At 71.3% G+C, this 56,846-nt stretch carries 50 protein-coding genes and 1 pseudogene (2 of these 51 only partly in view); 22 read left to right on the plus strand and 29 right to left on the minus strand.

Annotated elements, in window-relative coordinates:
* Both AC0NZQ_RS10325 and AC0NZQ_RS10330 read right to left on the minus strand, forming a co-directional pair.
* Nucleotides 1-227 carry the beginning of an EndoU domain-containing protein gene (locus AC0NZQ_RS10325; protein ID WP_474529729.1) on the minus strand. Its footprint begins 661 nt before the window's first position, so only the first 227 of its 888 coding nucleotides appear in the window; the start codon lies at nt 225-227; its stop codon lies beyond the left edge, outside the window.
* 814 nt (nt 228-1,041) lie between these two features.
* A complete protein-coding gene (locus tag AC0NZQ_RS10330; RefSeq protein ID WP_474531449.1) occupies nt 1,042-1,209 on the minus strand; it encodes a hypothetical protein in 168 nt (55 codons plus the stop codon).
* 43 nt (nt 1,210-1,252) lie between these two features.
* Between AC0NZQ_RS10330 and AC0NZQ_RS10335 the strand changes: the two are divergent.
* The 7 genes and pseudogenes from AC0NZQ_RS10335 to AC0NZQ_RS10365 form a co-directional block, all read left to right on the plus strand.
* Nucleotides 1,253-1,675 (plus strand): annotated as a pseudogene (locus AC0NZQ_RS10335) (DUF6318 family protein); the annotation flags it as partial.
* On the plus strand, nt 1,672-2,571 hold the full coding sequence (locus tag AC0NZQ_RS10340; RefSeq protein ID WP_474529730.1) for a hypothetical protein: 900 nt from the start codon (nt 1,672-1,674) through the stop codon (nt 2,569-2,571). The pseudogene AC0NZQ_RS10335 and the gene AC0NZQ_RS10340, both read left to right, overlap by 4 nt.
* 89 nt (nt 2,572-2,660) lie before the next feature.
* Nucleotides 2,661-5,951 carry an exodeoxyribonuclease V subunit gamma gene (gene recC, locus AC0NZQ_RS10345; RefSeq protein ID WP_474529731.1) on the plus strand — a complete coding sequence of 1,097 codons (3,291 nt, stop codon included), beginning with the start codon at nt 2,661-2,663 and terminating at the stop codon, nt 5,949-5,951.
* Complete coding sequence (locus tag AC0NZQ_RS10350) at nt 5,948-9,262, plus strand: UvrD-helicase domain-containing protein (protein ID WP_474529732.1); 3,315 nt, start codon at nt 5,948-5,950, stop codon at nt 9,260-9,262. Before recC ends, AC0NZQ_RS10350 begins: the two co-directional genes overlap by 4 nt.
* Entirely contained in the window at nt 9,259-11,199 is a 1,941-nt protein-coding gene (gene recD / locus AC0NZQ_RS10355) for an exodeoxyribonuclease V subunit alpha (RefSeq protein WP_474529733.1), read from the plus strand. The genes AC0NZQ_RS10350 and recD overlap by 4 nt, the downstream gene beginning before the upstream one ends.
* 221 nt (nt 11,200-11,420) lie before the next feature.
* Entirely contained in the window at nt 11,421-12,257 is an 837-nt protein-coding gene (locus AC0NZQ_RS10360; RefSeq protein WP_474529734.1) for an SDR family NAD(P)-dependent oxidoreductase, read from the plus strand.
* A 35-nt stretch (nt 12,258-12,292) separates the two neighbouring features.
* On the plus strand, nt 12,293-13,117 hold the full coding sequence (locus AC0NZQ_RS10365) for a metallophosphoesterase (protein ID WP_474529735.1): 825 nt from the start codon (nt 12,293-12,295) through the stop codon (nt 13,115-13,117).
* A 3-nt stretch (nt 13,118-13,120) separates the two neighbouring features.
* On the opposite strand, the gene AC0NZQ_RS10370 is transcribed toward AC0NZQ_RS10365, so the two are convergent.
* Complete coding sequence (locus AC0NZQ_RS10370; RefSeq protein WP_474529737.1) at nt 13,121-14,680, minus strand: amino acid permease; 1,560 nt, start codon at nt 14,678-14,680, stop codon at nt 13,121-13,123.
* An 87-nt stretch (nt 14,681-14,767) separates the two neighbouring features.
* Here AC0NZQ_RS10370 and AC0NZQ_RS10375 point away from each other — a divergent pair, with 87 nt between their 5' ends.
* Nucleotides 14,768-16,609, plus strand: a complete 1,842-nt coding sequence (locus AC0NZQ_RS10375) for a putative nucleotidyltransferase substrate binding domain-containing protein (protein ID WP_474529738.1) — start codon at nt 14,768-14,770, stop codon at nt 16,607-16,609.
* On the opposite strand, the gene AC0NZQ_RS10380 is transcribed toward AC0NZQ_RS10375, so the two are convergent.
* From AC0NZQ_RS10380 to AC0NZQ_RS10390, 3 genes are read right to left on the minus strand one after another with little or no spacing between them, the layout of a single operon-like run.
* Nucleotides 16,610-17,002: a PPOX class F420-dependent oxidoreductase gene (locus AC0NZQ_RS10380; RefSeq protein WP_474529739.1), complete on the minus strand. Its 393-nt coding sequence runs from the start codon at nt 17,000-17,002 to the stop codon at nt 16,610-16,612.
* Nucleotides 16,999-17,580: a TerD family protein gene (locus tag AC0NZQ_RS10385; RefSeq protein WP_474529740.1), complete on the minus strand. Its 582-nt coding sequence runs from the start codon at nt 17,578-17,580 to the stop codon at nt 16,999-17,001. The genes AC0NZQ_RS10380 and AC0NZQ_RS10385 overlap by 4 nt, the downstream gene beginning before the upstream one ends.
* Entirely contained in the window at nt 17,577-18,449 is an 873-nt protein-coding gene (locus AC0NZQ_RS10390) for an oxygenase MpaB family protein (protein ID WP_474529741.1), read from the minus strand. Before AC0NZQ_RS10390 ends, AC0NZQ_RS10385 begins: the two co-directional genes overlap by 4 nt.
* A gap of 79 nt (nt 18,450-18,528) precedes the next feature.
* Here AC0NZQ_RS10390 and AC0NZQ_RS10395 point away from each other — a divergent pair, with 79 nt between their 5' ends.
* Nucleotides 18,529-19,059 (plus strand): NUDIX hydrolase family protein, encoded by a 531-nt coding sequence (locus AC0NZQ_RS10395; RefSeq protein WP_474529742.1) that lies wholly within the window; start codon nt 18,529-18,531, stop codon nt 19,057-19,059.
* 4 nt (nt 19,060-19,063) lie between these two features.
* On the opposite strand, the gene AC0NZQ_RS10400 is transcribed toward AC0NZQ_RS10395, so the two are convergent.
* Entirely contained in the window at nt 19,064-19,780 is a 717-nt protein-coding gene (locus tag AC0NZQ_RS10400) for an SIR2 family NAD-dependent protein deacylase (protein WP_474529743.1), read from the minus strand.
* 5 nt (nt 19,781-19,785) lie between these two features.
* On the opposite strand from AC0NZQ_RS10400, the gene AC0NZQ_RS10405 reads away from it, so the two are divergent.
* A complete protein-coding gene (locus tag AC0NZQ_RS10405; protein ID WP_474529744.1) occupies nt 19,786-20,085 on the plus strand; it encodes a Dabb family protein in 300 nt (99 codons plus the stop codon).
* On the opposite strand, the gene AC0NZQ_RS10410 is transcribed toward AC0NZQ_RS10405, so the two are convergent.
* From AC0NZQ_RS10410 to AC0NZQ_RS10420, 3 genes are all read right to left on the minus strand, one after another.
* Nucleotides 20,056-20,505: a T3SS (YopN, CesT) and YbjN peptide-binding chaperone 1 gene (locus AC0NZQ_RS10410; RefSeq protein ID WP_474529745.1), complete on the minus strand. Its 450-nt coding sequence runs from the start codon at nt 20,503-20,505 to the stop codon at nt 20,056-20,058. The genes AC0NZQ_RS10405 and AC0NZQ_RS10410 overlap by 30 nt on opposite strands.
* Before the next feature lie 106 nt (nt 20,506-20,611).
* The gene (locus AC0NZQ_RS10415) at nt 20,612-21,205 is read right to left on the minus strand and encodes a hypothetical protein (RefSeq protein ID WP_474529746.1); all 594 of its coding nucleotides are present in this window, start codon (nt 21,203-21,205) and stop codon (nt 20,612-20,614) included.
* 133 nt (nt 21,206-21,338) lie between these two features.
* Nucleotides 21,339-22,280 carry a S66 peptidase family protein gene (locus AC0NZQ_RS10420; protein WP_474529747.1) on the minus strand — a complete coding sequence of 314 codons (942 nt, stop codon included), beginning with the start codon at nt 22,278-22,280 and terminating at the stop codon, nt 21,339-21,341.
* A gap of 55 nt (nt 22,281-22,335) precedes the next feature.
* Here AC0NZQ_RS10420 and AC0NZQ_RS10425 point away from each other — a divergent pair, with 55 nt between their 5' ends.
* Genes AC0NZQ_RS10425 through AC0NZQ_RS10460 form a run of 8 tightly spaced genes read left to right on the plus strand, consistent with a single transcriptional unit; the run spans nt 22,336 to nt 31,208 of the window.
* On the plus strand, nt 22,336-23,685 hold the full coding sequence (locus AC0NZQ_RS10425; protein WP_474531366.1) for a M20/M25/M40 family metallo-hydrolase: 1,350 nt from the start codon (nt 22,336-22,338) through the stop codon (nt 23,683-23,685).
* Nucleotides 23,682-25,496 carry an ABC transporter substrate-binding protein gene (locus AC0NZQ_RS10430; RefSeq protein ID WP_474529748.1) on the plus strand — a complete coding sequence of 605 codons (1,815 nt, stop codon included), beginning with the start codon at nt 23,682-23,684 and terminating at the stop codon, nt 25,494-25,496. The genes AC0NZQ_RS10425 and AC0NZQ_RS10430 overlap by 4 nt, the downstream gene beginning before the upstream one ends.
* Before the next feature lie 33 nt (nt 25,497-25,529).
* Nucleotides 25,530-26,552: an ABC transporter permease gene (locus AC0NZQ_RS10435; RefSeq protein ID WP_474531367.1), complete on the plus strand. Its 1,023-nt coding sequence runs from the start codon at nt 25,530-25,532 to the stop codon at nt 26,550-26,552.
* A complete protein-coding gene (locus AC0NZQ_RS10440; RefSeq protein ID WP_474529749.1) occupies nt 26,549-27,433 on the plus strand; it encodes an ABC transporter permease in 885 nt (294 codons plus the stop codon). The genes AC0NZQ_RS10435 and AC0NZQ_RS10440 overlap by 4 nt, the downstream gene beginning before the upstream one ends.
* Entirely contained in the window at nt 27,433-28,413 is a 981-nt protein-coding gene (locus AC0NZQ_RS10445; protein ID WP_474529750.1) for an ABC transporter ATP-binding protein, read from the plus strand. Before AC0NZQ_RS10440 ends, AC0NZQ_RS10445 begins: the two co-directional genes overlap by 1 nt.
* Entirely contained in the window at nt 28,410-29,414 is a 1,005-nt protein-coding gene (locus tag AC0NZQ_RS10450; protein WP_474529751.1) for an ABC transporter ATP-binding protein, read from the plus strand. Before AC0NZQ_RS10445 ends, AC0NZQ_RS10450 begins: the two co-directional genes overlap by 4 nt.
* On the plus strand, nt 29,392-30,219 hold the full coding sequence (locus tag AC0NZQ_RS10455; protein WP_474529752.1) for a M55 family metallopeptidase: 828 nt from the start codon (nt 29,392-29,394) through the stop codon (nt 30,217-30,219). The genes AC0NZQ_RS10450 and AC0NZQ_RS10455 overlap by 23 nt, the downstream gene beginning before the upstream one ends.
* Nucleotides 30,216-31,208, plus strand: a complete 993-nt coding sequence (locus AC0NZQ_RS10460; protein ID WP_474529753.1) for a serine hydrolase domain-containing protein — start codon at nt 30,216-30,218, stop codon at nt 31,206-31,208. The genes AC0NZQ_RS10455 and AC0NZQ_RS10460 overlap by 4 nt, the downstream gene beginning before the upstream one ends.
* Nucleotides 31,209-31,250: 42 nt before the next feature.
* Here the strand turns inward: AC0NZQ_RS10460 and dacB are convergent, their stop codons facing one another.
* The 4 genes from dacB to AC0NZQ_RS10480 are packed head-to-tail and all read right to left on the minus strand — an operon-like array spanning nt 31,251 to nt 35,385.
* Nucleotides 31,251-32,789 (minus strand): D-alanyl-D-alanine carboxypeptidase/D-alanyl-D-alanine endopeptidase, encoded by a 1,539-nt coding sequence (gene dacB / locus AC0NZQ_RS10465; protein ID WP_474529754.1) that lies wholly within the window; start codon nt 32,787-32,789, stop codon nt 31,251-31,253.
* A 39-nt stretch (nt 32,790-32,828) separates the two neighbouring features.
* A complete protein-coding gene (locus tag AC0NZQ_RS10470) occupies nt 32,829-33,698 on the minus strand; it encodes a P1 family peptidase (protein ID WP_474529755.1) in 870 nt (289 codons plus the stop codon).
* Nucleotides 33,695-34,651 carry a Gfo/Idh/MocA family protein gene (locus AC0NZQ_RS10475; RefSeq protein WP_474529756.1) on the minus strand — a complete coding sequence of 319 codons (957 nt, stop codon included), beginning with the start codon at nt 34,649-34,651 and terminating at the stop codon, nt 33,695-33,697. The genes AC0NZQ_RS10470 and AC0NZQ_RS10475 overlap by 4 nt, the downstream gene beginning before the upstream one ends.
* On the minus strand, nt 34,648-35,385 hold the full coding sequence (locus AC0NZQ_RS10480; protein WP_474531368.1) for a YoaK family protein: 738 nt from the start codon (nt 35,383-35,385) through the stop codon (nt 34,648-34,650). The genes AC0NZQ_RS10475 and AC0NZQ_RS10480 overlap by 4 nt, the downstream gene beginning before the upstream one ends.
* A 50-nt stretch (nt 35,386-35,435) precedes the next feature.
* Here AC0NZQ_RS10480 and AC0NZQ_RS10485 point away from each other — a divergent pair, with 50 nt between their 5' ends.
* A complete protein-coding gene (locus AC0NZQ_RS10485; protein WP_474529758.1) occupies nt 35,436-36,674 on the plus strand; it encodes a phophatidylserine decarboxylase associated domain-containing protein in 1,239 nt (412 codons plus the stop codon).
* On the opposite strand, the gene AC0NZQ_RS10490 is transcribed toward AC0NZQ_RS10485, so the two are convergent.
* The 6 genes from AC0NZQ_RS10490 to AC0NZQ_RS10515 form a co-directional block, all read right to left on the minus strand.
* Nucleotides 36,671-37,360 carry a hypothetical protein gene (locus tag AC0NZQ_RS10490; RefSeq protein WP_474529759.1) on the minus strand — a complete coding sequence of 230 codons (690 nt, stop codon included), beginning with the start codon at nt 37,358-37,360 and terminating at the stop codon, nt 36,671-36,673. The two genes, AC0NZQ_RS10485 and AC0NZQ_RS10490, sit on opposite strands and share 4 nt — an antisense overlap.
* A 128-nt stretch (nt 37,361-37,488) precedes the next feature.
* On the minus strand, nt 37,489-38,613 hold the full coding sequence (locus AC0NZQ_RS10495; protein WP_474529761.1) for a hypothetical protein: 1,125 nt from the start codon (nt 38,611-38,613) through the stop codon (nt 37,489-37,491).
* 28 nt (nt 38,614-38,641) lie between these two features.
* Nucleotides 38,642-39,673, minus strand: coding sequence for a TIGR03842 family LLM class F420-dependent oxidoreductase (locus AC0NZQ_RS10500; protein ID WP_474529762.1), 1,032 nt, complete (start codon nt 39,671-39,673; stop codon nt 38,642-38,644).
* A gap of 13 nt (nt 39,674-39,686) precedes the next feature.
* The gene (gene hydA, locus AC0NZQ_RS10505; RefSeq protein ID WP_474529763.1) at nt 39,687-41,105 is read right to left on the minus strand and encodes a dihydropyrimidinase; all 1,419 of its coding nucleotides are present in this window, start codon (nt 41,103-41,105) and stop codon (nt 39,687-39,689) included.
* Nucleotides 41,106-41,196: 91 nt separating this feature from the next.
* Nucleotides 41,197-42,045 (minus strand): nitrilase-related carbon-nitrogen hydrolase, encoded by an 849-nt coding sequence (locus AC0NZQ_RS10510; RefSeq protein WP_474529764.1) that lies wholly within the window; start codon nt 42,043-42,045, stop codon nt 41,197-41,199.
* Between the two features lie 57 nt (nt 42,046-42,102).
* Nucleotides 42,103-43,689: a PucR family transcriptional regulator gene (locus AC0NZQ_RS10515; RefSeq protein ID WP_474529765.1), complete on the minus strand. Its 1,587-nt coding sequence runs from the start codon at nt 43,687-43,689 to the stop codon at nt 42,103-42,105.
* Between the two features lie 38 nt (nt 43,690-43,727).
* Here AC0NZQ_RS10515 and AC0NZQ_RS10520 point away from each other — a divergent pair, with 38 nt between their 5' ends.
* Entirely contained in the window at nt 43,728-44,738 is a 1,011-nt protein-coding gene (locus tag AC0NZQ_RS10520) for an isopenicillin N synthase family dioxygenase (RefSeq protein ID WP_474529766.1), read from the plus strand.
* A 16-nt stretch (nt 44,739-44,754) separates the two neighbouring features.
* On the opposite strand, the gene AC0NZQ_RS10525 is transcribed toward AC0NZQ_RS10520, so the two are convergent.
* From AC0NZQ_RS10525 to AC0NZQ_RS10560, 8 genes are all read right to left on the minus strand, one after another.
* On the minus strand, nt 44,755-45,177 hold the full coding sequence (locus AC0NZQ_RS10525; protein ID WP_474529767.1) for a VOC family protein: 423 nt from the start codon (nt 45,175-45,177) through the stop codon (nt 44,755-44,757).
* Between the two features lie 2 nt (nt 45,178-45,179).
* Nucleotides 45,180-46,241, minus strand: a complete 1,062-nt coding sequence (locus AC0NZQ_RS10530; RefSeq protein ID WP_474529769.1) for a sugar ABC transporter substrate-binding protein — start codon at nt 46,239-46,241, stop codon at nt 45,180-45,182.
* An 87-nt stretch (nt 46,242-46,328) separates the two neighbouring features.
* The gene (locus AC0NZQ_RS10535) at nt 46,329-47,450 is read right to left on the minus strand and encodes an ABC transporter permease (protein WP_474529770.1); all 1,122 of its coding nucleotides are present in this window, start codon (nt 47,448-47,450) and stop codon (nt 46,329-46,331) included.
* Nucleotides 47,447-48,967: a sugar ABC transporter ATP-binding protein gene (locus AC0NZQ_RS10540; RefSeq protein ID WP_474529772.1), complete on the minus strand. Its 1,521-nt coding sequence runs from the start codon at nt 48,965-48,967 to the stop codon at nt 47,447-47,449. Before AC0NZQ_RS10540 ends, AC0NZQ_RS10535 begins: the two co-directional genes overlap by 4 nt.
* Entirely contained in the window at nt 48,964-49,260 is a 297-nt protein-coding gene (locus AC0NZQ_RS10545) for a 2Fe-2S iron-sulfur cluster-binding protein (RefSeq protein ID WP_474529773.1), read from the minus strand. The genes AC0NZQ_RS10540 and AC0NZQ_RS10545 overlap by 4 nt, the downstream gene beginning before the upstream one ends.
* The gene (locus tag AC0NZQ_RS10550) at nt 49,253-50,281 is read right to left on the minus strand and encodes an isopenicillin N synthase family dioxygenase (protein ID WP_474529774.1); all 1,029 of its coding nucleotides are present in this window, start codon (nt 50,279-50,281) and stop codon (nt 49,253-49,255) included. The genes AC0NZQ_RS10545 and AC0NZQ_RS10550 overlap by 8 nt, the downstream gene beginning before the upstream one ends.
* A gap of 308 nt (nt 50,282-50,589) precedes the next feature.
* Nucleotides 50,590-51,957, minus strand: coding sequence for an aminotransferase class III-fold pyridoxal phosphate-dependent enzyme (locus AC0NZQ_RS10555; protein ID WP_474529775.1), 1,368 nt, complete (start codon nt 51,955-51,957; stop codon nt 50,590-50,592).
* A 78-nt stretch (nt 51,958-52,035) separates the two neighbouring features.
* The gene (locus AC0NZQ_RS10560; RefSeq protein ID WP_474529776.1) at nt 52,036-53,532 is read right to left on the minus strand and encodes a CoA-acylating methylmalonate-semialdehyde dehydrogenase; all 1,497 of its coding nucleotides are present in this window, start codon (nt 53,530-53,532) and stop codon (nt 52,036-52,038) included.
* 89 nt (nt 53,533-53,621) lie between these two features.
* Between AC0NZQ_RS10560 and AC0NZQ_RS10565 the strand changes: the two genes are divergently transcribed.
* Nucleotides 53,622-54,854 (plus strand): PucR family transcriptional regulator, encoded by a 1,233-nt coding sequence (locus AC0NZQ_RS10565; RefSeq protein WP_474529777.1) that lies wholly within the window; start codon nt 53,622-53,624, stop codon nt 54,852-54,854.
* Between the two features lie 45 nt (nt 54,855-54,899).
* Here AC0NZQ_RS10565 and AC0NZQ_RS10570 read toward each other — a convergent pair whose 3' ends face one another.
* Complete coding sequence (locus AC0NZQ_RS10570) at nt 54,900-56,384, minus strand: phospholipase D-like domain-containing protein (RefSeq protein WP_474529778.1); 1,485 nt, start codon at nt 56,382-56,384, stop codon at nt 54,900-54,902.
* Between the two features lie 96 nt (nt 56,385-56,480).
* Here AC0NZQ_RS10570 and AC0NZQ_RS10575 point away from each other — a divergent pair, with 96 nt between their 5' ends.
* Nucleotides 56,481-56,846 carry the 5' portion of an NUDIX hydrolase gene (locus AC0NZQ_RS10575; RefSeq protein WP_474529779.1) on the plus strand. The gene runs 288 nt beyond the window's last position, so the window shows 366 of its 654 coding nt (coding positions 1-366); it begins with the start codon at nt 56,481-56,483; its stop codon lies off the right edge, out of view.

Here is a 56,846-nt window from a genome sequence, read left to right on the forward strand (position 1 = left end):
AGCGCAGTCTGGGTAATCTGGGTCGGAATCTCGGCGACACCGAAGGTGACCGCTGACAGCACCCCGCCGGCGACTTGCAGAGTCGCGGTCTCGACACCGAACTGGCGTAGTTCGGCTTCGACCTCGGAATGGCAGGTGTCGATGTGGTCGGCGAGGCTGTCGCGGAATTCGCCAGAGTGCGGTGGGTGTCGGCCAGGCTTCGGCCGCGCTCGGTCATGCCTCGGCACACGGCGATGACGTCGTCACACTCAGGGAGCCGATCGCGGGCGAAAAGGATGCTGGCCATCGTCGGCTGCTCTGCCGCCTGGTCTATTACTGATGCGCAGTGGCGGTACGCGCGAGCGGCCTGCCGCAGTCGGTCCTGCTGACCGTTCGGCCACACGGCGTTGATGACATGTTTGATCTGCGCCCAACCCCACGGTTCGTCTCCGCCGCCACCCGCGGCCGATGGCGGGTCCTGAGGCGGAGTGACATCGACATGCGGCGGAAGTCGTGTCACGAAGGCGTGATCCCGCGCGTGCGGCGCAGCGGAAGAGGCGCCTTCGGCCTCGGCGTAGTTCCTCGCTGATCGCCCGAACAAGTTGGCTGTGGCGAATGCGCCGGCGGCGAACCGGCTGGTCGCCGTCAGCAATGCGCGTGCTGCGGTGTCGTAGGCCGCGGCCCATTGCCGTCCGCCCTCGTCGTCGCCTGCCATCTCGCCGCACCCGGACAGGACGCTGGCCAGCTCGGTCGTCGCATGTCGGACCGGCTCGCCGATGTCGAAGTGCATGGTGCGCGCAGCGTCGATGAAGTCCTCGAGCTCGACCTCCAGCCGTGTCATGGGCCGAGAGGCTAGGCCGAAATGTCCGCTGCTCGCTCGTGGTCGAGACCAACCTGTGGATAACTCCAGGTCGAGGAGGCTGTGCGACCCCGGCCCTGACGGAAGTAGCGGCGCTGGGGCGACGGCAACGCCCACGCTCGCGTGAGCCTGTGGACAACCAGGCGCAGATCTTGGCCAGTCGTGCCAAAATCTGGGGCTATGCGTACGCGGCGATTTGCGGCTTATGTGCTGCTGGTGGGGTTGCTGGCGGGGTGCACGTCGGAGAGCGGCGGTCCGACGCCCTCCTCATTGCCTGCGTCCATGACCTCGGCGTCATCGTCCACGGCTAGGCCGTCGAGCTCCGCCTCGCCCCCAACCTCCTCGCCGACCAGCCCGGCTGTCGCCACCACTGGTCCGAATGTCAGGCCGGGGGAGAAGCCCCCAGCGCTCCCGGATGCGGGAAGAACGAATACCCGACCCGGTGCTGCGACCTTTGCATCATATTGGGTGTCTGTCTTGGACTGGAGTTACGCGACCGCAGATACAACGTTGGCGAAGCGGGTTTCATTGGAGTCGTGCGACTCCTGTATTGAAAATTTCCTGAAGCCTATTGAAGAGGTAAAGGTGAAAGGGCAAGTTTTCAAAGGTGGGCGAGTAACTCTTACGGGAACTCACTTAGTGGTGGATGATAGAACTCATCCTGGAACGGTGGCGGTCGATGTGACTTTCAATGTTGGGGCGGCCAAGGTCATCTCGCGGAATGGAACGGTCGTCAGATCGGGACCAGCGGTCTCTGGCATTCGGTGGCGAACTTGGCTCGTCTGGGCTCCTGGCGGATGGCGGGTGCGCGACTTCAAGAGAGTGTTGAGCGGATGAGAAGGCTCCTGGCATCGGGCTTCCCGCTGCTGGCGGGTCTATCTTTTCCTCTTCTTCTGGGGCACCAAGATGCCGCCGCGCTGCCCGGTTGCTCTAGCAACCCATCTGGTTTTGTTGTCTGCTCGGGGGCCGGACGCACTGTAAGCGAAAGCAATGCCGGAAGATCACGTCGGTCGGTTCCTGACGTAGTTTCTGTCACGTGCGGGACCAATGCTCAAACACAGCTCTACCGTCTCGGCGACCTCAACCCGGCGATCAGCGAGCGGACCTGCGCGGCGCAGTCGTCGAACTGCCGCGAGGAATCGCAGGACACAAAGAAAGATCTCGACCCAGTGGTGACTGTCGAGAAGCAGGCTGACGGGTCGTGGTGGTACTCCGGCAATGACTGTGTGGCGAACGGGCCAGCCAAGGTCACCGCGGCCATGGTGCGGCAATCGGCCGTCCGGCTGATCCCGACGGCGAAAGTGGGGATCGCGCCGCGCGGGACGACGTTGGTGAACATCGAGACGGTGTTGTGGGCAGACGCGTCGCGGCACCGCGACCTTGCCCCCGTCACGATCCTGGGGCAGCGAGTCCTGGTGAGTCTCACCCTCGATCACGTCTCCTGGACCTTCGGTGACGGCACCTCGGAGTCGTCCGGCCCCGCGGGCAAGGCTTACGACGCGAAGCACGATCCGTGCCGTTCGAAGACGTGCGCTCACTACTTCGGACACACCTACCGGACCACCGGCACGGTGCAGATCAGCGCCACGGCGACGTGGCACGCCTCCTTCACCGTCGCAGGCGGGGCGCCGGTCGACATTCCCGGCACCGTGACCGGTCCGACCAGTCGGGCGGACCTGACGGTCAAGCAGGCCCGTGGCGTCCTCGTCCCCAACCCCGGCGACCAGCCGTAGCGCCTCGCCGTGCCGCCGCGCGGACGGCGGAATAGGCCGCTCGACGAGCGGGCCCGAAACCGTCAGACCCCGTTCCTATGCTGACGACCGTGACCCGGCTGCACATCCACCGCTCCGAGCGCGCCGACCCGCTGGTCGCCGCGCTGGGCGAGGTGTTGCGTGCGCCGGGTGCCGATCCGTTCACGCCTGAGGTCGTCGCCGTCCCGAGTCGGGGCATCGAACGATGGCTGTCGCAGCAGCTGAGTCACACGCTGGGTGCCGTCGATCGGGACGGCGTCTGCGCCAACGTCCGGTTCCCGTCGTCCGACGCGCTGCTCGACGACGCCCTCGCCGCAGCTGACGACGGCTACGCAGACTCGGTCCGTAGCTGGACCTCGTCCCGCGCGGTGTGGCCGTTGATGGCCGCCATCGACAGCGTCCTCGGCGAGAGCTGGGCGGCCGTCCTGGCAGGTCACCTCGCCGCCGGTCGCAGCCGCCGTTTCCTCACTGCCAGCAAGCTCGCGCGACTCTTCGAGCGCTACGCCCGCTCCCGTCCCGACATGATCATCGCCTGGTCGAACGGGCGCGAGGAGGACGGCGTCGGCGGCGCGCTCCCCACCGACCTCGGCTGGCAGGCCCGGTTGTGGCGGCGGGTACGGGAGACGCTCGGTCCGTCGCCGGCGGAGCTGCTTCATGACGCGTGCGCCCGGCTGCGCAACCACCCCGAACGCGTCGACCTCCCCGACCGGTTGTCGATCTTCGGGATCACGCGCCTCTCCCCGCTCCGGGTCGCCGCACTCGACGCGCTGGCTGCAGACCGCGAGACCCATCTCTGGCTGAACCATCCGTCCCCCGAGCTCTGGCGGAACGTCGCCGCCCACGGCAGTGGACCGGGACCTCGGGATCACGATCGGACTGCGCACCACGTGCGCCACCCGCTCCTGGGCTCGCTCAGCCGTGACATCCGGGAGCTGCAGCTCTCGCTTGGTCCGCTCGGCGGCGTCGACGTGCACCACCCGGTCCCCGAACGTCCCACCAACCTGCTCGGCCGGCTGCAGCGAGAGCTCGCCGCCGACGACGCCCCGCTGCACCCCACGCCTGTCGCGCACGACGACCGCAGCCTCGTCGTCCACGCCTGCCACGGACCCGCCCGGCAGGTCGAGGTCGTCCGCGAGGTCATCCTGGGCCTGCTCCGCGACGATCCGACGCTCGAACCCCGCGACATTCTCGTCATGTGTCCCAACGTCGAGGACTTCGCACCGCTCGTCGCCGCGAGCTTCGGCATGGTGGACGAGCCCGGCGGGCACCCCGCAGCGCAGCTGCGCGTCCGCCTCGCCGACCGGTCGCTGCAGCAGACCAACCCGATGCTGGGATTGCTCGGACACCTGCTCGAGCTCGGTGGACACCGCATCACCAGCTCGCAGCTGCTCGACCTGGCCCAGTCGCCTCCGGTTCGTGCCCGCTTCGGATTCACCGACGACGACATCGACGACCTGCGCGCCCGGATCACCGCCGCCAACGCGCGATGGGGTCTCGATGCCGAGCACCGGCGCCCGTACGGGTTGGACAACCTCGACCAGGGCACCTGGCGCGCGGCAGTCGATCGCATGCTCCTGGGCGTCGCCATGGAGGACGACGACAGCTGGATCGGGTCCGTGGTGCCGCTCGACGATGTCGACAGCGGCGCCATCGACCTCATCGGGCGATTCGCAGAGTTCGTCGATCGCATCGCCGCCCTCGTCCGCGCCATGGCCGAGCCACATCCGGTGAGCGACTGGACGACCCTGCTCACCGAGGCCACCCTCGGCCTCGGCCAGCCTGCCCGGTCCTGGCAGGGCGCCCAGTTGCGTGGCGAGCTCGAGGAGATCGCCGAGGCCGCGAGCGACACCGACCTCCTGGTGACCCGGGCCGACTTCGCCGCCCTCGTCACCGCCCGGTTCACCGGACGACCCACTCGCGCGAGCTTCCGCACCGGCACGCTCACCGTCTGCACCCTCGTCCCCATGCGCTCGGTGCCGCACCGCGTCGTCTGTCTCGTGGGCATGGACGACGGCGCCTTCCCGCGCGCCGGCGTCATCGACGGCGACGACGTCCTCGCCCGCCATCCGATGACCGGCGAACGGGACGTCCGCAGTGAGGATCGGCAGCTGTTCCTCGACGCGATCTGCGCGGCGCAGGAACACCTCGTGATCACCTACACCGGCGCCGATCCTCGCAGCGGTGTCGAGGTCCCGCCGTGCGTGCCGCTCGGGGAGCTGCTCGACGCCGTCGACCAGACTGCCGTGGGTCCGGACGGCGGTCCCGGCCGCACCAGGGTGCTCGTGCGTCATCCGCTGCAGACCTTCGACGCCCGCAATTTCGCTCCCGGTGCCCTGGGCACCGCACAACCCTTCTCGTTCGATCCGCTGGGTCTGGCCGGCGCCCGGGCCGCGGCGGCGCCGCGACGCCGTTCCGAGCGTCTGTTGGACGGCGTCCTGCCGCCGGACGACGAGACCCAGCCGGTCGCGCTGGACGATCTCGTCGCCTTCATTGTCGCACCGATGCGCAAATTCCTGGAGCAGCGGCTGCGCATCAGCACCTGGCAGGACGACGACGACCCCGCGGACGCGCTCCCGCTCGACGTCACCGGCCTGCCGGAATGGGCGGTGGGGGATCGGCTGCTGCGGCGGCGGCTTGCGGGTACCCCGGTCGAGGTCTGCCGCGAGCTGGAGCTCCGGCGCGGTGAGCTGCCCCCGGGCCTGCTCGGTGAGCGAGTGCTGGCCAAGGTCGGACGCACCGTCGAGGCGCTGTTGGCGGCCTCGGCCGAGCTCCGCGCGACACCGCCACAGACCCTGGACGTCGCGATCGACCTGGGCGGCGGTCGGTCGCTGCAAGGCACGATCGGCGGCGTGCACGGCCGCGACCTGCTCGACATCACCTACTCCTCGCTGGGTGCGAAACAGCGGTTGCAGACCTGGATCCGATATCTGGCTCTCGTGGCTCACCGCAACGACATCGAGGTCGAGGCGCATTCAGTGGGTCGCTCCGGCACGGAGGCGGGCCGGTCCAGATTCCGCGGCATCGATCCGCTCGAGGCCCGGGGGACCCTGGCCGACCTGGTGGCGCTGCGGGACATCGGGCTGCGAGCGGCACTGCCGCTGGCCGTGAAGTCCTCCTGCGCCTACGCCGAGGCCCTCTACAAGAACCGCACCGAGGAACAGGCGACATCCTGGGCGTCGCGCAGATGGTCCGGGGACAAGTACAGCGGCGAGAACGCCGAGGCGGCGCATGTGCTCGTCCTCGGTGAGGCCGCGCCGCTGGAGCAGCTGCTCGCCCTCGATCCGATGAAGGACGAGACTCTGCGCTTCCCCGCACTGGCATCGCGGGTCTGGCGTCCACTGCTCTCGGCGGAGCAGCGATGACCCCGGCGGAGTTCGACCTGCTCGGACCGTTGCCCACCGGCACCACCGTGCTGGAGGCCAGCGCCGGCACCGGCAAGACCTACACCATCGCCGGTCTCGTCACGCGTTACGTCGCCGAAGGCGTCGCCCGGTTGGACGAGATGCTCGTCGTCACCTTCGGCCGCTTCGCCACCCTCGAACTGCGCGACCGGGTGCGCGCCCGCCTCGTCGAGGCTCGCGACGCCCTCGCCGATGTCCGGCGGGCCGCGCAGTCGGCTGACCCGCTGATCTCCCATCTCGTCGCGACCGACGTCCCGGCCCGGCACCGTCGCCTGGTGGCGGCGCTGGGATCCTTCGACTCGGCGACCGTGGCCACGACGCACGAGTTCTGTGGCCGCGTCCTCGCCGGGCTGGGAACCGCCGCCGATGTCGACGAGAACGCCACCTTCGTCGAGAACCTCGACGACCTCACCGTAGAGGTCGTCCAGGACCTGTACCTGCGGATGTGGGCACGCCCCACCGCGGGTGTCCCGCCGCTCACCGTCGACGAGGCGATCACCGTCGCCCACGAGGTGGTCCGCGACAGCCAGGCGCGCCTGGTCCCGGCCGACGCGCCGCCCGATACCGAGGCCGACGTCCGCTACCGCTTCGCGGCCAAGGTCCGCGACGAGGTCGAGCGGCGCAAGCGGGACCGGCACCTGCAGACCTACGACGATCTGCTCACCCGGTTGCACGCGACGCTGAGCGCTCAGGGCAGCGGCGCGACGGCTGCCGAGCGGCTACGGGCCCGGTACCGCGTCGTCCTGGTGGACGAGTTCCAGGACACCGACCCGGTCCAGTGGGAGATCCTGCGCGCGGCCTTCCGCGGCCACACGACGCTCGTCCTCATCGGCGACCCGAAACAAGCGATCTACGCCTTCCGGGGCGCCGACGTCCACGCCTACCTCGCCGCCGCCGAGATCGCCGACCACTACGCCACCCTCGCCCACAACTGGCGCAGCGACCCCGACCTGCTCGCCGGACTCGACGCCCTCTTCCGCGGTGCCGCCCTCGGACACGAACGCATCGTCGTCACCCCGGTCGCGGCCGGCAGGGACGGGCGCACCCTCACCGGAGACCACGCACCCGTCGAGATACGCGCCATCCACAGCGACCCTGCCTACGTCGGGGAGTTGCGAGACGCCGTGCTGCGGGACGTCGCCGGCCGCGTCGTCTCGCTGCTCGACAGCGACGACACGATCGTGCCGGCCGACGGGGCCCCACCGCGGCGCGTCGAGCCGGGCGACATCGCGATCGTCGTCGACACCAACCGGCAGCTGGACCTGGTCCACGATGCGCTGCTCGCGGTCGGAGTGCCCTCGGTGCGGCGGACCACCTCCAGCGTCTTCAAGACCGAGGCGGGGACGGACTGGATCGTGCTGCTCGACGCGCTGGAGCAGCCGCAGCGCACGACCCGACTGCGCCGGTTGGCGTTGACACCATTCGTCGGCTGGAACGCCGCCCGGCTCGAGACCGGCGACCTGGACGCGCTGGGCGTCCGGCTGCGGCGATGGCTGCGGACCTACGAGGAACGGGGCATCGCCGCCCTGCTGGAGACGATCAGCCGGGACGAGCGGCTGCCGTCCCGGCTGCTGGCCGAGGTCGACGGCGAACGGCGCCTCACCGACATCCGACACGTCGGCGAGGCGCTGCACACGGCAGCGTCCTCCGGTCAGCTCGGTCTCGCCGCACTGCTCGACTGGCTGCGACGCCGGGTGCGGGAGTCGCATCGCGACACCACCGCCGAACGCAGCCGGCGGCTGGACTCCGACGCTGCCGCGGTCCAGCTGGTGACCGTCTGGTCCAGCAAGGGGCTGGAGTTCCCCGTCGTGCTCGTCCCCTTCGAATGGGACCGCTGGCAGCGGGTCGGGGACGAGCCCAGACGCGACGAGGTCCCGCTGCTGCACGACAACACCGGCCGGCGCATCCGTGACGTCGGCGGACCGGCCAGTCCGGGCTTTCTCGACAGCGCGCAGCAGGCGCTCTCGGAGACCCTCGGCGAACAGCTGCGACTGCTCTACGTGGCCATGACCCGCGCGCGTTCGCAGGTGATCGCCTGGTGGGCGCCGAGCAAGAAGACCTCCCCCGGCGCGCCGCTGCACCGGCTGCTCTTCGCCGACGACCCCGCGAGCGGCATCAAGGAACGCGCACTGGTCCTGCCCCGGGACCGGTCCGCCGCGACGCTGACCTCCCGCGCTGCACCCGGCCGGCTCGAGGTCGTGCTGGTGACGCCCACCGAGCCCGGTCGCTGGGTCGGTGCGCCCGTCACCCGCACCGAACTCAGCGCCGCACAGCTGCGTCGGGACGTCGACGCCGCCTGGCGGCGGACGTCCTACAGCGCCCTGACTCGCGACGCCCACGACCTCGCCGTCGCCAGCGAGCCCGACGTGGCGGAGAAGGACGACGAACCCGAGACTCCGCTCGCGCCGCCGGCCGAACCGGACCGGCTCCGTGACATCCCTTCGCCCATGGCCGACCTGCCCGGCGGTACCGGCTTCGGCACCCTCGTCCACGCCGTCCTCGAAGATGCCGACACCACTGCCCCCGACCTGGCCGCGGAGGTCCGGGAACACGTGGCGGTCCAGCTCGGTCGAGCCGGTGGCGACGAGCTGGACGCCGACACCCTCACCGAGGCCCTGCTGCCCTCGTTGCGAACGCCGCTGGGCCCCCTCGCCGCCGGCCGCAGCCTCGCCGACATCGCCCCGGCCGATCGGCTCAGCGAGCTGGAGTTCGAGCTGCCGCTCTGCGGCGGTGACATGCCCCGCGGGACGCGCCTACTGCGCGATCTCGCCAGCATCCTGCGCGACCACCTCGCCGCGGACGACCCGCTCGCCGGCTATCCCGCGCTGCTCGCCGACCCCGTGGTGGGGAGCGGGATCCTGCGCGGGTACCTGAACGGCAGCATCGACGCGGTGCTGCGCATCCGCGAACCGGACCGGCCCGAGCGCTTCGTGGTCGTGGACTACAAGACCAACCGCCTCGGCGACATCGCCACACCGCTGACTGCCTGGGACTACCGCACCGAAGCCATGGCCGAGGCGATGCTGCATGCGCACTATCCGCTGCAGGCGCTGCTCTACGCGGTTGCCCTGCACCGCTTCCTGCGATGGCGGTTGCCGGACTACGAACCCGACCTGCACCTCGGCGGCACCCTCTACCTCTTCCTGCGTGGCATGTGCGGACCCGGCGTGACCGCCGACGACGGCAGCGTTCCCGGCGTCTTCGCCTGGCGCCCGACCTCGGAGCTGGTCATCGCGACCTCCGACGCCCTCGCAACCGGGGTGCCGGCATGAGACAGCTCCTGACCAGCCGGGCCAGCGGCCTGCTCGCGGACTTCGACGCCGCCGGCGTGCTCGCCCCGGCCGACGTCCACGTCGCGCAGCGTCTCGGGGCGTTGACCGGCGAGCGGGACGAACGCGTGCTGCTGGCGGTGGCGCTCACGGTCCGCGGGACGCGGCAGGGATCGGTCGTGCTGGACCTCGCCGACGCAGCCGAGACCATCACCGCCGAGGCCGACGATCCGATGGCCGACTCCGCCGTCCCCGCTGTGGCGGAGACGGAGAGCCTGCCGCTGCCCTGGCCGCAGCCGGCGGCCTGGGTCGAGGCGTGCCGGGTCAGCCCACTGATCACCGGCGCCATCGCGGGCAGCGCCGGCGGTCCGCCGCTGCGCCAGGTCGGGTCCCGGCTGTGGCTGGACCGGTACTGGCGCCAAGAGGTGCAGGTGGCCAACGACCTGCTGCGGCGCAGCGGCAACCGGCCGGACGACATCGACCCCACCAGCCTGCGGCGGGAACTCGACAGCCTCTTCACCTCGGCGGAGGTGGCCGATCAGCGGCGGGCGGTCGCGATCGCGGCGCTGTCTCGGGTCAGCGTGATCGCCGGCGGTCCGGGAACGGGCAAGACCACCACGCTGGCGCAGCTCATCGCCGTGCTGCATCGGCTGCTCGGCGCCGACCTGCGCATCGCTCTCGCCGCCCCGACCGGCAAGGCCGCCGCGCGACTGGAAGACGCGGTCCGCCTCGCCCGCGGCGAGTTGACCGAGACCGACCGGGCCCGCTTGCACGAGGTCAGCGCCCGCACACTGCACCGGTTGCTCGGCCGCAAGGCCGGTACCTCCAGCCGGTTCAAGCACGACCGGGAGCACCACCTGCCCTTCGACGTGGTGATCGTCGACGAGAGTTCCATGGTGCCGCTGACGATGATGGCGCGGCTGGTGGAAGCTCTGTCGCCGCAGACCCGGCTGGTACTCGTCGGAGATCCCGACCAGCTGGCCTCGGTCGAGGCAGGTGCGGTCCTGGGTGACCTCGTCGATCCGGACGACGTCGGTCCGGTGACCGCCTCGTTCCGCACCACGCTGGCGGCCGCCACCGACGGCGTCCCCGTGACGCTCCGACCGGCCGGGCAAGGCGCGGAGCTGCGCTCGTCGGTCGCCATGCTCACCACCGTGCGGCGGACGGCAGGTGCCCGTGTCGAGCTGGCGCGGCGAGTGCGCAGCGGTGACGCCACAGCGACCCTGGACTTCCTCCGGTCGGCGCCAGAGGGCGTGCACTGGCACGAGCTCGCCGACGACGAGCCGGCGCCGGCCGAGGTGCTCGCCGCGGTCCGGGATCAGGTGGTGAGTCACGAGCGGGCCATGGCCAGCGCCGCCCGAGCCGGTGACGATCGTGCCGCCCTGGACGCGCTCGACACCCACCGACTGCTCTGCGCGCACCGAGCGGGGCCACGCGGCGTCGACCACTGGAGTGACCTCGCGCAGCGCTGGTTCGCCCCGGCGCTGGACCACGCCCGCCGGCCCGATGGGCACTACGCCGGACGTCCGCTGCTGGTGACCGCGAACGACTACGAGATCGATCTCTACAACGGCGACACAGGCGTGGTCGTCGCCGCGGCCGGCGGTGGCGACGACGACGGCCTCGTCGCCGCGTTCCGGGGACAGAGCGCGCCCCGACGGATCCCGCTGGTGCGGCTCGGTGATGTGCGTCCGGTCCATGCCATGACGGTGCACAAGGCGCAGGGCAGCCAGTTCGACGTCGTCACCGTGGTGCTGCCGCTGCCGGCCTCACCGCTGGCGACGCGACAGACCCTTTACACGGCGGTGACCCGCGCGGTCCGTGAAGTCCGGATCGTCGGTTCGGCGGAGTCGATCACCGCCTGCGTCGAGCGCCCCATCGCCCGCGCCACCGGCCTGCGGGACCGCCTCGCCGCGCCGCTCGTCCCTGTGGGTGGGTGAGTCGGGTGGGTGGGTCGCGTAGATGAGTCGTGTGGGTGAGTCTCGGTAGGTGGGTGCGTCGGTTGCGTAGATAAGTCGTGTGGGTGAGTCGCGGTAGGTGGGTGCGTCGGCTGCGCGGGTGAGTTACGTGGGTGAGTGGGTCGGTGATTCGCTTGGGTCGGTGAGTCGCTCGGGTGAGGCGAGCTGCGGGGAGTGAAGACCTCCACCGTTAGGGTCGCCGGATGCCGACTGACTCCGCGCCGACTGACTCCGCGCCGTCCGACTCTGCCTCGACCGACCTCGCGCCGGGCGACGCCTCGACCGTGCTCGAGCTGTTCCGCCTGGACGGGCGCGTCGCGCTCGTCACCGGGGCCTCGTCCGGCCTCGGGGTGGCGTTCGCGCGCGGGCTGGCGCAGGCCGGGGCAGACGTGGTCCTCACCGCCCGCCGCGCCGAGCGGCTCGCCGAGACCCGGGCGATGGTCGAGTCGCTGGGTCGCCGCGCCCTCGCGGTGGCCACCGATGTCGCCGACCCGGAGGCCTGCCGGGCCAGCGTCGACGCCGCGATGGCCGAGTTCGGCCGGGTCGACGTCCTCGTCAACAACGCCGGCATCGGGACCGCCGTCCCGGCGACGAAGGAGACGCCGGAGCAGTTCCGCAGCGTCATCGACGTCAACCTCAACGGCTGCTACTGGATGGCGCAGGCATGTGGACGGGTGATGGCGGCCGGCAGCAGCATCATTAACATCAGCAGCGTCCTCGGCCTCACCACCGCCGGGCTGCCGCAGGCAGCCTACGCCGCCAGCAAGGCCGGGCTGATCGGGTTGACCCGTGATCTCGCCCAGCAGTGGACCGGGCGCAAGGGCATCCGCGTCAACGCCATCGCGCCGGGCTTCTTTGCTTCCGAGATGACCGAGCAGTACGACCCCGGCTATCTGGACGCCATGATGCGGCGCGTCGCTGCCGGCCGCACCGGCGATCCCGTCGAACTCACCGCGGCGCTGCTCTTCCTCGCCAGCCCGGCCGGTGGCTACGTCACTGGCCAGACGCTGGTCGTCGACGGCGGTCTCACCATCGCCTGACCCGGCTGGCGTCCGGGATGTGCGAGGCTCGGGGCATGGGACGGGTCGCGGTCATCGGTGACCTCGGCGGCCACCTGGCCGAGCTCGCCGGCGAGCTCGCGCGGCTGGGTGCCGACGGCGGTCGCCTGCCCGACGACCTCACCGTGGTGCAGGTCGGCGATCTGGTGCACCGCGGCCCCGACAGCGAGGGCGTCGTGGCGCTCGTCGACCACTACCTGCGGACCCAGCCCGGACAGTGGCGCCAGCTCGTCGGCAACCACGAGGCGCAGTACCTGCACGAACCGGCCTTCGAATGGCCCGAGCACCTGAGCGACGACTCCGCCGAGCTGCTCAGCGACTGGTGGCAGGCCCGGGTCATGACCCCGGCCGTCGCGGTTCATGTGAACGGCGAGCGGCCCGAGGACCTCGTCGTCACCCACGCCGGCATTACCGCCGGCTTCTGGGAGCGCGCGCTGGACCGCCCCACCGACGCTCGGCTCGCGGTGCGGGCGCTCAACTCCTTCGCCGGGCTCCATGACGGGGTCGTCTTCGCCGCCGGCCAGATGCTCGGCGGTGGCAAGCCGGACGCGACCGCGGGGCCGGTGTGGGCCGCCGCGGCGACGGAGCTGGTGCCGAGCTGGCTGGGTGTCGAGCTGCCGTTCAGCCAGGTCCACGGCCACTCCATGATCGTGGACTGGCGCCGGCGACAGCTGCGCTGCGACGCCGAGATCGCCGAGCTCCTCACCGTCGACGAGCAGGCCGCGCACGAGACCGTCACGCTGCCCGGCGGCCGCATCGTGGGCGTCGACCCCGGGCACGGGAAGAAGCCGCATCGGCCGTGGCGTTCGTTCGTCCTCGACGATGCCGAGATCGCCGAGTGACGGTCAGGCGTTCTCCTCGATCGACTTCTTGTCCGTCGCCGGGGTGCCGCCACCCTGGTTCCGGGCGGTGGGTCCGTCGTCGTTCCACGCCGCCTCGAGATGGCCACCGGTGTTGGCGATCACGTTCTTGCGCACGACGAGCCACCCGATGGCGAGCAGCACCGCGATGATCGGGATGCCGAGGATGACGATGAGGAAGTCGGTCTTGTCCCAGAAGCCGGGCGCCGACTGCCAACCCGAGATCGCCAGCGCGATGATCACGTACGCCAGGAACGCCAGGCCGATGTAACTGGTGATCGGCGAACCGGGCATCTGGAACGGGCTCTTCTCGATCACCCCGCGGTTCACCAGCCGGCGCAGCCGCAGTTGGCAGGCGAAGATCGTCGCCCACGTGAACGCCACGCAGATGGACGATGCCTCGAGTGCGGTGGTGAAGGCGTCCGGGTCGATGGCATTGAGCACGGCGCCGAAGACGTAGACGACCGACGTCATGACGATTCCGGCCCACGGCACGCCGTGACTGCTCATCTTGAGCGTGAACTGCGGCGCCTGCTTGGAGACGCCCAAGCTGCGCAGGACGCGCCCGGTCGAGTAGAGACCGGAGTTGAGCGACGACAGCGCCGCGACGATCAGCACGGCGAGGATGACGTCGCCGACCCAGCCGAGGCCCATCTCGTTGAACACCTTGACGAACGGGCTGCTGGCGGGGTCGTCTGGGTTCTTCGGCGCGTAGTCCTTGGTCGGCAGCATGCTCACCAGCAGCAGGATCGAGCCGACGTAGAAGACACCGATACGGAAGACGACGGCCTTGACGGCCTTGGGCACCTCGGTGCGGGAGTCCTTCATCTCGCCCGCGGCGACGCCCACCATCTCGATGGCGGCGAAGGCGAAGATCACGCTGGACATCACCAGCAGCGGCCCGTACCAGGTGAACCCGCCGTCGGACGGCCAGAAGCCGCCGGTGTTGTTCCAGAGGTTGTCGAAGCCCGCCTTGTGCGTGCCGAGGTGGATCCCGCCGATGACGTAGACGAGGCCGACGACGAGGAAGACGACGATGGCCGCGACCTTAACGATCGAGGCCCAGAACTCGAACTCGCCGAAGGCTTTGGCCGAGAGCAGGTTGATGATCAGAACGACGGTCAGCGCGATGAGGACGGTGACCGCGCGGGGCACGTCCTCGTACTTGGACTGGACGTAGAGCGCCACCGCCGACAGTTCGGTGATGCCGGTGAGGGCCCAGTTGAGCCAGTACATCCAGCCCGTAACGTAGGCGCCCCGTTCGCCGAAGAACTCGCGCATGTAGGAGACGAAGGCGCCGGAGGTGGCACGGTGCAGGACCAGTTCGCCCAGGGCGCGCATCAGCAGGTAGGCGATCACGCCGACGATCGCGTAGCTGATCACCAGGGCGGGGCCGGTCGCGGCGAGTTTGGACGCCGACCCCAGGAACAAGCCTGTACCGATAGCGCCGCCGATGGCGATCATCTGCACCTGCCGGCGTCCGAGCGACTGCTTGTAGCCGACCTGCTCGTCGTCCAGGGAACTCCGCGCCTCGGTTTGAGTCATGGGGTAGGGACTTCCCGGGAACGAGCTGCGAATCACACGTGAAACGCAACTTTTACGGATCTTGGGTGCGCTGGCAGCATGTCCGTCGTGGACGACGACACGGCACCCGCAACCGGTGAGCTGGCGGGTTTCCTCGGCGACCACGCGCCCTTCGACACGCTGCCCGCCGACACCCTGAGCACCATCGCGGCTGCCGCGCACGTCGTCTCGTTCGGTGCCGGAGCCGAGATCGTGGACGCCTTCGAGCGGCCGCGCGAAGAGATGTACGTCGTCCTCGACGGCCGGGTCGCGGTCTGCAACTCACGCGACACCACCGAGGCCGACGAGCACCTGGGCCCGGGTGGCGTCTTCGGCTTCTCCGCCCTGCTCACCCGGCGCTCGGTCGGACCGCGGGCGGTCGCGGACGGTCCGGCGACGGTCGCGGTCTTGCCGTCCCACGTCGTCGAACCGGCCTTCCACTCGGTCGGTGGGGCCCGCTTCCTGGCCGAGAACCTCTCGCGCCGGGGCGCGACCCGCGATCCCTCGTACGGCGTGGTCGACGAGTTGATCACCCGGACGCCCATCGTCGTCGACGCGGAGACCAGCGTCCGGGAAGCCGCCCGGCTGATGACCGAGCAGGACACGCACTACGTCGCGGTGGCCACGGACGACGGCTACGGCATCGTCACCGATCGGCTGCTGCGGGAGCGGGTGATCGTCCCCGGCCTCCCCGCCACGACCCCGGTGCGCACGGTCATGGACCACCCCGCGCTCACCACGCAGAGCGGTGATTCGGCGGCCGGGGCCCTCATCACGCTGCTGGACGAGCAGGCCGACTTCATCCTCGTCCTCGACCGCGAAGGACGGCTTCGCGGCGCCGCCACCCCGGCCGACTTCGCTGTCTCGACCACGACGGCCGGCGTCGCCCTGCGCCAGCAGCTCGGCCGCGCCGCCACAGCCGAGGAGCTCGTCGAGCGCGCCGGGTCGGTGCCCGCGATGGTCGCGGACCTGCTCGCCCGCGGCCTGCCGACGAGCAAGGTGACCGCGGTCTACACCGCCACCGTGGACGCGATCGTGCGCCGCGCCCTGGTGCTGACCTTCGACCGCCATCCCGACCTGGACGTCGACGCCTTCACCTGGCTCTCGCTCGGCAGCAACGGCCGCCGCGAGGCGGTGCTCAGCTCCGACCTGGACTCCGCCGTCGCCTTCGCCGACGAGGTACCCGGCGAGCTACGGCCGGCCTACCGGACGGCCCTGGGCGAGGTGACGGACCTGATCGCCGAGACCGGGCTGAGTATCGACGCCAACGGTGCCACCGCCAGCCGGGCGCTGTTTTCGCGCGACAACGCGCAATGGCGTGCGGCTGCCTCGGCGTGGCTGCAGGATCCGGTGCGGGACAAGGGCGCGATCATGACGTCCCTGCTCGTCGACGCCCGCCCCATCCACGGTGACGTCGGGCTGCCGGCCGTCCTGCGCGTCTTCGCCGACCTGCGCTCCCACCCCGGCACCATGCGGCTGCTGCTGGCCGAGTCGCTGGCGCGCAAGGCGCGGCTGCGGTCGGTGCGCGACGTGCTCGCCGGCCGGGCCGGGACCTTCGACATCAAGGCCCACGCCGAGGTGCCGATCGTCAACATCGCCCGTTGGGCCGCGCTCGCCGTCGGATCGTCGGAGCTGCAGACCACCGAGCGGCTGCGGGCCGCCGGCGGGTCGCCGATGCTGCCGGACGACACCGCCGACGTGCTCGCCGAGGTCTTCGAGGTGCTGCAGCGGATCCGGCTGCGTCACCAGCTCTCGCAGCGCGAACGGGGCAGCACCCCGACCGACATCGTGACGATGCACCGCCTCTCCCCGCTGGACCGCAGCGTGATCAGCCAGGCCGTCCGCGAGATCTCGTCGGTGCAGAAGCGGATGGAGAACGTCTCGCAGTACGTCTCGCCCGACGAGTGGTGATCAGGCGTTCCAGCCGTGCCACCGCTCGATGGTCAGGTGGGTGTAGACGCGGGGGCTCTCCCGGTTCGGGTAGGGCTTACCGCTGTAGTGCTGCGAGAGCCGGTCGATCTGCGCCAGCCCCTCGTCGTCGTGGATCTCACCCACCCGTCCCTGCACGCTGACGGCGGTGTACCAGTTCTCCTCGGCCAGCGCGGTGAGCGAGACGCGGGGGTCGCGCTGCAGGTGCTTCAGCCGCGCACGTCCCGCGTCGAGGCCCAGCAGGATGGTGCCGTCGTCCTCGAGCAGGTACCAGGTCGCCACCGTCACGGGACGGCCGTCCTTGCCCAGCGTCGCCATGACGGCCGGGTTCGGCTTGGCCAACTGCGCGCGGAGGTCGTCGGGAAGCTCGGTCATGCCACATCAACTCCGAAGTCACGGGCGATGCCGGCGAGCCCGGCGTCGTAACCCTGTCCGACCGCGCGGAACTTCCACTCGCCGCGGTTGCGGTAGACCTCGCCGAAGATCATCGCCGTCTCGGTCGAGGCGTCCTCGGAGAGGTCGTACCGGGTGATCTCTTCCCCATCGGCCTGGTTCACGACACGGATGAACGCGCGTCGCACCTGGCCGAAGTTCTGCCGCCGTGACTCGGCGTCGTAGATGGACACGGCCATCACGATGCGCTCGATCTCCTTCGGGACGGCTGCCAGGTCGATCGCCACCTGCTCGTCGTCGTCGAAACCGGAGCCACCGGTGAGGTTGTCGCCCTTGTGCTCGACCGAGCCGTCGGGCGAGACCAGGTTGTTGTAGAAGACGAAGTGGGCGTCGGAGGGAACCTTGTCGTCCGGTCCCAGCAGCAGCGCCGACGCGTCCAGGTCGAACTCGGCGCCGCTGGAGGCGCGGGCCTGCCACCCCAGCCCGACGATCACGGCGGTGAGGCCGGGGGCCTCCTTGCTCAGCGAGACGTTGCCGCCCTTCGCCAAGGTGACGCTCACGAGGCCTCCCTCTTCTCGGTGCGGGTGGGTGGCGGGGTGCTCACCCAGCGGATGCCGGCCACCAGGCCCTTGGCCGCGGCGCGGACGACGGTGGCCTCGGCGACGGGCAGGTACGGCAGCCGCAGCGGCCAGCGGGTCCAGGCCGGCAGCGAGGCGATCGACGCCGACGCCAGCACGGCGTAGGGCGGCCGCGCCGCCATCGGCAGCGGCGGTTTCACGAGCAGGAACCGCGCCGCCGCCCGCGCCTCGGCGGTGGAACGCAGCTCGGGACGGTAGGCCGCCAGCTGCTGCTCCAGCTCCCGCTCGGTGCGGGGCGGGTCGATCACGCCCAGCTTCGCGGCGACGACCGCGGTGTCGGCGACGTACCGGTCCCGTCCCGCGGCATCCAGCGGGTCGGTGCCGTAGAGCTGGTAGGTGCGCAGGAAGCTGTCGATCTCGGCGAGGTGGACCCACTTCAGCAGGTGTGGGTCGTCCGCCCGGTAGGGCCGGCCGTCGGCAGCGACGCCGTGGACGCGGCGGTGGATGCCGCGCACCTTCGCGACGGCGCGCTCGGCGTCCTCGGCCACCCCGAAGGTGGTGACGGCGAGGTACAGGCTGGTGCGCTGGAGCCGTCCCCACGGGTCGGTCCGGTAGTCCGAGTGCTGCGCGACCCCCGCCATCGCCAGCGGGTGCAGCGACTGCAGCAGCAGCGCGCGAAGTCCACCGATGAACATCGACGAGTCCATGTGCACCTGGCGGATCGCGGCGTCGGGGGCGAACCAGCGCTCGCCCTCGGCCAGATGGATGCGCTCGCGGTGCCGGGGGCCGTCCTCACCGGCGACACGGGAGAAGACCGCCTGCCCGAGACGTGTCCGTAGCGAGGCGACCATGCAGCCATCATGCCCAAGGCACGTGGGAATCCGCACGGCGCCGCTGCCGCGGCGAGCAGGGCTGGCAGGATTTACGGTTATGACGCTCGACAGCGACGTGGCCGGAGCCTGGCTCACCGACGAGGACATGCAGCTGGCACGGCAGCGACTGCCGATCCTGTACGTCGACGCCGTGCCGGTGCGGGTGGACGAGACCGGTGAGGTCACGGAGGTCGGTCTGTTGCTGCGTGCCGACGAGGAAGGCACCATGAGCCGGGCGCTGGTCTCGGGGCGCGTGCTCTACGGCGAGCGGGTGCGGCAGGCGCTGGTCCGCCACTTGGAGAAGGACCTCGGCCCGCTCGCGCTGCCCCGGATCCCGGCCTCGCCGCAGCCGTTCACGGTGGCCGAGTACTTCCCGGTCCCCGGCATCACACCGTTCCACGACCTGCGGCAGCACGCGGTCTCGCTGGCCTTCGTCATCCCGGTAGAGGGCGACTGCCAGCCCCGTCAGGATGCGCTGGAGCTGACCTGGATGACGCCGAACGAAGCCCGGGAGGACCGTGTGCTGCGGGAGATGGTCGGCGGGCAGAGCACGCTGCTGCTGCACGCCCTCGCGCACGTCGGCGTGTAGGGCGCTACAGGCGCCGTAGCAGCGCCGGCACCGCCGTGCCGATCGGTTCCCGGATGATCTCGTCAGCGATGTCGTCGTACGGCGTCGGCTCGGCATTGACGATGATCACGCGGGCGCCGGCCCGTGCCGCGATGTCGACCAGCCCCGCGGCGGGGTGGACCTGCAGTGACGTTCCGATCGCGACGAAGACGTCGGCCCGCTCGGCAGCGGTGGCGGCCCGGCGCAGGAGCTGCTCGTCCAGCAGCTGGCCGAACATCACCGTCGCCGTCTTCAGGATGCCGCCGCAGACCAGACACCGCGGGTCGTCCTCACCGGCGGCGAGGCGGTCAAGTGCCTCCTGCGTCGTCGACCGGGCGCCACAGTCGATGCACAGCGCCTCCACCATGTTCCCGTGCAGCTCCAGCACGCGGTCGGCCGGCGAGCCGGCTCGCTGGTGCAGCCGGTCGACGTTCTGGGTGATGACCCACGCCTCCGGCCGGGCGGCGAGCGCCCGGTGGGCCGCGTTCGGCTCCGCGCCCCACGCCGGATTGGCCTGCCGTGCCCACCAGGACCGCCGACGGATCTCGGGGTCGGCGACGTAGTAGTCCCAGGTCACGAGCTTCTCGTGGTCCGGGTCCTGCCGCCACAAGCCTTGCGGTCCGCGGTAGTCGGGGATGCCGGAGTCGGTGGAGATCCCGGCGCCGGTCAGGACGGTGAGCACCGTTCCCAGGGTGGTAGGCATGAGCCATGATCCGCAACGTGGTGACGGGCAGGCTGCGCGAGGACGTGACCCCCGCCGAGCGTGATGCCGTCGCACGAGCCCTCGACGGCATCACGAACCTGTCGCTGCCGGGACGGCTCTCGGCCACCCACGGTCCGGACCTCGGCCTGCGCGACGGCGGTTGGGACTTCGCCATCGTCAGCGACTGGGTGGATGCCGACGCCTACCGCAACTACGACCTGGACCCGGAGCACAACGAGCACCGGGCCGTCGTCGCGGCGGCCTGCGCGCAGATCTCACGTGTGCAGTTCGACGCCCGGCCCTGACCCGCCGACCGGGTGGGGTGTCGAGCCGTCGAACATCGCCGCGAGCAGCGCCCCGACGTCGTCGGCCATCCACCCCACCGAGGCGATGGCCTGCTGTAGCGTCTGCTCGCCCAGCCCGTAGGGCGAGAGCGTCTGCTGCACCACCACGATGTCGTCGATGAGCAGCGCCGAGGCCGTCAGCGACCGGACGTTGAGCTCGTTGAGCTCCCGCAGCAGTCCCACCGTCGGCCGCACGCCGTAGACCGCGTGGGCCATCACCCGGACGAGGTGTGGTGGCCCTTCGAGCACGGACACCCATCCCGCCGCCGTCCCCGAGCGGAACGGGAAGTCCCCGTCCCGGTCGACCTCGACCCGGCAGACGCCCCATTCACGCTGCAGCAACTGCTCGATGTGCGAGTGCAGCCACACCAGTTCCGACATCCCGACCCCTTCCGTCAGCTCGTCACGAGCCTGGCGGAGGGGTCTGACAGTTTCGGTCCGCCGTCATGCGGCCCCTTCGCGGGCCGCATGACGACAAACCCCGACGTCAGCTGTCGCAGCCGACGCCGTCGCCGTCGCGGTCCAGGTCGTACGGGTCACTGCCGGTGACGTAGACCGGACCGTCGACGTAGTACGGGCCGTCGCCGGAGCCACCGGCGCAGTCGGCGTCGGAGACGAGCGGGATGCAGGGCGAGTAACCGGGCGTGCACTGTGAGCCGGACGAGCCGCCCGAACCCGAACCCGAGCCGCCCGAGCGGGCCTTCACTCGCAGCTTCACCGTGCGCGACACCGAGCTCCGCGCAGCCTTGGTGGCGCTGAACTTCACGCGGTAGCGCTTGGTGCCCGTGGTCTTCGGGCGGACGGTGAACTTGTACCGCGACGTGCCGTTCAGCGTGCTGCGCTTGACCGTCTTCCAGGACGATCCCTTGCGCAGCTGCAGGCTCACCTGATGTCCGGCCTGGCTGGGCGAGACCTTGCCGCGGATCACGGCGGACTTGCCGAGCGTGACGGTCGAGTGGTTGATCGCCACCCCGACAGTGGGCTTGACGCGCGCCGCGTCGGCGGTCGTGGACCAGCCCAGCAGGGCCAGCGTGGTGGCGAGCAGCAGGACGACGAGTGTCGTCGGGCGCCGGAGGGTCATGACGGATCCTGTCCGAGAGAGGGCGAAGTGCGCGAAGTATGCGCAGAGCCGGCGCCTCGGCTGAGAGGTAGTTGAGCCCTGGATCAGGGACCCTTCGTCCCGGTTCGCCGGACAATGGCCGGGAGGCGAACGACTAGGACCGCAGCGGCGCGTCGGCGAAGGTGACAGTGAGGTCCGCGGCGTCCAGCGTCGCGGCGATGCCGAGGGGGAAGGCCCGGTTGGCGCCGGCGTGGCCGATGTCGACACCCGTGATCATCGGGACCCCGAGCCCGCCGAGGCGCTCCTGCAGGATGGCCTCGACCAGCTCCGGGGGACCGCACTCGTGGAAGCGCCCGCAGACGATCCCGGCGACCCCGTCGAGGTACCCCGCGCGGAGCAGCTGCGTCAGCATCCGGTCGAGGCGGTAGGGATCCTCCTCGAGCTCCTCCAGCATGAGGATGCCGCCGCGAGCGGGCCGCGAGGTGGGCGTCCCCAGCGACGCCGTGAGCACGGTGAGATTGCCGCCGAGGGTGACCCCGTCGGCGCGGCCGGCGGTGACGACCGCGCCGGTGGCGAAGGCGCAGCTGCGGGCCCGCTCCGGCTCCAGCAGCGTGGTGAGCAGCGAGCCGAAGGAGAACTCGGTGTCCGGGGCGTCCGAGGCGACGACGGCGCCGTGCACGGAGGCCCAGTTGAGCCGCGCCGCGACCGCCTCCAGCACTGCGGTGACGTCGGAGTAGCCGGCCAGCGCCTTGGCCGGGACGTCGCGTAGCGACTCCCAGTCGAGGGCTGCGATGGTGCGCCCGGCGCCGCTGCCACCCCGCGCGAAGAGGACACCGGCGATGCCGGGATCACGCAGCGCGGCGTGCAGGTCGGCGGCCCGCAGGGCGTCGTCACCGGCGAGGTAGGGCCGCGGTGCGCCGATGGCGCGAGCCGAGTCGTAGACCACAGGCTCCAGGCCGGCAGCCCGTAGCCGGAGCAGCCCGCGCTCCAGCGAATCCGGGGGGACGGGGCTGCTGGCAGTGAGCACGGCGACCCGGTCGCCCGGACGCAACGCGGGCGGCCTGTCGAGCGATCGGGGGTTGTCGGGGCCAGACATACGGTGACAATATGCGCTGGTCCGTACCAGTGTCCGGTCAAGGGGGATCGACGTCATCTCGGCCGCAACAGACGAAGCAGCGCTGCTCGCCGATGTCGTGCGCGACTGCGCGACGCTGGTCCGCTTCGACACCTCCAACTTCGGCGGCGGTGACTCCCGCGGCGAGCGCGAGGCGGCCGAGTGGGTCGCCGAGCAGCTGACCGACTGCGGCCTGGACCCCGTCGTCCTGGAGTCCGCTCCCCGCCGGGCGAGCACGGTCGTGCGGATCCCGGGTCGGGACCGCACCGCCCCCGGTCTGGTGGTCCACGGTCACCTGGACGTCGTCCCCGCCGAGGCGTCCGACTGGAGCTTCGACCCCTTCTGCGGTGAGGTCGAGGAGGGGCCGCTCGGCGCTGCTGTCCTGGGGCGAGGAACCCTGGACATGAAGAACATGGACGCGATGATGCTCGCGTACGCCCGGCAGCTCGCCCGGACCGGTGAGCGTCCCGCCCGGGACCTGGTCTTCGCCTTCGTCGCCGACGAGGAGGACACCGGGGCGTACGGCGCCGGCTTCCTCGTCTCCGAGCATGCCGACCTCTTCGAGGGCGTCACCACCGCGATCGGCGAGTCCGGCGGTGGGCTCACCGTCCTGCCCGACGGCAGTCCGCTCTACGCCGTCGGCACCGGGGAGCGCGGCACGGCCTGGATGACGCTGCGCGCCCGGGGTACGGCCGGCCACGGCTCGCGTCCGAATCCGGACAACGCCGTGGCGGCGCTGGCTCGCGCCGTCGCCGACCTCGCCGACATCAAGTGGCCGATCCGGCTCATCCCCACCGTCCGCGCCTTCCTCGACGGCGTCGGCGCACAGCTCGGCATCGACGTCGACCCCACCGATGCGACGAGCCTGGCCAACCTCGGCGACGCCTACCCGCTCATCGAGCGGACCCTGGCCAACTCGCTGAACCCGACCATGCTCAGCGCCGGCTACAAGGTCAACGTCATCCCGTCCGAGGCGGTTGCCCACGTCGACGGCCGCATCCTGCCCGGCCTCGAGGAGGAGTTCTTCGCGACGGTCGACGCGCTGCTGCCCGCCGGTGTCGTCCGGGAATTCGACAGCTTCACCAGGCCGGTGGGCTCCAGTCACGAGGCCCCGGCCTTCGCCGCCATGGCGGCCGCCATCCGCCGCCACGACGCCCGAGCGCTCGTGCTGCCCTTCGTCCTGGGCGGCGGCACCGACGCCAAGGCCTTCGCACGCCTGGGCATCGACTGCTACGGCTTCATGCCCGGCCGGGCGCCGAGCGACTTCCCCGCCGAACGCTACGTGCACGGAGTCGACGAGCAGGTGCTCGTCGACAGCCTCGAGTTCGGGGTGCGTGTGCTGTCCACCTATCTCAACGCAGACCCGATGGCAGAGGAGATCTCATGACGCCGACCCCGAGAACCGTGCGACGACTGGCGGCGGCCGGTATCGCCACCGGCGTCGCGCTGAGCGCCACGGTCTTCCCCGCGACGCCCTCGGGCGCCGCCGCCGACGACACCTTCACCGTCGGTTCGCTGGCGCAGGTGGTGACCTTCAACCCGTTCCTCGCCTTCAAGCAGGGCGAGCTGGACGTCATCAGCCAGACCTACCCGACCCTGGTGTGGGGCAATGCCAAGCGGCTGCCCGAGCACTACCTGGCCGACTCGTGGACCACGTCGGCGGACAAGCGCACCTGGACCTTCTCGCTGCACCCGGGGCTGCGCTGGAGCGACGGCAAGCCCATCACCGCCGACGACGCGGCATGGACCATGAACCTCGTCCGCACCAACGCCACGGCCGGTACCGCCAACGGCCAGCTGCTGTCCAATGTCTCGTCGATCAAGGCCGACGGGACGGACAAGGTCGTCGTCACCACCAAGGCGCCGCAGGTGAACCTGCTGGACTCGGTCGGCCAGGTCCCGATCGTGCCGCGTCACATCTGGCAGTCACGGGTCAGCAACCTCGGCGACCAGACCAACACCTCGACACCTCTGGTCGGCTACGGACCTTTCACGCTCAAGTCCTACAAGACCGAGCAGTCCACCGTGCTGACCGCGAACAAGGACTTCTTCCTCGGCGCGCCCAAGTACAAGACGCTCGTCCTGCAGTACTTCAAGAACAACGACGCGGCCGTCTCGGCGCTGCGCAGCGGTGAGGTCGACCAGGTCGACCGCATCACGCCCACCGAGTACCAGGCGCTGAAGAACGTGGACGGCGTCTTCACCTACCCGCAGGTCGGGGCCCGCTGGACCGGCATCGAGATCAACCCCGGCGCCCGGACCAAGTCGGGCAAGCGGATCGGCACCGGGAACCCGGCCCTCACCGATCCGCGCGTGCGCAAGGCCATCGCCCTCGGCATCGACAAGAAGACGCTGGTGGCCAAGGTGCTCGACGGCCTCGGCCAGGTCGGTGAGGGGTACCTGCCCCCGGCCTTCCCCGCCTACTTCTGGAAGCCCGAGCAGGTCACCGGTTACGACCCGACGGCGGCGGCGCAGCTGCTCGACGCGGCCGGTTACACCAGGGGCTCCGGCGGTATCCGCAAGGACCCGAAGACCGGCCGCGCGCTGCAGCTGCGGCTCGGCATCCACTCCGACACCACGACCGACAGCCAGATCGCCCAGTACGTGGTCGGCTGGCTGAAGAAGATCGGCATCGGCGTCACCATCGAGCCGCTGAGCTCGACCGCGCTGAACGACCGGCTCGCCAAGGGCGACTTCGACATGTTCATGGACGGCTGGGGCACGGGCCCTGACCCGACCTACCTGCTGGGCATCCAGACCTGCAGCACGCTGCCGGACAACGCCGACGGCGAGAACGGCAACACCGACGCCTTCTTCTGCAACAAGACCTACGACCAGCTCTACGCCAAGCAGCTGCAGACCTTCGACCAGTCGCAGCGTTCGGCGGTGGTCGGGCAGATGCAGCAGATCCTCTACGACGCCAACGTCGACCTGATCCTCTATTACCAGAACAACCTCTCGGCCGTCCGCAGCGATGCCAAGAAGGGTTTCGTTACCGGCTCGCCCGACAGCCAGGGCTTCTACCCGTACCAGAACTACACCCGCGCGTGGCGCTACGCGCAGCCGCCGTCGGCGTCGTCGTCGGACGACTCCGGCTCGGCCGCGGTGATCTGGATCGTGGTGGCCGCCGTCGTCGTCCTCGGCCTCGGGGCCGTGGTGGTGCTGCGCCGTCGCAGCACCGCGGCCGACCGGGAGTAGCGCGTGACCGGCGCGACCCCGCCGTCCACGGCGATGGCGGTCGCCGAGCGCGAACCCACCACGACCGGGCGGGGCGCCTTCTGGCGCTACCTCGGCGGGAAGCTGCTGGCGGCCCTCGTCAGCCTCTTCGTCACCCTCAACATCGGCTTCCTGCTCTTCAACATCATCCCGTCCGACCCGGCCGCCACCATCACCCGCGGCCGCACGGTCTCGGCGGCGCAGCGGCAGCAGCTCGCCGACCAGCTCGGCACGAACCTGCCGCTGCACGAGAAGTACCTGAACTATCTCGACAACCTGGTGCACCTGCGGCTGGGGTACTCGTTCCAGTTCCAGGAGTCGGTCTCGTCGCTGATCATGGACCGGCTCGGTCCGACCCTGCTATTGCTCGGGGTGTCGACGCTGCTCTCGGTCGTGCTCGGGCTCTGGCTGGGGGCGCGGGCGGGCTGGCGGCGCGGCAGCCGGTTCGACCGGCTGGTCTCCGGGGCGGCGATCACGCTGTGGTCCGTGCCGACGTTCTGGCTCGGCCTCATCCTGCTCGTCGTCTTCGCCATCGGCCTCGGCCCGCTGTCGGGGATCCTGCCGTCCAGCGGCATGACCTCGCCGGATCTCTCCGGTGGCCTCGTCGCGACGATCCTCGACACCGCCAAGCATCTCGTGCTGCCGGTGCTGACGCTGGTACTCGTCGTCTTCGCCCAGTACCTGACGATCATGCGCTCCTCGATCATCGACGAACTCGGCAATCCGTATTTGCTGACTGCGCGCGCAAAAGGCCTGCGGGACGATGTCGTCCGCCGCCGTCATGCGGTGCCCAACGCGCTGCTGCCGTCGGTGACGGTGATCTTCCTGCACCTCGGTGGCATCATCGGTGGCGCGATCACCGTCGAGACCGTCTTCTCCTGGCCCGGCCTGGGATACCTGACCTACCAGGCGCTGCAGGGGCCGGACGTCCAGGTGCTCGAGGGGACGTTCCTGTTCTTCAGCACCGCGGTGATCGCCATGAACCTGGTCGCCGACCTGCTCTACCGCGCCCTCGACCCGCGGGTGCGTGCGCAGTGACCGCCCTCGACACCGTCTCGGCGCTGGCCGCCACCCGCCGCCGCGGCGTGACGGGGCGGCTGCTGCGCATGCCCACCGCGTTGGCCGGCGCCGCGGTGCTGACGGTCTTCGTCGTCCTCGCCCTCACCGCGCCGCTGTGGATCAGCGCCTCGGACCTGGACGTCACCGACGCCACCGGTCCGACTCTCGCGCCGCCGAGTGCGGACTACTGGTTCGGCACCGACCAGGCCGGCCGCTCTGTCCTGGTGCTGCTGGTCTGGGGATCCCGGTCGTCGCTCACGGTCGGGGTCATCGCCACCGTCCTCACCATCGTGCTGGGCAGCGTGGTGGGGCTGGCCGCGGGTCACCTGCAGGGCTGGGTCGGTCGGGTGCTGATGACGGTCACCGACTGGTTCATCGCCCTGCCCGCCCTGCCGCTGGCGATCTCGTTGGCCGCTGCGGTGGGGCCGGGGGAGGGGTCGATCACGCTGGCCATCGCGGTGACGTCCTGGACGGGCACCGCCCGCCTGGTGCGGGCGCAGACGCTGGCGGTGGAGGCGCGGCCGTACATCGAGCGGGCCCGCGCGCTCGGCGCCTCGGACCTGCAGATCGTCCGTCGGCACGTGGTGCCCAACGTGGCCCCGCTGATCCTCGTCTCGGCCACGCTGACGGTCGCGAGCGCGATCCTCGCCGAGACGACGCTGACCTTCCTCGGCCTCGGCGACCCCAGCCAGGTCTCCTGGGGCGGGATGCTGCACGACGCCTTCGCTCTCGGCGCCGTCAGCAGCGGCGCGTGGTGGTACGTCCTGCCGCCGGGGCTCGCCATCCTCGTGGTCGTCCTCGGCTTCACCCTCGTCGGCCGCGCGGTCGAGACGGTCCTCAACCCGAGGGGGCGGGGCTGATGCTGCTCCAGGTGCGTGACCTCGCCGTCACCTACCGCAGCGGCGGTACCGACGTCCCGGCGGTCCGCGGGGTGGACCTCGACCTCGACGCCGGACAGACGCTGGGCGTCGCGGGGGAGTCCGGCTCGGGCAAGTCGACGATGGCGCTGTCGCTGCTGCGGCTGCTGCCCGACACCGCGCGTATCAGCGGTTCGGTCCGCTTCGACGGCGCGGAGCTCACCACCGCGCGCTGGGGGGATCTGCGGGCGGTGCGGTGGGCGCAGGCCTCCGTCGTCTTCCAGGGGGCGATGAGTGCGCTCAACCCCGTCCGCAGCATCGGCGAGCAGATCGCCGAGCCGATCGAGCTGCACGAGAAGCTGCGCGGTCGGGTGGTCGGCCGGCGGGTGGATGAGCTGCTCGACAGCGTGGGTGTCCCCGCGCGCCGCCGCGGCGCGTACCCGCACGAGCTCTCGGGCGGTCAGCGGCAGCGGGTGATGATCGCCATGGCGCTGGCGTGCCGGCCGAAACTGATCATCGCCGACGAACCGACGACCGCGCTGGACGTCATCGTGCAGGCGCAGATCCTCGACCTCATCACCGGACTCGTCCGCGAGGCCGGGATCGGGCTGCTCATGATCAGCCACGACCTGTCGGTGCTGGCCGAGACCTGCGACCGGATGGCCGTCATGTACGCCGGCCGCATCGTGGAGACCGGACCGTCGCGCGAGCTCGTCACCGCGCCGCGGCACCCGTACACCCGGGCGCTCGCCGCCGCCTTCCCGACCATCGGCGATCCCGCCTCCCGGCTCGCGCCCGCGGGGCTGCCGGGGGATCCGCCCGACCCCGCCACCGTGGGTGCGGGCTGTCCGTTCGCGCCGCGGTGCCCGGAGGTCATGCCGGAGTGCACCACCACCGAGGTCGAGCTGTGGTCCGCGGGCGTCGACCGCTCCTCGGCCTGCCTGCTCGCGCGCGACGGCGCCGGTTCGGCGGTGTCGTCGTGACCGCGATCGAGGTCGAGTCGCTGTCGGTCGTGTATCCCGGCCGGCGGGGCCGGCCGCCGGCACGCGCGGTCGACGGCATCGACCTCGAGGTGGGCGACGGCGAGATCGTGGCCCTCATCGGGGAATCCGGCTGCGGCAAGTCCACGCTGGCCCGCGCCATCGTGGGTCTGGTGCGGCCGACCCGCGGCACCATCGCCGCCGCCGGGACCGCGCTGCCACGCCGCGGACGCGAGCTGCGCAGCTATCGCCGCTCGGCGCAGCTGGTGCTGCAGGATCCCGGCGGCGCGCTCAACCCCCGGCAGACCGTCCGGGACGCGGTGGCCGAGGGGCCGCGGCTGCACGGGCTCACCGACGGGCTCGACGAGCGGGTGCGCGACGCGCTGTCGCGGGCGGGGCTGCGGCCACCCGAGGCGTTCCTGGACCGCTTCCCGCACGAGCTCTCCGGTGGCCAGCAGCAGCGCGTCGTCATCGCCGGCGCACTGGCCCTGGAACCGAAGGTGATCGTCGCGGACGAGCCGGTGGCCTCGCTGGACGCCTCGGTGCGCGGCGAAGTGCTGGCCCTGCTGCTGCGACTGCGCGACGAGCTCGGACTCTCCGCGCTGGTGGTCAGCCACGACCTCGGGCTGGCCTGGAACATCGCCGACCGCGTCGCGGTGATGTACCTGGGCCGCATCGTCGAGCAGGGCCCCGTCGAGGAGGTCCTGCTGCACCCGAAGCATCCGTACACGCAGGCGCTGCTCTCGGTCGTTCCGGACGCGCGGCGCGACCGGCTGCCCGCGCTCATCCCCGGCGAGCCGCCCGACCCGACCGCCATCCCCGCCGGCTGCCGGTTCCACCCGCGGTGCCCGCGGCGGCGTGACCTCGCCGCGGCCGGCACTGACGTCAGTGCGTGTGAGACCGTCGATCCGGCGGTGCTGCCGGCCTCCGGTCTCGGCAACGCCTGCCATTTCGCCGATGCCGTCGTGGAGGAGGCCGCCGATGCGGGTGCTGATCTCGGCTGACATGGAGGGGGTCACCGGCGTCACCTGGCCCGACGACGTCGAGCCCGGCAACCCGCGGTGGGAATACCATCGCACCTTCTTCACCGACGACGTCAATGCCGCCATCGACGGCTTCGCGGCCGCCGGGGCCACCGAGATCCTCGTCAACGAGGCGCACGCGACGCAGCGCAATCTGCTGCGTGACCGGCTCGACCCGCGGGCGGCACTGCTCACCGGACGGCACAAGCCGCTTGCCATGATGGAGGGCATCGACCGCGGCTACGACGCCGTCGCCTTCGTCGGCTACCACGCCGCCGCCGGCGAGCAGGGCGTGCTCGCCCACACCTACCTGCCCAACACCATCACCGGGGTCTGGCTCAACGGGACGGTCTGCAGCGAGGGTTACATGAACGCCGCCCTCGCCGCCGAGTACGGCGTGCCGGTCGTCCTCGTGACCGGCGACGACAAGGCCTGCGAGGACGCCCGCGGTTACGCCCCGGCGGCCTCGCTGGTGCCGGTGAAGGAGTGCGTCGACCGGTACGCGGCGATCTGCTACCCGCCGCAGCAGACCTACGCCGCCATCAGGGAGGGTGCTGCACGTGCGCTCGACCCGCTGCCGCCGGTACGGCCGCTGGCCGGGCCGTATCGCTACGAGGTGGAGTTCGATGCAGCGAACGCCGTGGTGATGACCACCGGCATTCCCGATGTCGAGCAGGTCGGGACGCGACGCGTCGCCTGGGAGCTACCGACGATGAAGCAGGCCATCCGGTGCTTCCGCGCGGTGACCGCCCTCGCCGCTGGCAGCGTCGAGGATTCCTACGGGTGAGGCTGACCGCGGCCTCGGAGATCCTCGAGGCGGGCGTCCGCGACGGGCTCTGGCCGGGCGCGGTCGCCGCCGTGGGGACGGGCGAGAGGACGGACCGGACGTGGGTGCTCGGCTCGGCTGACACCCTGAACGGACGCGTGATGACGAACGACACCGTCTTCGACCTGGCGTCGTTGACGAAGGTGATGGCCACGCTCCCGGTCCTGCTGTCCCTGCTCCGCCGGGACGAGGTGCGACTTGACGCGCGACTGCGCGACTTCGTCCCCGGCGTCGACGAACGCATCACGGTCGCGCAGGCGCTGACCCACACCACCGGGCTCCCCGCGCACGTCCGCTTCACCGCCACCACGACGGCGGGGTTGATCGAGGCCGCCGCCGCAGTCCCGGTGGAGGTCGAGCCGGGCAGCCGGGTCACCTACTCCGATCTCGGGTTCGTCCTGCTCGGTGGTGTGGTGCGGGCAGTGACCGGCCAGGACCTGGACGCCGTCGCCGGCCGGGAGGTCTTCGCCCCGCTCGGCCTCGCCTGTCGCTTCCGCCCGCCTGCGTCATGGCGCGACCGCATCGCCGCCACCGAGATCTACGACGGCGTGGCGACCCTCGGGGTCGTCCACGACGAGAACGCGCAGACCGCGGGCGGCGTCGCCGGGCACGCCGGCCTCTTCGGAACGCTCGCCGACGTCGTCGGCACACTGCGGCCATGGCTCTCGCCGGACGACCTGCACGCCGACGCCCTCCGTGACCGCACCGCCGGACTCGGCGGTCACCGTGGCCTCGGCTGGACCTGTCGGGGCGACGGTTACGACATCCTGTCGCCCGGCTGGGGTCCACGCGCGGTGAGCCACACCGGGTTCACCGGGACGTCCCTGGCGCTGGACCCGGACTCCGGGCGCTGGGCCGCGCTGCTCACCAACCAGGTCCACCTCGGGCGGGGCCGGTCCGAGGTCTTCGCCGCCCGCCGCCGGTGGCACGCCGTCCTCGTCGGCGACTGACGCATCGTCGAAGGCCTGCGGGAGAAGCAATATCGGCCGGCTTCAGCAGGCACCCGTCCAACTGCACTCCAGCTGCTGCCGCGGCGACGGCACCGGTCGGTGCGCCGGCCGCGGGACCAGCCGGGCGGCGGGACCGCCGTCGTCGGCCAGCGTCTCGGCGACCGCGTCCTCGATCGGCGTCATCGCGCCGGAGACGAAGTTGTTGCTGATCATCGAGAAGGCCAGGTGCTCCCCGGCGGCGGTCGTCACGTACCCGGACAGCCCGCTGACACCGGTCATGGACCCCGTCTTGGCGTGCACGTTCCCGGCCGCGGCGGTGCCGACCATGCGCTTGCGTAGCGTGCCGCCGACGAGGCGGTCCGGCTCGCCGGCGATCGGCAGGGCGGCGTACCAGGCCGGGAACCAGGGCTTCGCGCGGGCGGCGGCCAGCAGGGTGGTCAGCTGGTCGGTGGTGGCGTAGTCCGCACGGCCCAGCCCCGACCCGTCGAAGAGCTGCAGCGTCGACGTGTCGAGGCCGAGGCGCTCGAGGTCGGCCAGCACCGCCGCGGTCCCGGCGGCCCAGGTGCCCGCCCCGGAGACGACCCGTCCCATGGTCTTCACCAGCGCCTCGGCCATCATGTTGTTCGAGAGCTTGAGGAAGGGCGTGAGCATCGCCGCGAGCGTCACCGAACGGTGCTCGGCGACGAGTCGCGCGTCGGAGGGCGTGTCGGCGTCACGGACCGCACCACGGACCCGCACACCGTGGGCCGCGAGTGCGCGGACGAAGACCGCGGCGGCGAGGCCGGTGGGACGCTCGACCGTCGGCTGATCCTCGGCCGGATCGCCGCCGGCGGGGATCGAGCCGGTGACGTCGAGGACGTTGCGGCCTCGCTCGCGGACCGTCGCCACGGTGCTCGCCGAGCCCGCGGCGCCGGTGACGGCGGTGCTGTGGATCCGCAGGTAGGGGGCCGCGGGGGTGGTGGTGATGCGCGGTCGGTCACCGGCTCGCTGCCCCGGCGCGATGCCCACGAGCACCGTGCCGGCGTCACCGTCGGTGTTCGGCGCGACGGTGAGGGCCGAGGTCTGCGCCGAGTAGTAGTAGGGCTCGTCGTCCCAGGCCCAGAACGGCGCGAGCGGAGTCGAGTCGAACCAGCTGTCGTCCGTGGCCAGCCGCACCGAGTGCAGGCCCGAGCGGGCGACGGCGGTGGCGAGGTGGTCGTAGTCTGCCGCCATGATCGTCGGGTCGCCGGTGCCGCGCAGGTAGAGCGTGCCGCGAGCCAGCCGGACGTCGGTGACGAAGCGGTGGTCCGGGCCCAGGACGTCGAGTGCCGCCGCGGAGGTCAGCAGCTTGGTGTTGGACGCCGGCAGCAGCCTGGTGGCGCCGTTCGACTCGTAGAGCGTGCTGCCGGTGTCGAGGTTCCGGACGGTGAGCGCCGCCGAGGCCCCGGTGAGCCGCGCGTCGCCGAGCAGGGTGGTGAGCCGGTCGCGCAGTCCGGCGTCGGCCGGATCGCCGGTCGGTGCGGCAGTGGTCGTCGAGGCAGTGACGACTCCGGCGGTGACGACGGCGACCAGTGTTGCCCCGATCGTTGCGGACATGCGCATCGGCAGACCCCCCTGCGGCTCGTGAGACGTGCTCGCAGACTACGACCGATTCGGGCGTTGTGGGGCTATTGCGCGGATGGCCGCGCTGACGGCGGAGAGCGCCAGCAGCCGGACGACGTCGACGTGGGCGTCGACCTCGCCGGTGGCCGCCGCGACGAAGGCGTCCCCGTCGAAGCGGGTGTGCGGCGGCGTCAGCGCGCGGGCCAGGCCGTCGTGCGCGCCCTGCGCGACGATGCGGCACGCGGTCTTGTCCAGCCGGGCGTTCGTGACGACGACGCCGATGGTGGTGTGCGTGCCGAAGCCGAAGGGTGGGGCGGCCAGGACCTCCGGTGACGGTTCACGTGAACCGTCGTCGATGTCACCGAAGGCGTTCACCGCGCACAGCGCCGCGACCCGCAGCGGGCCGTGGTCGCGGACGGCGTGGCCGAGGCCGCCCGGTTGCCGTCCCGCAGGTCCGCGCCACTGCCCGACGTACGCGCCGGTGCCGGCGCCCAGCCGTCCCGTGACGATGGCGTCGGCGCGCAGGTCGGCGAAGGCTGCCGCCCCCTCGGCCGGGCCGGGCCGGACGGTCGCGTCACCCGCGGCGAGGTCGTAGAGCGCCAGGGTGGGGACGATCGGCACCGGCCCGGCCGGTGTCGCCACGCCCCTACCGGCGGCCTCGAAGGCCCGCATCACGCCGTCCGCCGCGGCGAGCCCGAAGGCCGAGCCACCGGTCAGCAGGACGCCGTCCACGACCTGCACCGCCTTGTCCGGCTCCAGCGCGAGCAGCTCCCGGGTTGCCGGCGCTCCGCCGCGGCACTCGGAGGAGGCGACGGTCCCGGCGGGCAGCTCGACGAGGGTGCAGCCGGTGAGTGCGACCGGATCGCTCCAGTGACCGACCCGCACGCCGTCGATGCCGAACCCGGTCACGCGGCGCCGATCGCCGCCCGGACGAGGTCCATGGCCGCGGCCTGGGCGCGGGCATCCGCGCCGGCGGTGTGACGCGGCGGCTCGAGGCCACGGACGGCGGCCTGCACGTGCATCACCCCGAAGGTGAAGGCGGTGCGCTCGTCGGGTGACCACGACCGGACCACCTCGCCATCGCGGATCAGCTCGACGGTGTCGGTGGGCCGGGGATGGAACGGATGCGTGATGCGCAGCTCGGCGGCGGTCCCGACGATGCGGGTCTCGGCGCTGAAGGGCTGCTGCAGGCTGGCCGAGAGCACCAGCCGCGCCTCGGCCGGGAAGTCCAACACCGCGGTGACCGATGCGTCGACGCCGGGTTCGCGGAAGACGGCGCTGCCGTGCGCGGCCGTCGGCTCGCCGTCCAGCAGCAGCCGGGCCAGCCGGATCGGGTAGCAGCCGACGTCGTAGAGCGCGCCGCCGCCGACGGCGTTGAGCCGGATGTTGCTCTCGGAGGCCACCGTGAAGCGGAACCGCGAGTCGAACTGCAGCGGGGTGCCGAGCTCGGGGAGCAGCGACGCCATCAGCTCCGTCTGCGGGTGGAACGGGAAGACGAACGACTCCCAGACCAGCGCGTCGGCCGACAGACCGTCGGTCAGCGTTGCCACCTCCGCCGCGGTGAGTCCGAACGGTTTCTCGCAGAGGACGGCCTTGCCCGCCGCCACCGCCCGGCGGGCCCACTCGACGTGCTGCTCGTTGGGCAGCGCGACGTAGACGACGTCCACGTCGGGGTCGTCGAGGACGCCCTGGTAGTCCGTGCCCCGGCCGACGCCGTGCTCGGCTGCCCAGGCTCGGGCCCGCTCGGCTGATCGGCTGCCGACGACGTGGGCGACGCCGCCGGCGGCCGCGACGGCCGGGAGCAGCGACTTGCGGGCGATGTTGGCGGTGCCGAGGATGCCCCAGCGGACGGGTTCGCTCACGCCTTCGACGGTAGCGCGGCCGTCGTCCACGCCTCGGTGGAGCTGCTGACGAGCACGGTCAGGATCAGCACGACCAGGTACAGCCCGACGATGACGACGAGCCCGGCGACGACGCCGTGGGCGATGACGAGTGCGGCGCCCGCACAGGCTCCGCCGAGCATGGCCGCGACGGCGAGGAGCCGGCGGGCCGCGGTGGCGTGGTCGCCTCGGCGCAGGTCGGCACCGATGCCGGTGAGGGTCATGGTGAGCACCGTGGTGGTGAGGTCGGGGACGGCGAGCCGGCGGACGGCGGCGTTCTGCATGCCGAGGGCCAGGGCGAGCGCGCCCAGGGTCACCAGCTGGCCGGCGAGCCTCGTCGAGACCGACGACGCGACGAGCGCGACGACGCCGAACCCGAGCTGGGCGGCCATCACGTTGCGGAGTAGCTGCCCGCGGTGAGGCGTCCGGCTCACCACGACGCCACCGGCCGCCGCGCCGACCAGGAACGCCACCAGGGCGACGACCGAGCCGGAGAGGGAGAAGCCGGGCGCGCCGACCAGGGCGAAGCCGATGAAGACGACGTTGCCGGTCATGTTCGCGACGAAGACGCGGCCCAGACCGAGGATGCTGACGGCGTCCACCACGCCGGTCCCGACCGTCAGGAGCAGGAGTACGGCAGGCAGTGGGCCGTGCCGAGGATGAGACCAGAAATCCCGCACGATGCCACCGGACGTCACCGGTTCATTGTCTCGCACCGTGGCCGTCGTCGGGTTCACCACCGCTGCATCCCGGGGACGTCGAAGGCGTGAGCGAGAAGACGACGTTGCGGCAGCAGGCGGGCTGGCTCCCCGGCCAGGACGATCTGGAGCAGTGGCTCGCCGAGCTACGGGAGCGGGCCGACGCCCACACCGACCGTCCGTTGCACCCGGCCCTCGCTCGCTTCCGCGATCTCATCGACACCGATCCGATCGTGCGCATGTACGTGCACCAGATGATCGAGCAGGAGCCGGGCGGGTCACGGGCGTACAGCCAGCGCCACGTGGACGATGTGCCGCAGCTGCTGGCGCTGATGAACGAGGTGCTGCACCGCGCGCCCGAGTTCGACAGCGAGTCGCTGGTGATGACACCGCTGGCGGCCGTCCTGGACTGGACGATGGGCACGCGGGCGGGGTTCGCCGCGTACCGGGACCGCCGCATCAACGACGCGTTGCGCGAGATCCTCACCGCCTGGTGCGCCTTCCTCGACAGCCCCGAGTCGCGCTACGTCCTCACCGACGACGAGCACGGGTGGAAGTCGTCGTCGGCCCGCAAGGCCGTCGGCATGGAGCAGTTCGTCCACGACCCGGACGACGAGCACTGGGGCTTCGCGTCCTGGAACGACTTCTTCACCCGCCACTTCCGGCCGGGCGAGCGGCCGGTGGCCGAGCCGGCGGACGACGCGGTGATCGTGGCCAGCTGCGAGGCGACGCCTTACGGGCTGGCCACCGACGTCGCCGCGACCGACCGGTTCTGGATCAAGGGACAGCCGTATTCGCTACGAGACATGCTGGACGGTGACGAGGCGGTCGACGACTTCGTCGGCGGCACCGTCTACCAGGCGTACCTCAGCGCGCTCAACTATCACCGCTGGCACAGCCCGGTGGCGGGGACGGTGGTCCGAGCCTGGAACGTTCCCGGCACCTACTACTCCGAGGCCGACGCCGAGGGCGCCGCCGCCTTCGAGCCACAGAACTCGCAGGGGTACCTCGCGCACGTCGCCACCCGCGCAGTGATCGTCATCGACGCCGACGATCCCGCGATCGGACGGATGGCGGTCGTCCAGATCGGCATGGCGGACGTGTCGTCATGCGTCATCGCGCCCGGTGTCGAGCCCGGCCGGCACCTGGCCAAGGGTGACGAACTCGGCCACTTCCAGTTCGGTGGCTCGACCTACTGCCTGGTCTTCCGACCCGGCGTCCTCGCCGATATCGCCGTCAACGCGGTCCCGCGGCCGGGTGCCGGCGTGGTTCCGGTGAACTCCCGGCTGGCGACCGCCCGGAGCTAGCGCTTGACCGAACGCGAGGTGGCGCCGAAAGCGAGGGCGTTCTCGGCGGCGACGACGCGATAGCGTGCCTTGGCCTTCGTGGTGAAGGTCCAGGAGTAACCCCGCTTGCCCCGCGTCGTGGCGCGCTTGACCGTCTTCCACGTGCTGCCCGACAGCCGCTGGATCGAGACGCGGGTGGCGGTGGCGGCGCTGCCGCTGAACGACTCGAAGCGTGCGGTCTTGGCGGTCAGGGTGACTTTCTTGCCCGCCCGCTTCGCGACGAGGCTGGCGCGGCCGGCAAACTTGATCGTCGTCGCGGCGGCGGTCACGCTGCAGCTGAGCTGGTTGAAGTTGGCGTCGTAGGACAAGCAGTCGCTGGCCGTCGTGCGATACACGCCCGGCGACACGCTGTAGGCATAGATGCTCTCGGACGCCGGCTGACTGGTGCTCCAGTACAACAGGTGGTCGTCGGTGCTGTGGACCAGGTGCGTCGAGACGCTCATGTTGTCGGTGCTGTGGCAGGCGGTCGGCCCCGTGATCGTCAGCGGTACCCGGAGTCCCACGACGCTCTGGTTCACCACTACTCGTGAGGGCAGGACAGGCCGGTAGGTACAGGTCGCAGCGGCGCCCGCGGTGGTCGACGCGAGGACTTGCATCCCGGCGGCGATGAGGACGGTGCTGGCTACGACGGCGAGGGAGCGGCGCATGACGGCGATCATGTGCTGCCGATCGACGGACCGCCAGCACCTGCCGGACACGGGGGACGAATGGTCCGGCAAGGGACGACCTTCGCGCGGACGACACGGCGACGAAGGTCCCGGACGTCCGTCAGGGATCAATCCGAGGTCGTGGCGCCCGGCGCCTTCTTGGCCGGTGCCTTCTTCGCCGCAGCCTTGGTGGCGGGCGACTTCTTCGCAGGGGTCTTCTTCGCGGGGGCGGGGGAGGCGGGTGCGTCCTCGCCCAAGATCTCGCGGACGGCGGCGGTCTCGTAGAAGGGCGCGAGCCGGGTGCGGACGATGCGCGCCAGCTCGCCGTTGTCGCGCAGGGTCGCGAGCAGGTGCGGGGCGGTCTCGCGCAGGGCCACCAGCAGCTCCTCACGGCCGACACCGACGTCGGCGAGCAGGGTGGTGACCGGGGTGGCGCCGTGCTCGTCGAAGAGCGTGTCGACGCAGGCGTCGATCAACGTGCCGACGTACTCGGTCTCGCGGGCGTCGGCGACGATCGCCCGGATGATCTGCGCGAGCTCACGGAGGTCCTTGGCGGTGGCGTAATCGCGCAGCGCGGCGACGGTCTCACGAGCCTGCAGGTCCCACAGCTCCAGCGCGGCCTCGCGCAGCGGGGCGTCGCGGAGCAGGTCGCGGGTGGCGGCGTTGGTCTGCTTCATGGCGAACTGGGCGCCCTTGCCGGCGGCGTCGCCGATGAAGGTGTTCTGCGCGATGCCCCTGGCCTTCTTGGCGGCGCCGAAACCGATGTTCATCATCGACTTGGCGCCGGGCAGCTTCTCCACCCGCTCGCGGTTCTGGTTGACGAAGTCGCCCACTAGCCGCCCCACGAAGCGGTTCGCGATGTCGCTGACGGCGGGGCTCTCCAGCAACCGGTCCATGGCGCGGTCCTGCAGCCGCCGCATGGAGAGCAGCTTGGTGATCAGCGCGTCGACGTGCTCGCGGGCGACGACGGCCCCGAGCTCGTGGTCGGCGGCGGCCGGCAGCGTGTACACGGCGTCGGCCATCTGATCCACCAGCGCCTCGACCAGCGGGCTGTCGACACCGTTGGCGACGCCCCGCCGGACGATTCCCTTCAGCGCGTCGGGATGGGCGACGTCGGCCAGCGTCACCGAGCCGCCGATCCGCAGCAGGTCGTCCACGTCGTCGGCGAGCAGGTCGACCAGGCCGTCCCCGGTCAGTTCGGCGACGGCCCAGTCGACCTGGGCGTCCAGCAACCGTGCGGCGGTGTCACTCATGCCGCACAGCATGCCCAACCCGCAGCGGTCAGGTGCGGGCGGCCTTGCGGACGTTGACCGCCGGCATGACCTTGTCGCCGTAGGCGGCGAGCGTCTCGGACTTCGCGTCGTGCTGCAGGTACAGCGCGAACTGGTCCACGCCGAGGGCACGCAGCTCCTCGAGCCGGGCCACCTGGGCCTCGACGGGGCCGATGAGGCAGAAGCGATCGATGACCTCGTCCGGGACGAAGTCGGTGTGCGCGTTGCCGGCCTTGCCGTGCGAGTTGTAGTCGTAGCCGCTGCGGTTGGCGATGTACTCGCTCAGCGCCGGCGGCACGGCGGCACCGTCGGCGCCGTAGCGCGCCACGATGTCGGCGACGTGGTTGCCGACCATGCCGCCGAACCAGCGGCACTGGTCGCGGCCGTGCTGCAGGTGCTCCGGGGTGCCGTCGGTGACATAGGCGGGTGCGGCGACGCAGATGGTGACCGAGTCGGGGTCCCGCCCGGCGTCGGCCGCCGCCTTCCGAACTGCCGCGATCGACCACTCGATGATGGCCGGATCGGCCAGCTGCAGGATGAAGCCGTCGGCCACCTCGCCGGTGAGGGCCAGCGCCTTGGGGCCGTAGGCCGCGACCCAGACCGGCAGCTCGGACCCCTCCGACCACGGGAACTGCAGCTTGTTGCCCTTGTAGTCGACCTGCCCGCCGTTCGCGAGCCCGCGGATCACCTCGATCGACTCGCGCAGGTTCTTCAGGGTCACCGGCGCGCCGTTGATCACGCGCACGGCGGAGTCACCCCGGCCGATGCCGCAGATCGTCCGGTTGCCGTACATCTCGTTCAGCGTGGCGAAGAGGGAGGCGGTCACGGTCCAGTCGCGGGTGGCCGGGTTGGTGACCATCGGTCCGACCGTGACTTTGCGCGTCTCTGCGAGAATTCGGCTGTAGACGACGTAGGGCTCCTGCCACAGCAGGTGCGAGTCGAAGGTCCAGACGTGGCTGAAGCCGTACGTCTCGGCCTGGCGGGCAAGCTCGACCACTCGTGCGGCCGGGGGATCGTTCTGCAGAACGACACCGAAGTCCATGGATGAATCCGCCTTAGATCAGGTTCTGCGACAGGTCGCGCTTGACGAACTGGCCGTGGCCCTTGTGGCCCACGTACCCGGTCTCGTCGACGATGACGGTGCCGCGGGAGATGACGACGTCGACGTGACCGTCGATCTCGTAGCCCTCCCACGCCGAGTAGTCCATGTTCATGTGGTGCGTGTCGACCGAGATGGAGGTGTGCCCGTTCGGGTCGTAGACCACGACGTCGGCGTCGGCGCCGGGGGCGATGACGCCCTTCTTGCCGTAGAGGCCGAACATGCGTGCCGGCGTGGTGCAGCAGGCCTCGACCCACCGCTCCTTGCTGATACGGCCGTCCACGACACCCTGGAAGAGCAGGTCCATGCGGTGCTCGACCGAGCCGATGCCGTTGGGAATCTTGGCGAAGTTGCCGATCCCCATCTCCTTCTGGTCCTTCATGCAGAACGGACAGTGGTCGGTGCTGACGGTGGTGACGTCACCGGTGCGCAGGTACTTCCACAGCTCGTCCTGGTGCCCCTCGGCCCGGGAGCGCAGCGGCGTGGAGCAGACCCACTTCGCCCCCTCGAAGTCGCCCCACTGCTCGCCGCGGGCTCCCAGCTGCTCCTCCAGCGACAGGTAGAGGTACTGCGGGCAGGTCTCGGCGAAGACGTTGCGGCCGTCGTTGCGGGCCTCGGCGATGCGGGCGAGGGCCTGCTTGGCGCTGACGTGGACGACGTAGAGCGGCGCGCCGGTGATGTCGGCGAGCATGATCGCCCGGTGGGTCGCCTCCTGCTCGGCCTGCCACGGTCGGGTCACGCCGTGGAAGTAGGGGTTCACGTCCCCGCGCTCGAGGGCCTGCTGCACGAGGACGTCGATGGCCGAGCCGTTCTCGGCGTGCATCATGATCAGGCTGCCGTTGCCGGCGGCGGCCTGCATCGCCTGCACGATCTGGCCGTCGCTGGACAGGAAGACGCCGGGGTAGGCCATGAAGAGCTTGAAGCTGGTGATGCCCTCGCCGATCAGCTCGTCCATCGCCTTGAGCGACTCGTCGTTCACCTCCCCGATGATCTGGTGGAAGCCGTAGTCGATGGCGCAGTTGCCGCCGGCCTTCTCGTGCCAGAGCGCGACCTGGTCCTGCACTCGCTGGCCGTGCGCCTGCACCACGAAGTCGACGATCGTGGTCGTCCCGCCCCACGCCGCAGCCCGAGACCCGGTCTCGAAGGTGTCCGAGGCGTTGGTGCCGCCGAACGGCATCTCCATGTGGGTGTGTGCGTCGATGCCGCCGGGGATGACGTACTTGCCCGTCGCGTCGATCGTCTTCTCGGCCGTGATCGTCGCCGCGAACTCCGGCGACACCACGGCCGCGATCGTCTCGCCGTCGATCAGCACGTCGGCGCGGGACGACCCGGTCGCGCTGACGACCGTCCCGCCGGTTACCAGGGTCCGGCTCATCGACTCCTCACCGGCCGCTCGCTTCGCTCGGGACGGATCGTCGACGATCCGGCTGCGCCGGCTGTGACGTTGTTCTTCGCGCGAGCGCTCATCACGGGCGTGCAATCTGCGTGTAGGAGTCCGGACGGCGGTCCCGGTAGAACTGCCAGTCGTCGCGCATCTGCTGGACGAGATCCATGTCGAGGTCACGCACGAGCAGCTCCTCCTTCTCCGCCGATCCCCGCTCGCCGACGAAGTTGCCGCGCGGGTCGATCACCTGGCTGGTGCCGTAGAAGTCCACGGCCAGCTCGCCGTACTCGTTGTCCTCGCGGCCGACCCGGTTGGGCTGCAGCACGAAGTAGCCGTTCGCCACGGCCGCGCACGGGCCCTCCACCTCCCACAGCCGGTTCGACAGTCCGGGCTTGGTGGCGTTGGGGTTGAAGACGATGTGCGCGCCGGCCAGGCCGAGCTCGCGCCAGCCTTCGGGGAAGTGCCGGTCGTAGCAGATGTAGGTGCCGACCTTGCCGACCGCGGTGTCGAAGACGGGGTAGCCGAGGTTGCCGGGACGGAAGTAGAACTTCTCCCAGAACCGGTCCAGGTGCGGCAGGTGGTGCTTGCGGTACTTGCCGAGGATGGTGCCGTCGGCGTCGACCGTGACGGTGGTGTTGTAGTAGACGCCGGTCTGGTCCTCCTCGTAGATCGGCAGGATCATGACCTGGCCGAGTTCCTTGGCCAGCGCGGCGAAGCGCTGCACGATCGGACCGTCGGCGGGCTCGGCGTAGCGGTAGTACTTCTGGTCCTGGGTGATGCCGAAGTACGGGCCGTAGAAGAGCTCCTGGAAGCACATGACCTGCGCGCCCTGCTCCGCCGCCTCCCGCGCGAACTGCTCGTGCCGGTCGAGCATGGACTCCTTGTCGCCGGTCCAGGTCGTCTGCGAGATCGCAGCTCTGATGGTCGTCATGCGCTCCTCCTGCTCTGTGATGCGGGGCGGACCCGAGTCCGCCACGCCCTGACTCTGTCAAACACCGTGTCGTCCCGACAGAGGGACGTTGGTCGTGTCGTCGCCGTCGTCGTCGAGGCGGTGCAGCTCCATCGCCACGAAGACGGCGGCGCGACGGTCCGGATCGTCGACGAACGGCCCGAGCACCGTCTCCAGCCGCGCCACCCGGCTGCGCAGGGTGTTGCGGTGGACGAAGAGCAACCGGGCCGCCTCGGCGAGGTTGCCGTTGGTGGCGTGCAGCGTGCGCACGATCCGGCGCTGCTCGGCGGCCTCCGGGCCGGGTCCACCCACCGGGCCCAGCACCTCGCCGACGTACGCGCGACGCTCGTGCTCGGGCAGCTGGTAGAGCAGGCTCAGCAGGCCCAGCTCGTCGTAGCGGGTCACCTGGTTGGCCGCGCCGAGGCGGCGTCCGATGGTGGCGGCGCGGGCGGCCTCGCGATAGGCCCCCGGCAGGCTGCGGATCTCGGCGAGAGCGCGGCTGGCGCCGACCGAGAGCGGGAGGGCGGCGCTGCGGCGGAACGTGCGGATGAGGGCATCGACGTCGAGGTGCGCGCTCACCAGCAGGACCAGGCCGCCCTCGAAGGCGATGAGCGTCGCGGCGGGATCAGCGGCGTTGAGCGGTGTGCCGAGCTGCTCGCCGAGGCGGACCAGGCCGCGACGGCCGAGCGGCTGCGCGAAGGGCTCGACGACCAGCACGACCATCCGGCGGTTCGGGAAGAGCCGCAGTCGCCGGCTCCGGCGCAGCGCCGTCTCGCGCGCCTGCAGGTCGTCGCCCAGGATCATGGCGAGCTGCGCCTGCGCGGGCTCGGCCTGGGAGCGCTCGGCCGTCCGGACCCGGGCGGCGAGGACGAGGACGGGCAGCAGCAGCTCCAGCGCCGTGGCGGCGGCAGCGGGCAGCGGACCGGGGGCGCGCAGCTCGACCGTGCCGATGGTGGTGTCCCCGTGGCGCAGCGGTCGCTGCGCGGTCGCCGGCTCGTCCTCGGACGGGAGCGCGTCGGTCCCCGGCCGCAGCCCCACGGCCAGCACCTCACCGGCCATGCCGCGGACCGTGACGGCAGCGTCCAGGACCTCGGCCAGCCGGCGGGCCAGCGAATGCAGATCGTGGGTGTCGCGGGGCTCGTCGGTCTGCTCCCCGGCCTGCTCGTCGGGGACGGCGGTCCCGGCCGCGCTGCGCAGGACGGTGGCCACGAGGGCCGCGGGATCGTCCGAGGCGGCCGGCCGCGGCGGCGGCGTCTCGGCGACGACGGCCTGGACCGCGGTGACGATCTCGTCGGCCGTGCTCTGCGAGGTCCAGAGCAGGCCCACGCCGGAGTCGGCCACCGCGGCCAGCGTGGCCCGCGGTGGCAGCGCCCCGGACGGGGAGGCCGCCACCGCCACGGCGCTGGATCGGTGCAGGTGTCGCAGCCGCGCCAGCACGAGATCCAGCGGCTGCGAGACGTCCGCGCCGGGCCAGGTCAGCACCGGCAGCGCGCCGGTCCCGACCGGGCCGGTGGTCGACTGTCCGGTCGCGGCCACCAGGAAGGCGCCGGTGACCGTCAGCGGGGGAGGGGTCGTGAGCATCTGCAGCCCGACCCGTTCGGCGACCTCGGCGATGTCATGGTTCACGCCGCCACCGGCTGCCCGGGTCGTTGAGAATGGAGCGCGTGCCCCACCTCCCCGTCATCGATCTTGCCGGTGTCGCCGACGATGCCGACCGCGCGCAGGCCGAGGCCGCGCGCCTGGACTCGGCGTGCCGGCGGCACGGCGTCGTGGAGCTGACCGGCCACGGCGTCCCGGAGGCGCTGGTGAGCGAGCTCTTCGCCGCCACGCGAGAGTTCTTCGCCCTTCCCGACAGCGAGAAGGGGCTCGTGGCCCAACCCGCCCCCGATCAGGTGCGGGGCTGGTCGGCCTACGGCAGCGAGGGGCTCGCGTACTCCCTGGACGAGGAGTCGGCGGCCGACCTGAAGGAGAAGTTCGACATCGGGCCGGCAGCGGACGTCGGCGACGCGGACTACCGCGACCCCGCGCGCAGCGGACCCCATCTTGCCGCGAACCGCTGGCCGGCGGCCCCCGCAGGTTTCCGGGCGGTGTGGGAGGCCTACTACGACCACATGGACCGGCTGGGACAGCTGCTCGTCCGGCTCGCCGCGCAGGCGTGGGGCCTCGCTCCGGACGCCCCCGAGCTGAGTTTCGCACGGCCGATCAGCATGCTGCGGGCGCTCTACTACCCGCGGCAGTGGGAGGCGCCGCTGGGCGGGCAGCTGCGGGCCGGTGCGCACAGCGACTACGGCGCCTTCACCATCGCCACCGCCGAGGACGCGCCGGGCGGCCTGCAGATCCTGGACCGCAGCGGCGAGTGGACGCCGGTGGCCACCACACCGGGACGGCTGGTGGCGTGGTGCGGCGACCTCATCGCCGAGTGGACCGCCGATGAGTGGCCCGCGACGCTGCACCGCGTGATCAATCCGCAGCGCAGCGTCGCGGCCGACAGCACTCGCCTGGCCTTCGCCTTCTACCAGGAGCCCGATTACGACGTCCACGTCGACATTCTGCCGCCGTTCCGGGGCCGTGACTGGGTCGCGCAGGAACCCGTCCTCACCGCAGGGGATCACCTGCGGCAGAAGTACGTCCGGCAGACGACCTTCGGACGCTGGCGCGACGAACGGCTCCGGTGAGGCGGGCATGGTGGGATCAGGCCGCCGGGTGGAGCTCGGGCAGGTGGTTGATCCGGAAGGCGTTCTCCTCGGGGTCGAGGGCGACGGCCTGCCACGCCCCGTAGTAGGTGCGGTGTGGTGCCTGGACCACCGCCGCCCCCGCCTGCACGGCGCGCTCCAGATGCGTCGCCACCGCGGCCTCGTCGGCGACTTCGAAGGTGAGGAAGCCGTAGACGGGACGCCGGTCCCCGCTGCTGCGGGGGCGGGGGAGCTCGAGCAGATCGTAGGCGGTGCTCGCGGCGCTGAAGCCGAGCACCGTGTCACCCACCTGCAGCCCCCGGAAGTGCTCGGAGGTCAGCGACTCGACCTCCGGCAGCCCGAAGACATCCCGGTAGAAGCCCGACAGCGAGATCATGTCGGTCGCCAGCACGCTGGCGAAGGAGAGGGTCGGCGCGGTCATGATCAGAACTTCACCTTGCCGGCGTACTGCTTGTAGCGGTACGGGTCCTTGGCGATGACCGCGGCGGCGTTGGACTTGGTGATCATGGCCTGCGAGATGGGGTTGTCGAAGATCGGCTTGCCGCCCTCCAGCTTCGCGCGCACCGCCTGCGCCACGACCAGGCCGGTCTGCGCCGCGGAGTAGTAGCGGTCGGCGGCGAGGTACGGAGTCCCCAGCCAGGTGTTGATCAGCTCGTCGTCGGCGTCGCTGGAGACGTGGGTGAGGCTGCTGATCTTGCGCGATTTCAGGTACGAGGCGATGCCGTCGCTCATCGACGCGGAGTACGCGACGACCGCCGTGGTGTCCGGGTGCGCCTGCAGGCCGGTCTCGACGATGGTGGTCGCCTTGTTGCGGTCGAAGAAGCCCTGCTCGCGGACGACGACCTCGAAGCCGCTGGAGGCCAGCGCGGAATTCAGGCCCTCGTCGATCTTCTCGGAGAAGCCCTGACCGACGATGCCCTGGACGACGATCACCTTGCCGGGCTTGGCGTTCTTCTTGAGGAACTCGCCGATCAGCTTCCCGCCCTCGACCGAGTCCAGGTCGGCGACACCGGTGTAGTTGTCGTCCGCGCTGGACTTGCCCGGCCACAGCGCGTTGCCGACGGCGACGCCCTGCTGCTTGCAGAGCTTGGCCGCCTTGCCGATGGTGGTGGCGTCGGCGGGCAGGACGATCAAGCCCTCGATGCCCTGCGTCAGCAGGTTCTGGATGTTGGAGAGCTCGTTCTTGGTGTCGAAGTCGTTCTGGACACCGAGCACCTTGTAGCTGGTGCCGGCCAGCGCCTTCTGCACGCCCTCGGCCACGTAGCCGGAGTAGGCGTTGATGCCGTTGAGCGAGATGCCGATCGTCTTGCCGGCGCCGGGGCCGCCGGAGCCACCGCTGCTGCCGGCGCCGGAGCTGTCACTGCCACAGGCGGCCAGCAGCGAGCCGAGGCTGAGGAAGCCGGCGGTGGCGGCGGAGCCGCGCAGGAAGGCGCGGCGGTCGACGCCGCGGCGGGGATAGGGCAGCGGGCGGGATACAGGGGTCATGGACAGCTCCTCGGGTGGGTGCGGCGACAGGGCAGCGGGACGGACGGTGAACCGGGCGACGCTGCCACGGCGACGAGCGGGAACGGCTCAGCGGGCAGGCGGTGGGGCCGGGGTCCGGCGCGTGACGACCTGCGTCAACCGGGCGGCGAGGGCGGCGCCGTAGCCGGTGCGCACCCGCCCCGACCGCAGATCGGCCACCGAGGTGGCGACGACGGCGAAGATCAGGATCCCGCCGGAGACGAGGCTCTGGTAGGCGCCGGGTACCTGCAGGAAGGTCAGCGAGGCACTCACCGTGCCGTAGACCAGGGTCCCGAGGAAGGTGCCGATCATGGTGCCGCGACCGCCGATCAGCGCGGCACCGCCGAGGACGGTGACGGCGATGGTGTTGAGCTCGAGCCCGTCGCCGGAGTTCGGATCGCCGGAGGCGAGCCGGGCCATCATCACCAGTCCGGCCAGACCCGCCAGCAGGCCGTTGAGCATGAACACCTCGACGGTGATCCGCCGTGTCGGCAGGCCCGCCAGGTAGGAGGCCTGCGACGACGCGCCGAGGGCGAAGACATTGCGGCCGAAGCGGCTGAAGTGCAACAGCAGACCGGTGACGAGCAGGACGGCGAGCAGCGTGACGGCTGGTGCCCGCAGCCCGAGCCACTCGCCGAAACCCAGCGTCTCTAGCCCGCTCTCCACGCTCACCGGGCGGTTGTCGGCCAGGGCGAGCGCCAGCGAGGAGAAGACGCTCAGCCCGCCGAGGGTCAGGATGAAGGGCGGGACGCGCAGGAACGCCGTCACCAGTCCCCAGACCAGGCCGACGCCGGTCCCGATCGCCAGGCCGACGACGATGACGGCCGGCGTGCTCCATCCGGCGCCGAAGAGCTTGGCGGCGACGACGGCGACGAAGGACACCACGCTGCCGACGGAGAGATCCAGCTGCCCGCCGATGATGAGGAACGTCTGCCCCGCGGCGAGGATCCCCAGCACCGAGACCTGGGCCAGGATGTTGCCGAAGTTGTCGAAAGTGAGGAAGGCGTCGTTGCGCGAGTTGGAGTACAGGCTCAGCACGACGACCGCCAGGACGAGCGGCAGCGCCGTCCGGACGAAGGTCTGCGTCGGGGAGTGACGCCGGACGGTGGTGGCTGGCGGCGCCGGCCGGGTCGCGGTCGACGGCAACGGCTCCGCCGTCGGGGTGGACTTCGAGGTCAGGGCGTCGGTCATACCAGGGTTCCCGTCGGGTCGGCGGTGGTCTCGAGCGTCCAGAGCCGCTCGGGGCTCGCGTCGTCACCGGCCAGCTCGGCAACGATCCGGCCCTCCCGCATCACCAGGACGCGGTCGGCCAGGCAGGAGATCTCCTCGTAGTCGCTGGAGACGGCGACGACGGCGAGACCGTCGGCGGCCAGGGCGAGCAGCTGCCGGTAGATCTCGAACTTGGCGGCGACGTCCACGCCGGCGGTGGGCTGGTCGAGGACGAGGACGTGGCTGCCGGCGAGCAGCCAGCGCGACAGGATCACCCGCTGCTGGTTGCCGCCGCTGAGGGTGGTGACGGCGCGTCGCGGGTCCTCGGCCTTGACCGCGCCGGCGGCCAGCGCCTCGCGGCTGGTCCGCCGCGCCGTGCCGGGACGGTGCCACCAGGTGCGGGGACCGCGACGCGAGAGGAGCAGGTTCTCCGAGATGGGTCGTTCCAGCAGCAGGCCGTCGGCCTTGCGGTCGGCCGGGACGTACCCGATGCCGGCAGCCGCCGCGGGGGCTCGGTGGCGGACGCGCCGCTGCGCTCCCGCGGGGTCGGTGACGGTCACCGTCCCGCGGGCGGCCGGACTCGCCCCGGCGAGGGCCGCGGCGAGCTCGGGGGCACCCGAACCGGCCGCACCGCAGAGCATCAGCACTTCGCCGCGGCGGACGTCGAGGTCAGTCGGCCCGAGGACGGGCGGGCAGGTGACGCCGCGCGCGCTGAGCGCGACGGTGGTCGTGCCGGCCGCGGCGCGGGGCAGCCGGGCGTGCGCGACGTCCCGGTCGAACATGGCGGTGACCAGCTCCTCGGTGGTCGTCTCGGCCACGGTGAAGCGGCCGACCCGCTGGCCGTTGCGCAGGACCGTGGCCGAGTCGGCGATCTCGAAGACCTCCTGCAGGTGGTGGGAGATGTAGAGCAGCGACGTCCCGGCCGCGCGCAGGCCGGCGACGACGCGGAAGAGGGTCGCCACCTCCGCCGGACGCAGCGACGCCGTGGGCTCGTCCATGACGACGAGCTTGGAGCGGCGGTGGACGGCGCGGGCCAGCTCGACCAGCTGCTGTTCGGCAGGGCTGAGGTCCCCGGCGCGGCTGCGGGCGTCGATGGCGATGCCGAGGCGATCGAGCTCCTGCTGGGCACGGTCGCGGAGCTGTCGGGCGGTCACCAGGCCACCGCGGCCGGGGAGGTCGGCCAGCAGCACGTTCTGCGCCACGGAGAGATCCGCCGCGATCTGCCGCTCCTGGTGGACCACCCGCACCCCGAGCCGCTGGGCGGCCGCGGGGGTGAAGGTCTTGAGCTCCTGACCGGCGATGTGGACGGTGCCGGTGTGCGGCTTGAGGGCGCCGGTGACGATCTTGATGAGGGTGGACTTGCCGGCACCGTTCTCACCCAGCAGCGCGTGGACCTCACCGGGGGCGATCCGGAGGTCGACACCGGTGAGGGCCCGCACGCCGGGAAAGGCCATGCCGACTCCTGCCGCGTCCAGGGTCGGGGCCGTCTCACCGCTCACAGGTCCAGCTCCAGCACGGGTGTCCGCGAGCGGCTGACGCAGATGGCGATGCGCTTGCCGGCCCGCTTAGCCCGGTCGCTGAGCACGGTGTCGCGGTGGTCCGGCTCGCCGGCGACGACGTGCTGCACGCAGGTGCCGCAGTCGCCGCGCCGGCAGAAGAAGTCGACCGTCACGGTGCCGAGCTCCTCGATGGCCTCCAGGATCGTCTGGTCGGCGCCGACCCGGATCCGGCGGCGGCTCTGCACGAGGGTCACGTCGAAGGTGGCCGGGGGTGCCGGTGCGGGGTCAGGCACCCTGGACCGCCGCCGCCAGCCCGGTGGCGGGCGTGCCGCTGATCGTCTTCACGAACTTGCTGATCAGGTGCTCGCCGGAGGTCGTCGGCGCGTACTTCGGCTGCTCGCCCTCGGCCACGCAGCTGGGCAGGCACTCGATGACGGCGTCGTAGTTGGGCTGGTGGAAGAACACCAGCGACATGCGGCGGGTGTCGCCACTGCCGGCCGGCGGGTTCGCGACGCGGTGCCGGGTGGAGGTCCAGGCGTCGTTGGTCCACTGCGCCATGAGGTCGCCGAGGTTGACGACGAGCGCACCCGGCACGACGGGGACCGGCACCCAGTCGCCGTCCTTGGTGAAGACCTGCAGCCCGCCCGGCGCCGCCTCCTGCCGGACGATGGTGAGGCTGCCGTAGTCGGTGTGCGCGCCGGCCCGCATCTGGCCCGGCAGCGGGGCGATACCGGTGTGCGGGTAGTTGATGGCCCGCAGCATGCTGATGTCCTTGTCGATCTTGTCGGCGAAGAAGTCGGCCGGCAGGTCGAGGGCGGAGGCGAAGGCCGACATCAGCCGGCGGCAGAGATCGTTCAGGGCGCGGAAGTACTCGGTCCAGATCTGCTCCATCTCGGCCGGTGTCGCCGGCCACTGGTTGGGCAGGAAGTGCGCGCCGGCGTTCTCGGGGGCGTAGTACGGGTCGTCGGCGGGGAAGTCGACCGGGCCCACGTCGTACTTCTCGTGCAGGTCGGGCGGGGTCTCCACGTCCTCGGAGTAGGCGAAGGACTGCTCGCCCACCGCGCAGTAACCGCGGATCGTCTCGGGGTTGGGCTGCGCCACCGCGCGCTTGGCGCTCATCGGGCCGTCGAAGAAGGCACGCGAGACGCGGTACATGCGCTCGATGAGCTCGTCCGGGACGCCGTGGCCGGTGATCTGGAAGAACCCGATCTCGCGGCAGGCGTGATCGATCTCGGCGACGACGCGGGCGCGGTCGGCGTCGTCGCCGGCCAGCGCGCTGATGTCGATGACCGGAACGATGCTCGTCGAGCTCATGACGGACCTCCTCGTGACCCGCGCCGTGATCGGCGCCTGCAGGTCCCGAGCATCGGTCCGCCGGACGGGGGTTCACAACGCCGCGGGTGCACCGACCTGCCGGGCCCGACAGGGCACCCTGCACATCGGAAATGCGGCGGAAACGCGTCGACTCGCGGCTGTGACGACCCTCGGCGAGACGTCCGGAAGGTGCGGTGTCAGGTCGTCGTGAGGACCCTCGGCACGATCATGTTCGAGCGACAGAAATGCGTCGGGGCGGACGACCGTCTCCGGTCGTCCGCCCCGCTGCGGGTTGTTCCGAGGGGTAGTCAGCCGCCCTCGTAGTAGCCGTCGGCGACCTCGAGGGCCTCGTCGAGCAGCGAGAGGCCCTCACGGACCTCGGCCTCGGTGATGGTGCACGGCGGCACCACGTGGGTGCGGTTGAAGTGGACCATCGGCCAGAGTCCGAGCTTCTTGCAGGCGGCGGCGAAGTCGTTCATCGGCTTGGCAGCCGCACCGGAGGCGTTGTACGGCACCAGCGGCTCGTGCGTCGCGGCGTCCTTGACGAGCTCGACGGCCCAGAAGACGCCCAGCCCGCGCACCTCGCCGACGGACGGGTGCCGCTCGGCGATCTTGGCCAGCTCCGGCCCGATGACGTCGGCGCCGAGGGCGCGCGCGTGCTCGACGATGCCCTCGTCCTTAAAGATCTCGATGGAGGCCACCGCCGACGCGCAGGCCAGCGGGTGGCCGGAGTAGGTGAGGCCACCGGGGAACGGACGCTCGTCGAAGGTCTGCGCCACGCGCTCACTGATCACGACACCGCCGAGCGGCACGTAACCGGAGTTGACGCCCTTGGCGAAGGTGATGAGGTCAGGCGCGACGTCCCAGTGGTTGACGGCGAACCACTCGCCGCAGCGGCCGAAGCCGGCCATGACCTCGTCGGCGATGTAGAGGATGCCGAACTCGTCGCAGATGGCGCGGACGCCGGCGAGATACCCCTCCGGCGGCACCAGGATGCCGTTGGTCCCCACGACGGTCTCGAGGATGATCGCCGCGATGGTGTGGGCGCCCTCGACCATCAGCGTGTCGCGCAGGTGCTGCAGCGCGCGCTCGCACTCCTGCTCGGGCGTCTCGCTGTGGAACGCCGACCGGTACGGGTAGGGGCCCCAGAAGTGGACGACGCCCGGGAAGGCCGGCTCGGCACCCCAGCGGCGCGGGTCGCCGGTGGCGCTGATCGCGGCGGCGGTGGCGCCGTGATAGCTGCGGTAGGCGGCGAGCACCTTGCCGCGGCCGGTGTGCAGCTTGGCCATCCGGATCGCGTTCTCCACCGCTTCGGCACCGCCGTTGGTGAAGAAGACGCGGTTCAGGTCACCGGGGGCGATCTCGGCGATGAGCCGGGCCGCCTCGCTGCGTGCGTCGTTGGCGAACGTCGGCGCGATCGTGGTCAGCTTCCCGGCGTACTCGCGGATCGCCTCGACCAGGCGCGGGTGGTTGTAGCCGATGTTGGCGTTGATCAGCTGGCTGCTGAAGTCCAGGTAGCGCGTGCCGTCGTAATCGGTGAAGTACGACCCCTCCGCGCTCGCGATCGGCAGCGGATCGATGAGCTTCTGCGCCGACCAGGAATGGAAGACGTGCGCCTTGTCCAGCTCGCGGATGCGCGCGTCGGTGGTGGGAAGTCCGGCCAGGGGATTGCTCATGTCTCTCCTACCTCCGGTTTTGGCGGCAGACGCTCGCATACGAGCGTCTGCCGCCAAAACCGTGTGGGGGGTGGGGGGTTAGCGGGTGCGGGGGAAGCCGAGGTCGACGGTGGAGGTGGCCGGGTCCGGCCAGCGGGACGTGACGACCTTGCCACGGGTGTAGAAGTTGATGCCCTCGGGCCCGTACATGTGGGTGTCGCCGAAGAGCGAGCCCTTCCAGCCGCCGAAGCTGTAGTACGCCACCGGGACGGGGATCGGCACGTTGATGCCGACCATGCCGACCTCGACGTCGAACTGGAAGCGCCGGGCAGCGCCGCCGTCACGGGTGAAGATCGCGGTGCCGTTGGCGAACTGGTGCGAGTTGACCAGCGCCAGCGCCTCGTCGTAGGTCTCGGCGCGGACCACCGAGAGCACCGGGCCGAAGATCTCGTCGGTGTAGACGCTCATGTCGCGCGTGACGTGGTCGAGCAGGGTGGTGCCGAGGAAGAAGCCGTCGGATGGGACCTCGGCGCCCTGCTCGGGGCGGCCGTCGACGACCACCGTGGCGCCGGAGGACTCGCCGGCGGCGATGTAGCCGGCCACCTTGTCACGGTGCTCGGCGGTGATGAGCGGACCCATGTCGGTGTCGGCGTCGGCGCCGTCACCGATGCGCAGCTTCGGCAGCCGGGCGGCGATGGCGTCGACGAGCTTGTCGCCCGCCTCGCCGACGGCCACCGCGACCGAGATCGACATGCAGCGCTCACCGGCCGCGCCGTAGGCGGCGGAGACGGCGGCGTCGGCGGCGAGGTCGATGTCGGCGTCGGGCAGCACCACCATGTGGTTCTTCGCCCCGCCCAGGGCCTGCACCCGCTTGCCGTGCGCGGTGCCGGTCTCGTAGATGTAGCGCGCGATCGGAGTGGAGCCGACGAAGCTCACCGCGGCGACGTCCGGGTGGGCGAGCAGGCCGTCCACGGCCTCCTTGTCACCCTGCAGGACGGTGAAGACGCCGTCCGGCAGTCCCGCGCGCTTCCACGTCTCGGCCAGCCACAGCGAGGACGACGGGTCCTTCTCCGACGGCTTGAGGACGAAAGCGTTGCCGCAGGCGATGGCGTTGGCGGCCATCCAGAGCGGGACCATGGCGGGGAAGTTGAAGGGCGTGATGCCGGCGACCACGCCCAGCGGCTGGCGGATCGAGTAGACATCGACCCCGGAGGCCGCCTGCTCGCTGTAGCCACCCTTGAGCAGCTCGGGGACGCCGCAGGCGAACTCGACGTTCTCCAGCGCGCGGGCGATCTCGCCGTGGGCGTCGGAGAGCACCTTGCCGTGCTCGGCGGTGATGATCTTGGCCAGCTCGTCGGCCCGGTTGTGCAGCTGCTCGCGGAAGGCGAAGAGCACCGCTGCGCGGGTGGAGAGCGACGCCGAACGCCACTGCTGTGCGGCGGCCTTCGCGCTGGCGACGGCGCGATCCAGCTCGGCGACCGAGGCGAGGTCGACCTCGCCACTCTGCAGGCCGGTGGCCGGGTTGTAGACGGGGCCGGTACGGCCCGAGGTGCCGTCGACGAGACGGCCGTCGATCCAGTGCGAGATGCGGTCCATGGCGCCACGGTAGGCCGCGAGCACCGGAGGCGACACCTGCACTTCGTCGGATTCCTTGCCGAATTCTCGACACTTTGTAGCCTGTCCTGGTGCTCCCCACCCTCCGAGACGTCCTCGACCTGCCCGCGGTCCGTGCCGGCCGGCCCGTCGTGCGTGCCGGCGACGGCGGGCTGGAGGCCACGGTGCGCTGGGTGCACGTGGCGGAGATCAGCGACATCGCCGGCCTCCTAGAGGGCGGGGAGCTGATCCTCACGACGGGTATCGCCCTGCCGCGCTCGGCCGAGGCGCTCCGTCGCTACGTCGAGGAGCTCGCGTCGGTCTCTGTGTGCGGGCTGATCGTCGAGCTGGGCCGCCGGTACCGGAACGCGCTCCCCGACGCGCTCGTGGCGGCGGCGAGCGCCGTGGGCCTGCCGCTGGTCGAGCTGCACCGGGAGACGCCCTTCGTGGCGGTGACGCAGGCGGTCCACACGGCCATCCTGGATGCCCGGATGCGGGAGCTGGCTGCCTCCGACGACCGGGAACGGCACCGCACACTGCTCACCGCGCTCGCCCTCGCCGCCGAGGTACCGGCCGATCTCGTCGACCGCGCCGAGGCGCTCGGGGTCCCGCTGCGGGGGCGGACCGTCACCGGGGTGGCGATCCGCGCGACCGGCGCCCCCGCCCCGCCGTCGCTGCTGCGCGACCTCGCCACCCGCCTCAGCGAGACGCTGCGGTCGGTGCAGGTCCCGGCGCTGGTGGGCCTGCTCGACGACCGTCACGTCGCCGTGCTGCTCTCCCAGTCCGTGCCGGACCGGGTCGAGGCGATCCTGCAGCGACTCAGCGACGGGGTGCACGCCCTGGGTCGGCGCGACGGTGTCGCCTTCGTGGTCGGCGTCGGCGCGAGCGCGACGGGGGTCCCGACGGCCGCGGCGTCCATCCGGGAGGCGGTCCGGGTCAGTGCGACCGCCTCGAGCCTGGCCCCGCGGGGTGGCTGGTACCGCTCGGCCGACCTGCGCCTGCGCGGTCTGGTGTACGAGCTGCGCGACGATCCCCGGCTCCGCGAGTACGTCGACCGGGAGCTGGGCGTCCTGCTCGACCATCGCTCCGCCGACCGGCTGCTCGAGATCCTCGCTGTCTACTGCCGTGCCGGCGGCAACAAGTCGGCGGCTGCGGCGCAGCTGTTCGTCTCCCGGGCCTCGCTCTACGACCAGCTCGCCAAGCTGGAGCGCCTCCTCGGCGTGGATCTCGGCGACCCGGACGTCCTGCTCGGCCTGCACCTGGCGCTGCTGGCGCGGGAGGCCGTCGATCAGCCGGCCGCGCCGGTGCGCGCGCAGGGGAGCTGAGGCTGCCGCGCCCGCCGGTGAGCTGGCCGTGACGAGCCGGGCCGGTCAGCCGTCGACTCGGGCCAGGACCGTCTCGTCCGGGGTGAAGCCGCGGGGCTCGCCGGCCGTCCGCCAGGTGGTGGCGGGACGATCGGCCGGCAGCCAGGCGGGGTCCCAGATTCCGAGGGCGAGGTCCAGGTCGCCCAGTTCGGAAGCCAGCTCGGGGGTCAGCGGTGCCCGCAGGTGCTCGGCCCAGACCCGCACCCGCAGATCGCGCACCAGCGGCGTCGTCGTCGTCACGGCGCTGCTGATCTCGCAGTCCACCCCGGCCATCGAGCGGCTGAAGAGGTTGGCCGAGCCGACGTTGGCGAAGACGTCGTCGACGAGGGTGAGCTTGCTGTGAACGGTGAGGTGCTCCACGCGGTACACCGCGACGTTCTCGCGCTTCGCCGGGTCGAGCTGCCGGAAGATCTTGCCGCGGATGTCACTGTTGACCCGGGAGTTGATGGGTCGCAGGTTGAGGCCGGGGTCGTCAGGGTCGCGCGTGCCGGACCCCAGCAGGATGACCTTGACCCCGCGAGCGGCGGCGTCACGCAGGTAGGGATACAGCTCGTAGCGACGCCGGCGCCCCGCCGTGTAGTCGTACAGGTACTGGTCCTCGATGTACACGTAGCGACGGGCCGCGGAGATCGCGGCGGTGAGGGTCTCGAAGATCTCCTGGACGCCGGTCTGCGGCAGCGCGTCCCAGCGCACCCGGCGCCAGGGCAGGACCGAGTCCAGCTTGCGGTCGCCGATGGAGCGCAGCACCCGCACCGCGACGCCGTCGGCCTCGATCGGCTTCTGCTCCGCCGCGACGGCGGGGGTGGGGGCCGGGGTCGGGTTGACCGGTCCCTTGCCGCCGGACCAGAGCCGCGGCGGCAGCGTGGCGGCCTCGTGCCAGCGCCGCAGGAAGACATCGTGGGTGCGGGCGGCGGCCGGCCCGCGCAGCCGGACGGCCATGTCGTGCCAGCCCCAGCGGTCGCCCTCGAGCTCCAGGCGGCGATGCGGCGTGGCGTCCAAGCGGGAGCTCTCCAGGTCGATGCCGCCGACGAAGGCCGTGACCACGCCCTGCCGCGTGACGACGACCGACTTCTGGTGGTTGGAGCCCAGTAGCGGGCCGGAGTAATCGACCAGCGCATGCCCGGCCATGCCGGGGGCGGCATTGATGCGGTGACAGGTCGCCACGTTGGTGCGGAAGTCCGACAGCGGGGGGATGAGGAAGGCCGAGGCCTTGCCGGCCAGCAGCACCCGGACGTCGACGCCGGCCGCCCCCAGCGCGATGAGCCGGTCGACCAGGGGACGGCGTTGCGGTGTCCCCGGCTCCGCCCCGGCGAGATCCAGCTCGTCGTCCAGGGTCAGCCCGGCGACGAGCACCTCGTCGCCCGAGTCGAGCCCGTCGAGCAGCGTGTCCAGCTCGGCGAAGTAGCTCTCGCCGTCCACGAAGGGATGCCACTCGCTGTCGCCGTCGAAGGTCGGGCAGTCGCCCGAGGCGCGGGGGAAGTACTCGTGCACGCGGTCATCTTGACCCAAACCGATGATCACCTCACGGGCGGGGACACGACGTGCCGACGACTTTCGCCGCGCGAATATTTGCGTGATACTGCGCTAATGGCAGCGGTGAAGGCAGCAGCGAAGACGGCACGCCGGAGTTCGGTCCGCACCCCGGCCGTGGCGGTGGACGTCGCGGTCCTGGTCCTGCGGGACGGTGCGGACGGGGCGGACCTGGGAATCCTGGAGGTCAAGCGTGAGGGGGGCCCCGGCTGGAGCCTGCCCGGCGGCTATCTCGAACCCGGCGAGCGACTCGCCGACGCCGCGGCGCGGGTGCTCCGTGACCGGGCCGGCCTGGACGGAGTCGCTCCCCGCCAGCTGCGGACCATGGACCCCGTCGACCGGGACGACCGCGACTGGGTGGTCTCCGTGGCCCACGTGGCCGGGGTCTCGGCCGAGACGTTGGGCGGCACCGCGGCCGGGACG

The sequence above is a fragment of the Jatrophihabitans sp. sgz311053 genome (genome assembly GCF_056135305.1).

Excerpts from the sequence above, each read along its gene's own strand:
- AC0NZQ_RS10340 (WP_474529730.1), top strand. The coding sequence starts at position 1,672 with ATGAGAAGGCTCCTGGCATCGGGCTTCCCGCTGCTGGCGGGTCTATCT.
- AC0NZQ_RS10350 (WP_474529732.1), top strand. The coding sequence starts at position 5,948 with ATGACCCCGGCGGAGTTCGACCTGCTCGGACCGTTGCCCACCGGCACC.
- recD (WP_474529733.1), top strand. The coding sequence starts at position 9,259 with ATGAGACAGCTCCTGACCAGCCGGGCCAGCGGCCTGCTCGCGGACTTC.
- AC0NZQ_RS10360 (WP_474529734.1), top strand. The coding sequence starts at position 11,421 with ATGCCGACTGACTCCGCGCCGACTGACTCCGCGCCGTCCGACTCTGCC.
- AC0NZQ_RS10365 (WP_474529735.1), top strand. The coding sequence starts at position 12,293 with ATGGGACGGGTCGCGGTCATCGGTGACCTCGGCGGCCACCTGGCCGAG.
- AC0NZQ_RS10370 (WP_474529737.1), bottom strand. The coding sequence starts at position 14,680 with ATGACTCAAACCGAGGCGCGGAGTTCCCTGGACGACGAGCAGGTCGGC.
- AC0NZQ_RS10380 (WP_474529739.1), bottom strand. The coding sequence starts at position 17,002 with ATGACCGAGCTTCCCGACGACCTCCGCGCGCAGTTGGCCAAGCCGAAC.
- AC0NZQ_RS10390 (WP_474529741.1), bottom strand. The coding sequence starts at position 18,449 with ATGGTCGCCTCGCTACGGACACGTCTCGGGCAGGCGGTCTTCTCCCGT.
- AC0NZQ_RS10395 (WP_474529742.1), top strand. The coding sequence starts at position 18,529 with ATGACGCTCGACAGCGACGTGGCCGGAGCCTGGCTCACCGACGAGGAC.
- AC0NZQ_RS10400 (WP_474529743.1), bottom strand. The coding sequence starts at position 19,780 with ATGCCTACCACCCTGGGAACGGTGCTCACCGTCCTGACCGGCGCCGGG.
- AC0NZQ_RS10405 (WP_474529744.1), top strand. The coding sequence starts at position 19,786 with ATGATCCGCAACGTGGTGACGGGCAGGCTGCGCGAGGACGTGACCCCC.
- AC0NZQ_RS10410 (WP_474529745.1), bottom strand. The coding sequence starts at position 20,505 with ATGTCGGAACTGGTGTGGCTGCACTCGCACATCGAGCAGTTGCTGCAG.
- AC0NZQ_RS10415 (WP_474529746.1), bottom strand. The coding sequence starts at position 21,205 with ATGACCCTCCGGCGCCCGACGACACTCGTCGTCCTGCTGCTCGCCACC.
- AC0NZQ_RS10420 (WP_474529747.1), bottom strand. The coding sequence starts at position 22,280 with ATGTCTGGCCCCGACAACCCCCGATCGCTCGACAGGCCGCCCGCGTTG.
- AC0NZQ_RS10430 (WP_474529748.1), top strand. The coding sequence starts at position 23,682 with ATGACGCCGACCCCGAGAACCGTGCGACGACTGGCGGCGGCCGGTATC.
- AC0NZQ_RS10435 (WP_474531367.1), top strand. The coding sequence starts at position 25,530 with ATGGCGGTCGCCGAGCGCGAACCCACCACGACCGGGCGGGGCGCCTTC.
- AC0NZQ_RS10445 (WP_474529750.1), top strand. The coding sequence starts at position 27,433 with ATGCTGCTCCAGGTGCGTGACCTCGCCGTCACCTACCGCAGCGGCGGT.
- AC0NZQ_RS10455 (WP_474529752.1), top strand. The coding sequence starts at position 29,392 with ATGCGGGTGCTGATCTCGGCTGACATGGAGGGGGTCACCGGCGTCACC.
- dacB (WP_474529754.1), bottom strand. The coding sequence starts at position 32,789 with ATGCGCATGTCCGCAACGATCGGGGCAACACTGGTCGCCGTCGTCACC.
- AC0NZQ_RS10490 (WP_474529759.1), bottom strand. The coding sequence starts at position 37,360 with ATGCGCCGCTCCCTCGCCGTCGTAGCCAGCACCGTCCTCATCGCCGCC.
- AC0NZQ_RS10495 (WP_474529761.1), bottom strand. The coding sequence starts at position 38,613 with ATGAGTGACACCGCCGCACGGTTGCTGGACGCCCAGGTCGACTGGGCC.
- AC0NZQ_RS10500 (WP_474529762.1), bottom strand. The coding sequence starts at position 39,673 with ATGGACTTCGGTGTCGTTCTGCAGAACGATCCCCCGGCCGCACGAGTG.
- hydA (WP_474529763.1), bottom strand. The coding sequence starts at position 41,105 with ATGAGCCGGACCCTGGTAACCGGCGGGACGGTCGTCAGCGCGACCGGG.
- AC0NZQ_RS10510 (WP_474529764.1), bottom strand. The coding sequence starts at position 42,045 with ATGACGACCATCAGAGCTGCGATCTCGCAGACGACCTGGACCGGCGAC.
- AC0NZQ_RS10525 (WP_474529767.1), bottom strand. The coding sequence starts at position 45,177 with ATGACCGCGCCGACCCTCTCCTTCGCCAGCGTGCTGGCGACCGACATG.
- AC0NZQ_RS10530 (WP_474529769.1), bottom strand. The coding sequence starts at position 46,241 with ATGACCCCTGTATCCCGCCCGCTGCCCTATCCCCGCCGCGGCGTCGAC.
- AC0NZQ_RS10535 (WP_474529770.1), bottom strand. The coding sequence starts at position 47,450 with ATGACCGACGCCCTGACCTCGAAGTCCACCCCGACGGCGGAGCCGTTG.
- AC0NZQ_RS10550 (WP_474529774.1), bottom strand. The coding sequence starts at position 50,281 with ATGAGCTCGACGAGCATCGTTCCGGTCATCGACATCAGCGCGCTGGCC.
- AC0NZQ_RS10555 (WP_474529775.1), bottom strand. The coding sequence starts at position 51,957 with ATGAGCAATCCCCTGGCCGGACTTCCCACCACCGACGCGCGCATCCGC.
- AC0NZQ_RS10560 (WP_474529776.1), bottom strand. The coding sequence starts at position 53,532 with ATGGACCGCATCTCGCACTGGATCGACGGCCGTCTCGTCGACGGCACC.